This is a genomic window from Streptomyces sp. NPDC048383, from assembly GCF_040651775.1.
Classification (GTDB): Bacteria; Actinomycetota; Actinomycetes; order Streptomycetales; family Streptomycetaceae; genus Streptomyces.
The window spans coordinates 1-51,718 of the sequence record NZ_JBEZKS010000061.1 but is presented as its reverse complement, the minus strand read 5'-3'; the positions used below and the strand labels follow the sequence as shown (position 1 = coordinate 51,718).

The 51,718-nt window shown below is 68.3% G+C and carries 48 protein-coding genes and 18 pseudogenes; 37 read left to right on the top strand and 29 right to left on the bottom strand.

Features of this window, described 5'->3' with window-relative positions:
* Window positions 1–1,374: RNase A-like domain-containing protein (locus AB0D46_RS31935; RefSeq protein ID WP_362882644.1), on the top strand; the 1,374-nt coding region annotated here is incomplete at its 5' end.
* Between the two features lie 319 nt (window positions 1,375–1,693).
* Here the strand turns inward: AB0D46_RS31935 and AB0D46_RS31930 are convergent.
* A complete protein-coding gene (locus AB0D46_RS31930; protein WP_362882642.1) occupies window positions 1,694–2,038 on the bottom strand; it encodes a PRC-barrel domain-containing protein in 345 nt (114 codons plus the stop codon).
* A gap of 537 nt (window positions 2,039–2,575) precedes the next feature.
* Between AB0D46_RS31930 and AB0D46_RS31925 the strand changes: the two genes are divergently transcribed.
* Window positions 2,576–3,145, top strand: a complete 570-nt coding sequence (locus AB0D46_RS31925; protein WP_362882641.1) for an SMI1/KNR4 family protein — start codon at window positions 2,576–2,578, stop codon at window positions 3,143–3,145.
* Between the two features lie 227 nt (window positions 3,146–3,372).
* Here AB0D46_RS31925 and AB0D46_RS31920 read toward each other — a convergent pair whose 3' ends face one another.
* Window positions 3,373–4,869 (bottom strand): hypothetical protein, encoded by a 1,497-nt coding sequence (locus tag AB0D46_RS31920; RefSeq protein WP_362882640.1) that lies wholly within the window; start codon window positions 4,867–4,869, stop codon window positions 3,373–3,375.
* Window positions 4,870–5,466: 597 nt separating this feature from the next.
* On the opposite strand from AB0D46_RS31920, the gene AB0D46_RS31915 reads away from it, so the two are divergent.
* The 3 genes and pseudogenes from AB0D46_RS31915 to AB0D46_RS31905 form a co-directional block, all read left to right on the top strand.
* Complete coding sequence (locus AB0D46_RS31915; protein WP_362882638.1) at window positions 5,467–5,991, top strand: VOC family protein; 525 nt, start codon at window positions 5,467–5,469, stop codon at window positions 5,989–5,991.
* Window positions 5,992–6,012: 21 nt separating this feature from the next.
* Window positions 6,013–6,230: pseudogene (locus tag AB0D46_RS31910) on the top strand (transposase family protein); the annotation flags it as partial.
* A gap of 377 nt (window positions 6,231–6,607) precedes the next feature.
* Window positions 6,608–6,901 (top strand): annotated as a pseudogene (locus tag AB0D46_RS31905) (transposase); the annotation flags it as partial.
* Window positions 6,902–7,034: 133 nt separating this feature from the next.
* Here AB0D46_RS31905 and AB0D46_RS31900 read toward each other — a convergent pair.
* Window positions 7,035–7,892 (bottom strand): methyltransferase domain-containing protein, encoded by an 858-nt coding sequence (locus tag AB0D46_RS31900; protein WP_362882637.1) that lies wholly within the window; start codon window positions 7,890–7,892, stop codon window positions 7,035–7,037.
* Window positions 7,893–8,007: 115 nt separating this feature from the next.
* Between AB0D46_RS31900 and AB0D46_RS31895 the strand changes: the two genes are divergently transcribed.
* Window positions 8,008–8,616 (top strand): TetR family transcriptional regulator, encoded by a 609-nt coding sequence (locus tag AB0D46_RS31895; protein WP_362882655.1) that lies wholly within the window; start codon window positions 8,008–8,010, stop codon window positions 8,614–8,616.
* Window positions 8,617–8,633: 17 nt separating this feature from the next.
* Here the strand turns inward: AB0D46_RS31895 and AB0D46_RS31890 are convergent, their stop codons facing one another.
* Window positions 8,634–9,029, bottom strand: coding sequence for an FhaA domain-containing protein (locus AB0D46_RS31890; RefSeq protein ID WP_362882635.1), 396 nt, complete (start codon window positions 9,027–9,029; stop codon window positions 8,634–8,636).
* A 208-nt stretch (window positions 9,030–9,237) separates the two neighbouring features.
* Here AB0D46_RS31890 and AB0D46_RS31885 point away from each other — a divergent pair, with 208 nt between their 5' ends.
* A complete protein-coding gene (locus AB0D46_RS31885; protein ID WP_362882634.1) occupies window positions 9,238–9,534 on the top strand; it encodes a helix-turn-helix domain-containing protein in 297 nt (98 codons plus the stop codon).
* A gap of 53 nt (window positions 9,535–9,587) precedes the next feature.
* Here the strand turns inward: AB0D46_RS31885 and AB0D46_RS31880 are convergent, their stop codons facing one another.
* Together AB0D46_RS31880 and AB0D46_RS31875 are read right to left on the bottom strand one after the other, a co-directional pair.
* On the bottom strand, window positions 9,588–9,908 hold the full coding sequence (locus tag AB0D46_RS31880; RefSeq protein ID WP_362882632.1) for a hypothetical protein: 321 nt from the start codon (window positions 9,906–9,908) through the stop codon (window positions 9,588–9,590).
* A gap of 118 nt (window positions 9,909–10,026) precedes the next feature.
* Window positions 10,027–10,176, bottom strand: coding sequence for a hypothetical protein (locus tag AB0D46_RS31875; protein ID WP_362882630.1), 150 nt, complete (start codon window positions 10,174–10,176; stop codon window positions 10,027–10,029).
* 286 nt (window positions 10,177–10,462) lie between these two features.
* Between AB0D46_RS31875 and AB0D46_RS31870 the strand changes: the two are divergent.
* From AB0D46_RS31870 to AB0D46_RS31810, 13 genes and pseudogenes are all read left to right on the top strand, one after another.
* Window positions 10,463–10,662: pseudogene (locus AB0D46_RS31870) on the top strand (hypothetical protein); the annotation flags it as partial.
* A gap of 437 nt (window positions 10,663–11,099) precedes the next feature.
* On the top strand, window positions 11,100–11,351 hold the full coding sequence (locus tag AB0D46_RS31865) for a hypothetical protein (RefSeq protein WP_362882628.1): 252 nt from the start codon (window positions 11,100–11,102) through the stop codon (window positions 11,349–11,351).
* A 591-nt stretch (window positions 11,352–11,942) separates the two neighbouring features.
* Window positions 11,943–12,200 (top strand): antibiotic biosynthesis monooxygenase, encoded by a 258-nt coding sequence (locus AB0D46_RS31860; RefSeq protein ID WP_362882654.1) that lies wholly within the window; start codon window positions 11,943–11,945, stop codon window positions 12,198–12,200.
* A gap of 301 nt (window positions 12,201–12,501) precedes the next feature.
* A pseudogene (locus AB0D46_RS31855) lies at window positions 12,502–13,715 on the top strand (Na+/H+ antiporter NhaA); the annotation flags it as partial.
* Window positions 13,716–13,980: 265 nt separating this feature from the next.
* Entirely contained in the window at window positions 13,981–14,118 is a 138-nt protein-coding gene (locus AB0D46_RS31850) for a hypothetical protein (protein ID WP_362882626.1), read from the top strand.
* A gap of 275 nt (window positions 14,119–14,393) precedes the next feature.
* The gene (locus AB0D46_RS31845; protein WP_362882624.1) at window positions 14,394–14,525 is read left to right on the top strand and encodes a hypothetical protein; all 132 of its coding nucleotides are present in this window, start codon (window positions 14,394–14,396) and stop codon (window positions 14,523–14,525) included.
* A 319-nt stretch (window positions 14,526–14,844) separates the two neighbouring features.
* Window positions 14,845–15,312 (top strand): hypothetical protein, encoded by a 468-nt coding sequence (locus AB0D46_RS31840; RefSeq protein ID WP_362882622.1) that lies wholly within the window; start codon window positions 14,845–14,847, stop codon window positions 15,310–15,312.
* A gap of 55 nt (window positions 15,313–15,367) precedes the next feature.
* Window positions 15,368–15,667, top strand: coding sequence for a hypothetical protein (locus AB0D46_RS31835; RefSeq protein WP_362882621.1), 300 nt, complete (start codon window positions 15,368–15,370; stop codon window positions 15,665–15,667).
* Complete coding sequence (locus AB0D46_RS31830; RefSeq protein ID WP_362882619.1) at window positions 15,664–15,882, top strand: hypothetical protein; 219 nt, start codon at window positions 15,664–15,666, stop codon at window positions 15,880–15,882. The genes AB0D46_RS31835 and AB0D46_RS31830 overlap by 4 nt, the downstream gene beginning before the upstream one ends.
* Window positions 15,883–16,031: 149 nt before the next feature.
* Window positions 16,032–16,313, top strand: a pseudogene (locus AB0D46_RS31825) (ATP-binding cassette domain-containing protein); the annotation flags it as partial.
* Window positions 16,314–16,323: 10 nt separating this feature from the next.
* On the top strand, window positions 16,324–16,587 hold the full coding sequence (locus AB0D46_RS31820) for an STAS domain-containing protein (RefSeq protein ID WP_362882617.1): 264 nt from the start codon (window positions 16,324–16,326) through the stop codon (window positions 16,585–16,587).
* A gap of 423 nt (window positions 16,588–17,010) precedes the next feature.
* Window positions 17,011–17,451 (top strand): annotated as a pseudogene (locus AB0D46_RS31815) (ATP-dependent DNA ligase); the annotation flags it as partial.
* A 222-nt stretch (window positions 17,452–17,673) separates the two neighbouring features.
* Complete coding sequence (locus tag AB0D46_RS31810; RefSeq protein ID WP_362882615.1) at window positions 17,674–18,264, top strand: GNAT family N-acetyltransferase; 591 nt, start codon at window positions 17,674–17,676, stop codon at window positions 18,262–18,264.
* 116 nt (window positions 18,265–18,380) lie between these two features.
* Here the strand turns inward: AB0D46_RS31810 and AB0D46_RS31805 are convergent, their stop codons facing one another.
* From AB0D46_RS31805 to AB0D46_RS31785, 5 genes and pseudogenes are all read right to left on the bottom strand, one after another.
* The gene (locus AB0D46_RS31805; protein WP_362882614.1) at window positions 18,381–18,668 is read right to left on the bottom strand and encodes a hypothetical protein; all 288 of its coding nucleotides are present in this window, start codon (window positions 18,666–18,668) and stop codon (window positions 18,381–18,383) included.
* A gap of 256 nt (window positions 18,669–18,924) precedes the next feature.
* Window positions 18,925–19,299 carry a transposase gene (locus AB0D46_RS31800; protein ID WP_362882652.1) on the bottom strand — a complete coding sequence of 125 codons (375 nt, stop codon included), beginning with the start codon at window positions 19,297–19,299 and terminating at the stop codon, window positions 18,925–18,927.
* Window positions 19,300–19,590: 291 nt separating this feature from the next.
* Window positions 19,591–19,806: pseudogene (locus tag AB0D46_RS31795) on the bottom strand (hypothetical protein); the annotation flags it as partial.
* Between the two features lie 286 nt (window positions 19,807–20,092).
* Window positions 20,093–20,281 (bottom strand): annotated as a pseudogene (locus AB0D46_RS31790) (ISL3 family transposase); the annotation flags it as partial.
* 397 nt (window positions 20,282–20,678) lie between these two features.
* Window positions 20,679–21,578: an RNA polymerase sigma-70 factor gene (locus AB0D46_RS31785; RefSeq protein WP_362882612.1), complete on the bottom strand. Its 900-nt coding sequence runs from the start codon at window positions 21,576–21,578 to the stop codon at window positions 20,679–20,681.
* Window positions 21,579–21,755: 177 nt separating this feature from the next.
* Between AB0D46_RS31785 and AB0D46_RS31780 the strand changes: the two genes are divergently transcribed.
* Window positions 21,756–22,814 carry an FAD-dependent oxidoreductase gene (locus AB0D46_RS31780; protein ID WP_362882611.1) on the top strand — a complete coding sequence of 353 codons (1,059 nt, stop codon included), beginning with the start codon at window positions 21,756–21,758 and terminating at the stop codon, window positions 22,812–22,814.
* Window positions 22,815–23,147: 333 nt separating this feature from the next.
* Here AB0D46_RS31780 and AB0D46_RS31775 read toward each other — a convergent pair whose 3' ends face one another.
* Window positions 23,148–23,531, bottom strand: a complete 384-nt coding sequence (locus AB0D46_RS31775; protein ID WP_362882609.1) for a helicase associated domain-containing protein — start codon at window positions 23,529–23,531, stop codon at window positions 23,148–23,150.
* 377 nt (window positions 23,532–23,908) lie between these two features.
* Between AB0D46_RS31775 and AB0D46_RS31770 the strand changes: the two genes are divergently transcribed.
* The 4 genes from AB0D46_RS31770 (at window position 23,909) to AB0D46_RS31755 (ending at window position 26,656) form a co-directional block, all read left to right on the top strand.
* Window positions 23,909–24,379, top strand: a complete 471-nt coding sequence (locus tag AB0D46_RS31770; RefSeq protein WP_362882607.1) for a hypothetical protein — start codon at window positions 23,909–23,911, stop codon at window positions 24,377–24,379.
* Complete coding sequence (locus AB0D46_RS31765; protein ID WP_362882605.1) at window positions 24,376–24,609, top strand: hypothetical protein; 234 nt, start codon at window positions 24,376–24,378, stop codon at window positions 24,607–24,609. The genes AB0D46_RS31770 and AB0D46_RS31765 overlap by 4 nt, the downstream gene beginning before the upstream one ends.
* Window positions 24,610–25,730: 1,121 nt before the next feature.
* Complete coding sequence (locus tag AB0D46_RS31760; RefSeq protein ID WP_362882603.1) at window positions 25,731–26,312, top strand: hypothetical protein; 582 nt, start codon at window positions 25,731–25,733, stop codon at window positions 26,310–26,312.
* Between the two features lie 38 nt (window positions 26,313–26,350).
* Window positions 26,351–26,656: a DUF397 domain-containing protein gene (locus tag AB0D46_RS31755; RefSeq protein ID WP_362882650.1), complete on the top strand. Its 306-nt coding sequence runs from the start codon at window positions 26,351–26,353 to the stop codon at window positions 26,654–26,656.
* A 128-nt stretch (window positions 26,657–26,784) separates the two neighbouring features.
* On the opposite strand, the gene AB0D46_RS31750 is transcribed toward AB0D46_RS31755, so the two are convergent.
* Together AB0D46_RS31750 and AB0D46_RS31745 are read right to left on the bottom strand one after the other, a co-directional pair.
* Window positions 26,785–27,939, bottom strand: coding sequence for a hypothetical protein (locus AB0D46_RS31750; RefSeq protein ID WP_362882602.1), 1,155 nt, complete (start codon window positions 27,937–27,939; stop codon window positions 26,785–26,787).
* 107 nt (window positions 27,940–28,046) lie between these two features.
* Window positions 28,047–28,815: pseudogene (locus AB0D46_RS31745) on the bottom strand (transposase).
* Window positions 28,816–28,904: 89 nt separating this feature from the next.
* Between AB0D46_RS31745 and AB0D46_RS31740 the strand changes: the two are divergent.
* Window positions 28,905–29,285 (top strand): DUF6221 family protein, encoded by a 381-nt coding sequence (locus tag AB0D46_RS31740; protein WP_362882601.1) that lies wholly within the window; start codon window positions 28,905–28,907, stop codon window positions 29,283–29,285.
* A 900-nt stretch (window positions 29,286–30,185) separates the two neighbouring features.
* Here AB0D46_RS31740 and istB (AB0D46_RS31735) read toward each other — a convergent pair.
* A pseudogene (istB, locus tag AB0D46_RS31735) lies at window positions 30,186–30,907 on the bottom strand (IS21-like element helper ATPase IstB).
* Window positions 30,908–30,972: 65 nt separating this feature from the next.
* Entirely contained in the window at window positions 30,973–32,634 is a 1,662-nt protein-coding gene (istA, locus tag AB0D46_RS31730; protein ID WP_362882600.1) for an IS21 family transposase, read from the bottom strand.
* A gap of 161 nt (window positions 32,635–32,795) precedes the next feature.
* Here istA and AB0D46_RS31725 point away from each other — a divergent pair.
* Window positions 32,796–33,833, top strand: a pseudogene (locus AB0D46_RS31725) (IS630 family transposase); the annotation flags it as partial.
* 258 nt (window positions 33,834–34,091) lie between these two features.
* Here AB0D46_RS31725 and AB0D46_RS31720 read toward each other — a convergent pair.
* Entirely contained in the window at window positions 34,092–34,619 is a 528-nt protein-coding gene (locus AB0D46_RS31720; protein ID WP_362882598.1) for a hypothetical protein, read from the bottom strand.
* Between the two features lie 139 nt (window positions 34,620–34,758).
* On the opposite strand from AB0D46_RS31720, the gene AB0D46_RS31715 reads away from it, so the two are divergent.
* Complete coding sequence (locus AB0D46_RS31715) at window positions 34,759–35,400, top strand: hypothetical protein (RefSeq protein WP_362882596.1); 642 nt, start codon at window positions 34,759–34,761, stop codon at window positions 35,398–35,400.
* Window positions 35,401–35,446: 46 nt separating this feature from the next.
* Here AB0D46_RS31715 and AB0D46_RS31710 read toward each other — a convergent pair.
* Window positions 35,447–35,587 (bottom strand): annotated as a pseudogene (locus tag AB0D46_RS31710) (IS630 family transposase); the annotation flags it as partial.
* A 106-nt stretch (window positions 35,588–35,693) separates the two neighbouring features.
* Here AB0D46_RS31710 and AB0D46_RS31705 point away from each other — a divergent pair.
* Together AB0D46_RS31705 and AB0D46_RS31700 are read left to right on the top strand one after the other, a co-directional pair.
* Window positions 35,694–35,806 (top strand): annotated as a pseudogene (locus AB0D46_RS31705) (IS5/IS1182 family transposase); the annotation flags it as partial.
* A gap of 725 nt (window positions 35,807–36,531) precedes the next feature.
* Window positions 36,532–37,275 carry a 2OG-Fe(II) oxygenase gene (locus tag AB0D46_RS31700; protein WP_362882648.1) on the top strand — a complete coding sequence of 248 codons (744 nt, stop codon included), beginning with the start codon at window positions 36,532–36,534 and terminating at the stop codon, window positions 37,273–37,275.
* A 113-nt stretch (window positions 37,276–37,388) separates the two neighbouring features.
* Here the strand turns inward: AB0D46_RS31700 and AB0D46_RS31695 are convergent.
* Both AB0D46_RS31695 and AB0D46_RS31690 read right to left on the bottom strand, forming a co-directional pair.
* Window positions 37,389–37,539: pseudogene (locus tag AB0D46_RS31695) on the bottom strand (IS5/IS1182 family transposase); the annotation flags it as partial.
* Between the two features lie 625 nt (window positions 37,540–38,164).
* The gene (locus AB0D46_RS31690; RefSeq protein WP_362882594.1) at window positions 38,165–38,896 is read right to left on the bottom strand and encodes a helix-turn-helix domain-containing protein; all 732 of its coding nucleotides are present in this window, start codon (window positions 38,894–38,896) and stop codon (window positions 38,165–38,167) included.
* 114 nt (window positions 38,897–39,010) lie between these two features.
* On the opposite strand from AB0D46_RS31690, the gene AB0D46_RS31685 reads away from it, so the two are divergent.
* Both AB0D46_RS31685 and AB0D46_RS31680 read left to right on the top strand, forming a co-directional pair.
* Window positions 39,011–39,853 carry a patatin-like phospholipase family protein gene (locus tag AB0D46_RS31685; RefSeq protein WP_362882592.1) on the top strand — a complete coding sequence of 281 codons (843 nt, stop codon included), beginning with the start codon at window positions 39,011–39,013 and terminating at the stop codon, window positions 39,851–39,853.
* Window positions 39,854–39,946: 93 nt separating this feature from the next.
* Window positions 39,947–40,248, top strand: a pseudogene (locus tag AB0D46_RS31680) (FAD-dependent oxidoreductase); the annotation flags it as partial.
* Window positions 40,249–40,623: 375 nt separating this feature from the next.
* Here the strand turns inward: AB0D46_RS31680 and AB0D46_RS31675 are convergent.
* Window positions 40,624–41,163, bottom strand: a complete 540-nt coding sequence (locus AB0D46_RS31675) for an NUDIX domain-containing protein (protein WP_362882590.1) — start codon at window positions 41,161–41,163, stop codon at window positions 40,624–40,626.
* 33 nt (window positions 41,164–41,196) lie between these two features.
* Between AB0D46_RS31675 and AB0D46_RS31670 the strand changes: the two are divergent.
* Window positions 41,197–41,420 (top strand): annotated as a pseudogene (locus AB0D46_RS31670) (metallophosphoesterase family protein); the annotation flags it as partial.
* Between the two features lie 443 nt (window positions 41,421–41,863).
* On the opposite strand, the gene AB0D46_RS31665 reads toward AB0D46_RS31670, so the two are convergent.
* Window positions 41,864–42,664, bottom strand: a complete 801-nt coding sequence (locus tag AB0D46_RS31665; RefSeq protein WP_362882589.1) for a class I SAM-dependent methyltransferase — start codon at window positions 42,662–42,664, stop codon at window positions 41,864–41,866.
* Between the two features lie 799 nt (window positions 42,665–43,463).
* On the bottom strand, window positions 43,464–43,598 hold the full coding sequence (locus tag AB0D46_RS31660; RefSeq protein WP_362882646.1) for a DUF6207 family protein: 135 nt from the start codon (window positions 43,596–43,598) through the stop codon (window positions 43,464–43,466).
* Between the two features lie 269 nt (window positions 43,599–43,867).
* Between AB0D46_RS31660 and AB0D46_RS31655 the strand changes: the two genes are divergently transcribed.
* The gene (locus AB0D46_RS31655) at window positions 43,868–44,320 is read left to right on the top strand and encodes a hypothetical protein (RefSeq protein ID WP_362882587.1); all 453 of its coding nucleotides are present in this window, start codon (window positions 43,868–43,870) and stop codon (window positions 44,318–44,320) included.
* A gap of 50 nt (window positions 44,321–44,370) precedes the next feature.
* Here AB0D46_RS31655 and AB0D46_RS31650 read toward each other — a convergent pair whose 3' ends face one another.
* Window positions 44,371–44,637 (bottom strand): hypothetical protein, encoded by a 267-nt coding sequence (locus tag AB0D46_RS31650; protein WP_362882585.1) that lies wholly within the window; start codon window positions 44,635–44,637, stop codon window positions 44,371–44,373.
* An 89-nt stretch (window positions 44,638–44,726) separates the two neighbouring features.
* On the opposite strand from AB0D46_RS31650, the gene AB0D46_RS31645 reads away from it, so the two are divergent.
* Both AB0D46_RS31645 and AB0D46_RS31640 read left to right on the top strand, forming a co-directional pair.
* The gene (locus AB0D46_RS31645; protein WP_362882583.1) at window positions 44,727–45,290 is read left to right on the top strand and encodes a S1 RNA-binding domain-containing protein; all 564 of its coding nucleotides are present in this window, start codon (window positions 44,727–44,729) and stop codon (window positions 45,288–45,290) included.
* A gap of 113 nt (window positions 45,291–45,403) precedes the next feature.
* Window positions 45,404–46,152: pseudogene (locus tag AB0D46_RS31640) on the top strand (transposase family protein).
* 6 nt (window positions 46,153–46,158) lie between these two features.
* Here AB0D46_RS31640 and AB0D46_RS31635 read toward each other — a convergent pair.
* Together AB0D46_RS31635 and AB0D46_RS31630 are read right to left on the bottom strand one after the other, a co-directional pair.
* The gene (locus AB0D46_RS31635) at window positions 46,159–47,022 is read right to left on the bottom strand and encodes a hypothetical protein (RefSeq protein WP_362882582.1); all 864 of its coding nucleotides are present in this window, start codon (window positions 47,020–47,022) and stop codon (window positions 46,159–46,161) included.
* A gap of 820 nt (window positions 47,023–47,842) precedes the next feature.
* Window positions 47,843–48,394, bottom strand: a complete 552-nt coding sequence (locus AB0D46_RS31630; RefSeq protein ID WP_362882580.1) for a hypothetical protein — start codon at window positions 48,392–48,394, stop codon at window positions 47,843–47,845.
* Window positions 48,395–48,795: 401 nt separating this feature from the next.
* Between AB0D46_RS31630 and AB0D46_RS31625 the strand changes: the two genes are divergently transcribed.
* On the top strand, window positions 48,796–49,464 hold the full coding sequence (locus AB0D46_RS31625; RefSeq protein WP_362882578.1) for an HAD-IA family hydrolase: 669 nt from the start codon (window positions 48,796–48,798) through the stop codon (window positions 49,462–49,464).
* Here the strand turns inward: AB0D46_RS31625 and istB (AB0D46_RS31620) are convergent.
* The 3 genes and pseudogenes from istB (AB0D46_RS31620) to AB0D46_RS31610 all read right to left on the bottom strand — a co-directional run bounded on the left by istB (AB0D46_RS31620) (window position 49,454) and on the right by AB0D46_RS31610 (window position 51,342).
* On the bottom strand, window positions 49,454–50,254 hold the full coding sequence (gene istB, locus AB0D46_RS31620) for an IS21-like element helper ATPase IstB (RefSeq protein WP_362882576.1): 801 nt from the start codon (window positions 50,252–50,254) through the stop codon (window positions 49,454–49,456). The genes AB0D46_RS31625 and istB (AB0D46_RS31620) overlap by 11 nt on opposite strands.
* On the bottom strand, window positions 50,251–50,835 hold the full coding sequence (locus AB0D46_RS31615; protein ID WP_362882574.1) for a hypothetical protein: 585 nt from the start codon (window positions 50,833–50,835) through the stop codon (window positions 50,251–50,253). The genes istB (AB0D46_RS31620) and AB0D46_RS31615 overlap by 4 nt, the downstream gene beginning before the upstream one ends.
* A pseudogene (locus tag AB0D46_RS31610) lies at window positions 50,777–51,342 on the bottom strand (sensor domain-containing protein). Before AB0D46_RS31610 ends, AB0D46_RS31615 begins: the two are co-directional and overlap by 59 nt.
* Between the last annotated feature and the right edge of the window lie 376 nt (window positions 51,343–51,718).

Below are 51,718 nucleotides of genomic sequence, written 5' to 3'. Positions count from 1 at the left end.
ACCAACCGTGCGCTCGATGACATGAACGCCGCGATGGACGACATCAACCGTTCCCTGGGCGGCCTGAACGACGCCATCGGCAAGGCCAACAAGGGCATGGACCAGCTCAACGAGGGCATCGGTGAGGTCAACAAGGGCCTCGACCAAATGAACAAGGCGGTGCCCGGTATCAAGCAGGCCGCCGAGCGGCTCCGAGAGGTACCGGCCTTCGAGTTCGATTTCTCCCACATCGGCAAGGACTGGAGCGACGGCCCCTCAGGCATGGACGACGCTGAGCAGCAGCGCCGCATGTCGATCCTCCTCGGTCTGATTCCCGGCATCGGTGATGCCAAGGGCGTCATCGAGGCGGTCACGGCCAAGGACGCGTTGACCGGCGAACACGTCGGCGGCTTCGACCGGGCGCTCGGCTCCCTGGCCGTGCTGCGTTGGCTGAGGCTGGGCAGCAAGCTCGTCCCGGACGACATCCTGCGTGCGCGCAAGGGCGACGTGGTCTTCGAGTGCAACAGCTTCCCGGCCGGTACGCCCGTGCTGATGGCGGATGGCACCCGCAGGCCGATCCAGGACCTGCGGGCGGGTGACCAGGTACTGGCCACCGACCCGGGCGCCGAGTTCGCCGACCTGACCCGTGCACGCCCCGTCCTGTCCGTGCCGTTCACCCCCGGGACCACCGAGAGGGCCTTCGTCCGGCTGACGGTCACCCCCGAAGCCTCTGGCGGGGCCGCGGGGACCAGCGTCACCGCCACGGAGAGCCACCGCTACTGGCTTCCCGACCGGCAGGACTGGATACCCGCCGGCGAACTGCGCACGGGAGACCGTCTGCGCACCGCCGACGGCGGGTATGCCGTGGTGAGCGCGACCGTCCGGGAGACGGGTCGGCAGGATACGTACGACCTCGACGTCAGCGGCATCGACAGCTACTACGTGGGAGTCGGGGCCGAGGACGTACTCGTCCACAACTGCACCAACCTCGCGCGTGCCGGGCAGATGTTCCCCGGCATCGCGCACACCCTGGACGAACACGTCGACGTCACCCGTGACCAGATGAAAACACTGGCGATCGCGAAGACGAAGAAGATGGGCAAGCCCACGCCCAATTCCCGTTGGTCGAGCGCGGACCTGGCCCAGAAGGCGGTCGATCAACTCGTCAAGCAGAACGAGGCCCGCATCGCCAAGTGGGTCGCGGACGCGGGCAAGAGCGGCAACCAGCAGCAGCTCCAACTCACTGGCACGTACGGGACGGGGTCGCTCGGCGACAGCGTGGACCATCTCGGCAACTACAAGGCGACGACGAGCAACCGGTTCAATGTGCTCCTGGTCGTCAAGAAGGGCCACAAGCCCGGTGGCTTCTACGTCATGACCGCCTACCCCGTGTGAGGAGCCGTACGAGGCACGATCCCGCAGGGCTGCACGAGTGGCTGGGCGTCGGTTTCGGAGTGACCGCCCTGGGCGCGTCCGGCTTCCATAAGGTCACGGCAGCGGTAGGGGTCCAGCCAAGGGCAGCTCAGCTCACTGCTCGAACGGGGCTGCCTGCCTCGTCGGTGGTTGTGCCCCGGACCGACGATCGGCGTTGGGATGCGCCCCTGACGGGTGGCACCGCGACGCTTCGGCTGGTGGCCGGGCGCGCGGCGCGGGGCGGCGGCTCTCCCTGCGTGTGGGGGAGCCGCCGCTGTTGTGACCGTGTGCGGTGCCTGGGTCAGCTGCGGCCCTGGTGATACGTGCCGACCTGATCCCGGTAGCCGGCGTCGCCGCGGTGCTTGTCCTTGTCGTATTCGGGGGAGTCCTTGATCTGGTCCTTGGTGAGGCCGAGGTGGATCTTCTCCTCCTTGGCGTCGACGCGGACGATGGTGCCGGCGGGCAGGAGGACTTCCTTGCCGAAGATCCAGGGGCCGGTGTCGACGACGATGTAGGAGGAGCCGACGTCCTCGGTGTGCTCGTCGACCTTCCCGATGTTGCCGTCAGTGGCCTCGACCTTGAAGCCGACCAGGCGGGTGCCGGGCGTGTAGTGGGACTCGGGGTTGTAGTTCCACATGTCGGTCACGGGTGTCTCGGCAGCTGCGCTGCGCGCCGCACTTCGGGTCGGACAATGCCTGGAGTCTGGCCCGGGGGACATCGGTAGGGCCGCTGACGCTGAGATCCAGGCCCGGGTCCATCTGTGGGAGACCGTGACCGCGCTCCGCGCCCTGACCGCCGCCGTTCCGGCCGTCGGCGAGCCGGCGCCAGCAACATGTGCGTGACCTTGCAGCCGGGGCAACGAGTACGACGCGGCTGCAGAACAATCAGGCCCCAAGATCACCCCGGATCTCCCGGGGGCGGCCATGCCCCCACGGCGCCAGGGCCGCCCCGCATGACGGGCAGCTCAGCCGACCTTGCCGCAGCTGCCGTTACACCAGCAGGACGTCGTTGTCGACGATCAGCACCCGACAGCCTCCGCAGACCACGAGGTGCTCCCGCTCCGAGCACGACGAAGTACCGCCAGCCTGCCCAAACGTCAAAGGATCATGTTGCTCAAGGCGTCGTTGGTCGAACGTAGGAGGTCGGTGAAGGCTCGTGATCCGTGCTCTGACACGCTGTCCCGGTGGACGCTCTCATCGGCACTCAAGTACCTCGTCAGCGGCTGACTGATCCAGCCTCGGCCCTCGCGGCTCTGGTGCGGGCCGTCCCCGGCCTCGCCCTCCTTCGACGTACGGCTCCAGCCGACATCGACTGGGCGGCGGTCGAGGAGTGCCTGACCACGGAGCTGCCCTCCGACTTCAAGCTGCTTGCCAACAGCTACCCGTCCTTGGCTTTCGGGGACTTCCTTTGCGTCGGCTTCCCGAACCCCGGGCAGGAAACGGCCTGGTCAGAGGACTCCGAAGATCTTGAGATCCTCGCTGAGTGGTGTGCGGACGCAGAGATGTCCATTCCTCTGCACCCCTTTCCTGCCCCTGGAGGCCTGCTGCCCTGGGCCACCTCGAACCAGGGCGACTACTTCCTCTGGAACACCACGGGGTCTGGTCCCGACGAGTGGACCGTCACCGTGGCCTCACGCAACGGCGGCTGGTGGCACTACAGCGGAGGCGCGGTCCAGTTCCTCGCCGACCTGATCAGCGGAGCCTTGGAACTGTGGGAGCTGCCGTCGGTACGGCCTCAGGTCGAGGCCTTCTGAGCGAATGACGGCTCCACGACTCGCTCGTGTTCACCGTGTCGTCGCACACGAAGGGACAGCCCGGCATCGGAGACAACTACATCCCGTGTCCAAGCCGCCGAGGTAATGCCGCCCGTGCGTCCGCTCGCTTCGGGGGTGGCCTGTGAGTAGAAGTTATGGCTGGGGTGGGGTGCTGTCCGTTGTCCGCGGCTGGGCGCCGTGCCGGCAAGTGGGTTTGTGCAGCCCTATCATTCGGCCCCTGCGCATTGTTTGACGCCTGCGATGTCGAGTAGCTGGTGCATGAGTGGTGCGGGGAGCGCGGGATTGCCGGCTGCTGTGCACGGCATGTGGTCGCTGCCCAGAAGTTCGACGAGCCGCGCGTGGGGAAGGCGAGGGTCGGAAGCCGCGCGGCAGCGGACGATGTCGTTCGGGTCGTGGGAGAGCCTCTCCACGAGTTCTGGTGTGGCCTGCGGGTCGGACAGGGCCGCGAGCCGCAGTCGGTAGTTCGAGTCGTCCGCGAAGCGGGCCAGGCCGGGCCGGGTGAAGTTCCGGCGGGTGGCCAGCATTCCCCAACTCAGCCCTTTCCAGTCGGCGTATATCTCGATGAGCAGTTCGTGCGGGGCGTGGTCGTTCTCGCAGAGCATCAGTCTGACGAAGTAGTCCTCATCGGCGGCCAGCCGCTCGATTGCGTCGGCGGGAAGCGCGGGTGCGCACGTGACGGCCCGGCGCAGCAGGACATGGCTGGAGGCCGAGATCTCGCGTAGCGCATCCGGGTCGCCGAAGCGTTCCTGCACCCAGGCCGGTGCCCCGTAGCGGCCTTCAGGCACGGTGTAGTCGATCGCGGACCGCTGCTCTTCGGACATGGCGCGCAGGGACAGGGCGAAACGTATGGAGGGTTCGGGGTCGGTGGCCAGCGTGAGGGCGAGCGTTGTTGGGACGTGTGGATTCCAGACGGCTCCACGACGCAGTGAACTGTCTTCGTGGGCGACGAGGTGGACGGCCAGGTCCGCGTCGACGGGCGCGTGGTAGGCGGCGTCCTCGCGCCGTCGTTCGTCCGGCTCCACGAGGAAGTCCGCGAGTGTCGTCGCCAGGGGCATGTCGATGTGGGCGGCGCGCTCGGCCGCCTCACGTACCCGGGGGTCGGAGTCGGCCTCGGCTGCGGCTCGGACCTCGGGGCGCAGCCGCGGCCAGCTCCAGGAGTCGATGGCGTGCGACCGGACTCTGGGGTGGGGATCCTCGGCCAGTGACAGTCGTGTCTCGTCCGGTAGGCCGGGCAACTCGATGGCATGCATCCGTATCCGGGCCTCGGGGCTGGTGGCCAGTCGTACGGTCAATTCCGTCGGCAGTTGGACGTTGTACTCACGTGCCATCATCACGGAGAACCATCGGACTTCCGGGTCGGGATCCTCGGTCAGTACGGCGAGCCCGTCGGCCGGCAGGAACTGGTTCCGAGCGACGTCCTTACGGACGTCGGGGTTGGCGTAAGTGACGGCGGCCCTTACGGCCACACGAGGCAGTTGGCTGAACCGGAGCCAGCGCCGAACGCCGTCCGGCAGAGGGTCAAGCGTGAACACGCGCCGCAATATCTCGTCCGGTGCCGACCGGTTCGTGACGAGCCCCGCGATCCACTCCGTGTGCAGAGCGGTGTCGGCTTCGAGCAGCCGCAGGGCCCGGTCGCGAGCCGCCTCCGTCGTTTCCGAGACGCCGAAGGCGACCTGAGCCGGCTGATCATCTTTCTTTGCCATGCGTTGATCTTCTCAACCTGCACGGGCCGGATCGCCCCCCCCAGGTCGCCCGAGCTTTCCCGGCTGGGGAACGTGGCGGATGGTCATTCGACCGACGTCGGCCCAGGCAGTCAAGAGCTCTCAGGACGGGGCGAAGCTACCCGCGACATGGCCCCGGGCGAACACGAGGACAGTTCACCAGCGCAGCCTCGGCCTGGCGCCGGTCGAGCTGCCCGGTTCGCCTGCCTCGCCTGCGCCAACCCTGTCGATGTGCGGGAGCTCGTCCTCGACCCGGGCCAGGAGTGGGCTGTCTCTGCTGAGGGGCTGCTGGGGTACACGGTCTGGGAGCCGGAGCCGGGAGTGTGCTGCCCACGGTGCGGTTCAGACGCTGGTTCTGAGGACCCGGAGAGCTGAATAGTGAAAAGGGGCGGCAGGAAATGCCGCCCCTTTTGTATGACTGAGCCTTTTCCATCCTCAGCGCGGGGTTCGAGAGGGCGGACGGCTACGGCCGGGGTGCTGACGAGGATGGCGCTGGTTTCATGCTTGATCCAGGACCATAACTGTCCTATTTGAGTTCTAGTGTCATCACATCCGAAGAACCACAGGAGGGGACGACCGATGAGTCACACTGCACCCGAGGGCTACACCAGCGTTGCGCCGTGGGTGGTCACCGACGACACCGGCGCGCTGCTCGATTTCATCACCCTCGCGTTGGATGGCGAGGAGATTGCACGGGTGCAGGTCGAGGACGGCACCATCGGCCACGGCGAGATCCGAGTCGGCGACACTGTCGTGCTGGCCTTCGACCGACGGCCCGACTGGCCGGTGCTGCCCTCGCTGTTGCGGGTCTACGTCCCGGACGCAGACGCCGCCATGGCCGCTGCCGTTTCGCACGGGGCGCAGGTGATCACCGAGGTTGCTGACAGTGCGTGGGGGGATCGCGGCGGCAGGGTGCGGGACCCGTTCGGCAACATTTGGTGGGTGATGAGCCGGGTCGAGCACATCGCACCGGACCTTGCCTGGCAGCGAATGTCCGAGCCGAAGTACGCCGAGGCGATGCGCACGGCCCAGGAGACTCTGGACGCCGCGCTCAGCGGCCGGGAGGCAGGGGTGGCCAGCACCCCGCAGCGCCCGACCCACTGAGATTACCTTCCGCTGACATGCTGGGCGGACCAGGCGTACCAGGGCGCCGGCCGCCCCATCCGAGTCCCGTTCCGGACCGCCGACTCAAGGAGTAGAAGCGGCGTCATAACACCACCCATGCCAAGACCCGCTGCCTGGGTGAGTGCGCCATGGCCACCCTCAAGAACTCGCGCCTGCCGCGCAAACTTCGCTGCAGCACCAACCGAATCGCCGCCATCGTCAAGGCTGTCCTCGTCTTGCGCCACGCCCAACGTGAGGTTGGAAAGAGCTCACTGACGCGTGTCCGATGGACAGCCCTGCGGGCTGGTCCGCCCCTGCTGTGCCCTTCGGGCACGGGCGGACAACAAGCTCCTGCCCTTCGGGCAGGGCGCTGCGCGCCGGGCCCCTTCAAGGCGCTTCGCGCCGGGTCCCACCCCTACGGGGCGAAGGAAGCGCCCCGCCCCGTCAAATTCCCGGGTCACAAGCGACCCGGCAGGGGAGCGCGGGCGCGGTTTTGCGCTGGGTGCGGCAGGTCTCTCACCCCCACCTGTGGGCAGGCCACGGCCCGTTGGGGCGGGGCGGTGGATTGGGGCGGTGTCTTTAGGTACCCGGTGCGCGTCAGGCGACTGAGCCGCACTTGCCGGCTTCGGGACAGTGTGGCGGACGGTGGAACCATCACCGCAAGGTGATCAATGGGATCTTGTGCCGGGTGCGAACCGGCATACCGTGGCGGGACCTTCCCGAGCGTTTCGGCAGCTGTAAGACCATCTACGAACGGTACCGACGCTGGCCGGCGGACGGCACTTGGGACGGGATGCTGCGTGCCGTCCAGGGTGACGCCGACCTCGCCGGCCGGATCGACGGGAGCATGGTCAGCGTCGACTCGACGTCCTGCCGTGCCCACCAGCACCCTGCCGGCGCCCGGAAGAAGAAGCCACGCGTCCCGAAAAAAGGACAACGCCCCGGCACCGCCGCCCCGACGAAGGACTCGGACGGTCCCGCGGCCCAGGCGATCGCCCGCATGGTCCGCTCCTGGAGCAGCCGCAGGTCGGCCGGGGCGACTGTCAGCGCCGCGTGGCCTCGCCGCGTACGGCGGTGACCAGCCAGGAGCTGCTGCGCAGCCACACCGCGCCATCCGCCTCATGGCGGCTCAGGGTGGCCGTCAGCGCCTGGCGCGCCTGGGTCTGCTGCCGGCGGCCGACCCGGTCGAGCAGGTGGCGTCCGGGGCCGGAGTCCAGCAGGAACGCCGCAGCGTCTTCCGCGTCGGCCCCCCACTTCCCCGGTACCTCGATGCGCTGTACGTCGACATCGGAGAACCCGCCCGCGGTGACCACGGCGCGGATGCGGTCGGGGTCTGTGAGCGAAAACATGCCTGGGTCTCCGGCCTTGCCGAAGCCGCCGAGCGGCACGATGGCCTCCAGCGAGGCCAGCGCCTCGAGCCACTCGTTGGCCTCGGCTTCGGCCGCGCAGATGAAGGCCAGCCGCCCGCCGGGGCGCAGTGCGCGGTAGAGGTTGGCGAACGCGGCGACGGGATCGGCGAAGAAGGTCATGCCGTACCGGCTGATGACCGCACCGAAGCCCTCGGCGTCGAACGTGTGGACTTGTGCGTCGCCCTGGACGAAGGAGACGTTCTCCACCCGCTCCCGTACGGCGCTCTCGCGGGCCTTCGCCAGCATCGGGCCGGACAGGTCCAGCCCCAGTGCCTGTCCGCGGCGTGTGCGCCGGGCCGCGAGGCGTGTGGTGCGGCCGGCCCCGCAGCCGACGTCCAGTACGCAATCGGTTTCCGTGATGCCCGCGGCGTCCAGGAGGGGCTGGTTGAAGCCGTCGTTGACGGAGTCCCAGCGGTCCTGGCTGCGGGCCCACTGCTCGCCCTCGTATCCGTTCCACGCCTCGGCCTGGGCGGTGTTGGCGAAATGAGCCATAACCGGCTCCCTCCCACCGGGGCGCAGCACGGCACCCCGGCCCTAGTATGGGCAAGTGCCCAAACAGTATGGGCGGATGCCCATAGTTGCAATGGGGCTGAGGGAAGGGGCGGTTGTGTCACCTCGTGGAGTGGTCATTCCGGATTTGCGCGAGCGGTTGTTCGCGGCCGCTGAGCGCGTGGTGGCCCGCGACGGCGCGGCGGCTCTGACCAGCCGCGCGATCACCGCAGAGGCAGACTGCGCCAAGGGCGTCCTGCACACGCATTTCACCGGCCTGGACGAGTTCGTCGCCGAGCTGCTCCTGGACCGGTTCGCGCACAGCGCCTCTCAGGCCGAGGCGCTGGCGGCGAAGGTGGGCGAAGGCACGGTCGCCGGCAACCTCCAGGAGGTCGTCCTCGACCTGCTGGAGGCGCTCCCTGCGGCGGTGGTGGGGCTGGCGATGACTCGACCGGCAGCTGCACGCCACACCCGGGAGGGATTCCAGTCCGGCGCGCCCGCCTTCGATGCGATCCAGCACGCCTTCACCACCTACCTGCAGGCCGAGCAGCGCGGCGGCCGGCTGCCCGCCGGCGCAGACACTGCCACCATCGCGCTCGCGCTGGTCGGCACGGTTCACCACCTGCTGATGACACGCGTTCCGGGACAGGGCGAGGGTGCGAAGGCGACCACGCGACGGCTGCTGGCCGTTCTGCTCGGCGGCGCCGGGCAGCCGCCGACGGCGTAGCCCTCGGCACCAGGGTCTTACGCCGACGCCTGCTTTGGGGCCGCCCCGTGCCGGGTGCCGGTCCGACAGGGGCTGATGTCGGCGGCCGGGCAGGTCAGTGTCCTGTGGTCCAGGTGCGGCCGCCGTCCTTGGACTCGTGGACGGCACAGGTGACAGAGCGCAGCCATGGGGGCGGTAGGGCCCTCGGGTTGCGCGTTCAGAGCGGTCAGTGGTGCGGAGGTGATGTGTGCCATGGGGGCACAGTGGACCTTGTAGCCGCCGTTGGGGACGCGTTCGGCCGCGGCGAGCCGCACGGTGAGTGGGCCCGCCCATTCGTAGCTCTCGCGCTCGCCGTGGCGCTCCAACCGATCGGTCAGCTCCTGCCCCACGACGGTGAGGTGCGGGCCGATCTCGGCATACACGGACGAAGGCATCAGCCGTCACGACCATGACGGCCGGCGCCGCGCCCGATGGCTGAAGCAGAGCAGGTGGGGTACCCGGGGCAGTACCCAGGGCGCGGCGACGTTCGATCACCCCCCAAGCGTCCCGGGCGGCACCCGGGAGCCGGTCGGCTCCGGCCCTTCGGGTCCCGGACCGGCTATCCTGTATGCAATCAGTGCATCTTTGATGGGAGTTACCCATATGACGAGTTCAGAGGCTCTGTTGCGGTTGACGGTTGCGGCACTGATGTACGCGACGGGGGAGTCGCAGGCCGATCTCGGCCAGGGACTAAGGCTCAGTCAGGGGCAGGTTTCCCGCAAGCAGTCGGGGGAGTCCGGCGGGTCGTCGTGGACGCTGGCCGACCTCGACCGACTGTCCGCGCACTACGGCATCCCGGTGTCCGACCTGTTCTGCGGGGTGGACCATGCAGTGAAGTGCCTTCCGGCCCACCGTCGGGCGGCCACGGTCGGCGGCCTTCAGACGACCATCACCCCGTAGGCGGGGGAGCAGTCCTCCGTCGAGCCGGCCAGGTGATGCTGGGCGCTGAGGTTTCAGTGTGTGAAGACGGGTGCAGCACGGGAGGCGGCGAGACGGCGGTCCTCGTCCGCCTCAGCGAGGAAGGCATCGACCGTCGTTGGCGGGGGCATCACGAGACGGGTGGCGCGCTCGTACGCCTCACGTACCCGTGGGTGCGGGTCGGCCGCGGCCGTGGGCGGGACCGCCGAAGGCAGCCTGTGCCAGGTTCGGGCGTTGATGGCGGCGGCCCGGACGCGCGGGTCGCGATCCTCGGCCAGCAGGAGCAGGTTCTTCCCTGCCAGACCGACGAGTTCAGCTGCGAAGGTCCTCAGCCCGTCGTACGGGCTGGTCGCCAACCGGACGACGACCTCAGTCGGTACCTACGACCGGTTCACCGGCACCCGAAGCAGCTCCACCTCCTGACCAGAGGGTGTTCGACCGCGACCGCCAGGCGCACGGCGACGCCGGCGGGGTCTACCCTTCCCCGCTGGTGGTGCGGCTGGTGGACGCCTCGGGGTTCCAGTGGATCGCCCGTACCGTCGACTGCGAGCAACTCGGCGCCCGGCCGGCCGCCCCCGAGGAGCGGACGTGGCCGGGGCGGGTGCCGGTGGACGTGCCACCCACCGAACTACGGGTGGGGAGACCAGGTCCTCACCGGCGGTCGTCTGGTCGCGCTCATCGATCTGCGCTACCGCTACGGCGCCACCCGCACGATGATCCGGGACAACGGCCGGGTTGCCGTCGCGGAACGCGCGGTGCGCGTCTACCGCCCCAGCACCTGATTCCGGCCGCCATGGCGTACGGGCCGGCCGACCGCCGGGGCGGGGTTCGCCCGTCCGAAGGGGCCGGCGCATCACCGTCCACGCGTACGGGTGGGGGTTGGGAGGGTGTGCGGGTGGATGCCTGGTGGATGGATCGGCGTGTGTACGGGTCGGAGCCGAACGAGCCGGCGTCGGGGCCGAAACCGGGCACGACTACGTCGAGCTGGTGGGCGGACCCCTGGACGGCGTGTTGCTGGACGTCACCGGCTGGGACCCACAGGAGGTCGTGGACGGGGCGATGCTGATGTCGGAGCACGGCCAGTTCGGGCCGGGAGGCTGGCCCGAGTACGAGTTCGTGTGGCGCGGGGACGTCCCGCAGCCACAGGCGGCCCTACCCCCCAAGAGCACTGCTGTACTGACATGGAAGCGGTGCATCGCATCTACGAGGAGGGGCAGGCCGCGGGCCGGCTGCGGGTGCCCCTGGCGGCCGGTGGTGGGCGGTCGGCTCGGGCCTGGTCCGGGCGGCCGACGCCGGCCCGGGGCAGTGGTCGCGGGCGGTGGTGGAGGCCGGCGACCCGGAGGCGGTCCGCGCTGCCTGTGGGGTCCGGTAGGTGCGGGGTGAGCGGCGGGCCGGCTGACGGAAGCCCTGGGGGCGCCGTTGCGGTGCCGGCCCTGGGTGGGGGTGGGTGCACGGAATCAGACGGAGCCTGATCTGACACCGGCGTTCCCAGGGGAGGTGGAATCAGTACGGAAGTGACCCCGGCGGGTCAAGATCGTTGGCAGCGCATGAACAACACCAAGCGCGTACTTACCGCCTTCGCCCTCGCAGCGGCCGCACTGTCCTTCGCCTCTGGCGCGCACGCTGCTGCAAAGCCGTCCGACGGCCTGCTCGATCTCAATGGAGGCCCCGGCGTGGCTGATCGGAACACTCTCGGCGCCACCGTGGATGATCTCCTCGGAACCAACAACGTGCGTGACACCACGGCCCCTGGCTCCCTTGGCAACGACGTGGACAGGCTGCTCGGAGTCATCAGCTAGGACGTGACGTGATCTAGCAGGGCACGGCACCATCGCCCCGACGTCCGCACGTGGTTTGAGGCGGCGGGCACGCGGCCTGCGGACGTCCTGATCGAGGGCGCTGTAACCCGGCCCCGGGGCGAGATCGCGGCGTTGACCTGAGGGTCAGCGGCGACACCGCCCTCGCTGCACGGCTCCTGAAGGCGGTCGCGCAGCGGCGCGTCAAGGACGTCGCCGCCCTGGCGCTCGTCCTCCAGCAAAACGCCTCCGCACCCGTCGCCGGTACTGCCCTTCCCGGCCTCGGCACTGTCGCCGGTCGCGAGGCCGGCCGCAGAGCCGGGGCACTGGGTCAGGCAGGTGACATCCAGGATTCCAGGCGGCCGGGATAGGCCTGACCGCATCCGCCGACGGGCCGGGACCCGGGCCAACTGGCCGGGCCCCGCGGCAGGGCACCGGATAGACCATGCGGGTGAGATTACTACGGTGAGTGATCTTGCGTGGCAGTAAGGGCCGGGGGTGGGGTGTGGCGTGGGCGCTTGAACCGGGTAGGGACGGAGCCCGGCCCGGTATTCGAGGGCTTTCCGGAGTCCAAGTCGCCAGAGGTCGTCGTGGCTGCCCGCTGGCAGCCCGGCCCGGGCAACCGTCGCCGCCGCCCTGGAAGACCTGGCCGCCGACTCCCGCGCCGAGGCAGGCTGCCTCGGCTACGAGGCGTACGACGGGTTGGGCGGCGAGATCATCCTGGTCGAACGCTACGCCGACCACGCCGCCCTGGGCGCCCACCGGGCGAGTGACCGCTTCCGTCGGCTGGCCGTGGGACGGATCGTGCCGTTCCTTGCGCGCCGCGAGGTCGTCGTCGCCATCGTGGAGTGACCGACGCCCGGGAGGCGGGGGCGTGCACGTGGGTCGGCCCTTACAGGATTTCGATGTCGGTAAGATCCGACCCGTCGTTCTCGAATTCAATTTCGGCAAGGTCCTCGCCGTCTTCGACTTCGGCGTCGACATCAAGTCCCTCCCCGCGGCCGTGGTGGCCGCCGGTCACGCCGTCGTCGTCATCCATCAAGCCGGAGCCGGGCAGGTTCTCCGCGACTGCCTGGCTGGGCTGCACGACAGTGGAGGCCATCGGGGCCGCGGGTCCGAGCGCAGCGAACGCCAAGGCCGACGCAATGATCTGCTCGGAGACATCGTCTTCTACTCCGTCCCCGTCGGGGGAACCCAGCTTCCGCTGATCGTCGCGTGGCTCGTCGTGGCCGGCCTCGTCTTCTCCAGCTGGTTCGGCCTGGTGCAGATACGCAAGTTCCGCCTCGCGGTGAACGTGGTGCGCGGCAAGTACGACGAGAAGGGCTCGACCGGTGAGGTCAACCACTTCCAGGCCCTGACCGCGGCCGTTTCCGGCACGGTCGGTCTGGGCAACATCGCCGGTGTCGCCGTCGCCGTCTCCATCGGCGGCCCCGGCGCGCCGCCACCGCCTGGGCGGGGGGCGGCAGCCCGGACGGCTGGGCCGTGCCCATGGCCACCGACATCGCCTTCGCCCTCGCGGTCCTCGCCGTCATCTCCACCCACCTGCCGGCCGCCCTGCGCGCCTTCCTCCTCACCCTGGCCGTCGTCGACGACCTCGGCGCCATCCTCATCATCGCGATCTTCTTCACCAGCGACCTGAACCTCTGGGCGCTGGGCGGAGCGTTCGCCGGCCTCGCCGTCTTCTACCTCCTACAGCGCTTCCGGGTCCGCGGCTGGTGGTGGTACGTGCCGCTCGGCATCGCGATCTGGGCACTGATGTACAACGGGGGCGTCCACGCCACCGTCGCCGGCGTGGCCATGGGCCTGATCCTGCGCACCACCCGCGACAAGGGTGAAGAGGTTTCCCCCACCTCCCGGGTCTCGCACGTCATGTACCCCGTCTCCGCCGGTATCGCGGTCCCGCTCTTCGCCCTCTTCGCGGCCGGCGTCAGCATCTCCGGCCCCGCCCTGGCCGCGGTGTTCACCAGCCCCGAACCGCTCGGCGTCGTCATCGGACTCGTCGTCGGCAAGGTCCTGGGCATCTTCGTCGGAACCTACCTCGCCGCACGCTTCACCAAGGCGGAGCTCAACCCCGACCTCGCCTGGGCCGATGTCCTGGGGCTGTCCGTCCTCGCCGGGATCGGCTTCACCGTCGCCCTGCTCATCGGTGAACTCGCGTTCCCGGGCGCGGCCGTCGGCGAGCACGTCAAGGCAGCCGTCCTCATCGCCTCCGGCATCGCCGCCCTGCTCGCGGCCGTACTCCTGCGCCGCCGCAACACCCTCTACCGGCGCCTGTACGAAGAGGAGAACGCCGACGACGACGCCGACGGCATCCCCGACATCTACCAGCGCATCCAGGCGGCACCGGCCGGGGCGAGCGACAACTGATCACCCTGGAGCCGGCATGGCGCAGGAAGGTCCATGTGTCGCAGTCACACTGGCGGACGTGGCGGGTCAAATACGGCCCGGGTCGCACCGTGCGCGTTCACCGCAGCGGACACGACGGCCTGGCAGTGAGTCTGCACGGCGAGATCCACACACAGGACGCCCCCTCATCGGGTCCACCCTGGCCCGTCTGCCGGACGAACCGCCGCTCTACGTCCGTGTCGACCTTGCGGATGCCGGCGAGCTGAGCGCGACCACCGTGGGGGCGGTGTTCTTCCCCCTCCTGGCAGCAGCGCAACCGCACGGCACGGCCGTCATGGTGCACGGGACCGGGCCCCGTACCCGTGCCAAGCTCCGCGAACTGGGACTGGACCGCTACCTGGTCTACCGTGACGGCTTCACCTGACCGGCCAACAGCCTCCACGTCCAGGATCTCCCCGTGAGGGGAGCGCCACTTCTCGAGGCTGCCGTTGACGTAGATCACCGCAACCCTCCGCACACGCGCCTGCTTCATAGCGCGGAGCCGCCCGAAGGCCCGTGGAAGACTATGCCCGTTCGCCGTTTCCTCCGGCAGGAGCCCGTATCAGCCCCCTGCCCCGCCCCGGCCCGAGCGGCGACGCCATCCGCCCGGCGGCAGGCACCCGGCGGCCGCCGCGCCGCCCCTGCTCCCCACTTCTCGTGATGGGCACGATCCTCACCATCACCGGGGGCGTGCTCTACACCATGCCGGGCGAGCGGCCCGGGCTGATCGTCGTCGGGGCGTTGATCGTGGCGGCCGTCGCCGCCTGTTGGTGCGGCTCCCGCCAAGGCTGATCACAACCTGACACCAATGTGATCACCCGTAGGGGTGCGGGACAGACAGCCCGCCACCTCGGTGGATAGGGTGTAAAGAACGCGTCAAGAGCCGGCGCGCGGTGTGCCGGGAAGTCTGGTCGGCGTCCTGGGGGCAGTGTGCCCTCTTTCGCCGACGCTCCCGGAGGCCCACTGCCATGGCCGACATCCGCTCCCCCTTTCTCGGTCCGCTGCCGCTTCCCGAACGGCAGGCGATCACCCGCACCCCACGCACCGAAACCGTCGCCAGCCCGGTCCACACCCGTGCGGATACAGCGAGCGCGGACGGGAAGCACGCCTGATGGCCGGTGGGGACGCCTCACTGCTGGCACCCGCCATCGTCATCGCAGCCCTCCTCATCCGCACCGCGCTCACCGAGCTCCGGCACCCGGGCAGTACCCGGCGCCAGTGGGCGTTCACCACCCGCCCCGGAGCGATGGCGGCCGGTACCACGGCCGGCGCGGCCACGGCCTTGATCGGCGCACACCGATACGGCTGGGCCGCGGCCGCCTGGGCCCTGCTCATCGGAGCACTCACCGCCTTCCTCACCGGCCGCGACACCCCGCAAGCCACAACCACGACAGCCCCGAACAAGGAGCAGCCGATGCCGGAACGACGGATCGGAAGAGTGTTGGCAGCCGTCGGCGCCCCTCTCACCTTGGCCGGTGTGGCGATGTACTTCCTGCCCGGACCCGGCGTCCCCGTACTCATCACCGGCCTGGCCATGATCGTCACCGGCCTCGTCATGACCCTCTCCGCCCGGCGGTAGAACCCGCCCCGCATCGCCTGCATGCCCCGACACCCGAGACAGGAGTGCCACGACGATGATCTGGCAGTGGACCGGCCTCACCCTCTTCTCCCTCACCTTGCTGCCCGCCGGGATGGCGATGGCCTCCGGCTGGGCGCCGGACCGGATGCGTGCCCGGCTGGCGCCGGTACGCGTCCACGGCTGGGCCCTCCTCGCCCTCTACGCCATAGCGCCCCTGAACGCGATTCCACGCCTGGCCGGGGCCTCCCCGCAGGTCAGTCTGGCCTTGACCGCTCTCGCCGGGATCGTCGCGGTGGCCGGATGCCTCCTGGCCGCACTGGCCCGCCTCGGCACCACCAAGAGCGGCACCCGGTGACATCGAAGGCGCTCCCGTGGGCCTCGGCCGGGTCCGTCCTCGGCTGGTGGGCGGTCCTCACCGGCCTCCTGTGGCTGGCCGGCACCGCTCTTGACGGCCCCGCACCGCTGGGCGGGTGCGCCGCATCCGCCGCTGTCCTGGTGGCGGTAGGTGAGGCCGGCGACTGGGTGCGGCGTCGCTGGACGGCCCGGCCGGGCAGCCGGCCGCCGCGCTAGCAGCGCTTGCCGGGCGGAAGCACTCAACTGCTCGATGCGTGCTCCTTGTCGAGCCTGATACGGCGGGAGTATGTTCACCAGCGGTGTGCCGGGAAGTCTGGTCGGCGATGAGAGGCCTTGTGCCCGCCGCGCCCGACTCCGGAGGCCCCATGGTCTCGCCAGCCATCCGAACCGAATCCCTGACCAAGCGCTATGGCCGCGTCCTGGCACTGGACGGGCTGGACCTGAGCGTTCCTCCCGGCGAGGTGTTCGGCTTCCTCGGCCCCAACGGCGCCGGCAAGTCCACCACCATCCGGCTGCTGCTGGGCCTGGCCCGCCCCACCGCCGGCCGGGCCTCGATCTTCGGCACCGCCTCGGGCGACGTGGCCATGACACACCGGCGCCTGGCGTACGTGCGGCCGCTGGTCGGCTCGTCCAGCACGAGCAGAGCCGCCCGGGTTGGTGTGCTCGGGTGAGTTCGACCTGGATTCGGTGGGCCTGCTGGCGCAGGCCTGCGACGGCGAGGCCGCCGGCGCCGAGCTCCTGGTCGTGGACGTCGCCGGATTGGAGTCCGCCGACTCGTCGTTCCTGAGGGTGTTGGTCCGTCTGCGCCGTACCCGGAAGCTGGTTCTTCAGGGTCCGGTGCCGCGTCAGTTTCAGCGGTTGTTGGAGATGACGGGCGTCCTGCCGCTGTGCGAGATCTGGAACGGCACCGGGTCGGCTTGACCGGGCGACGCCGGAGGCCCGGCGGTGGGTGTCCGTGCAGGCCCCACCGCCGGGAGGCCGCGCGGGGGATGCGGGGGAACACCAGCCGCACGGCAGGCAGGCAACGGCATCGAGGCCGTGATGGTCACGGATGGGCCGCCGGCCGGTTGACGGCCGCTCGGCACCGAACGCCGGACGCCCTACCGCGTTCGCGAAGCCGGCTCGTCATCCATCCGCCACGGCCGTAGGGCGACGGGGTCCGGGGCGTGGGACGGTGCGAGTGGGAACCGTGTCGACAACGGGCCTCCCCCGGACAGGACCCGGACGGCGCGCCCTTTAGTCACGCCGGCCGGGTTCTGTCATGTCGCGTCGCCCGGCCCGGTACCGGCGTGGTGTGCGGGCGTTCCGGGCTTGGGCCCGTACGACAGGCGGAGGGCGGGCAGGATGGTGTTGCGGCCGCCGGTGGAACCGATGCTGGCGCAGGCCGCCGAGGCGATCCCTCCCGTACGCCCCCGCGCCGCCGCGGTGGCGTATGAGCAGAAGCTCGACGGACACCGGATGTTGGTCTTCACCCCGGCCGGTCCGGTGGGTCGGGTGCTGCTCCAGACCCGGCGCGGCTCCCTGGTGCAGGACGCGTTTCCCGATCTGGTCGCGGCGGCCGAGCAACTCCCCCACGGCATGGTCCTGGACGGCGAGGTCCTGGTGTGGGACCCGCAAGAAGACCGGTTGTCGTTCGAGGGATTGCAGCGGCGGGCCGCCGCCCGTGCCCGCACCGCCCCCGCGCTGGCCGCCCGCCTGCCCGCCTACTACGTCGCCTTCGACCTGCTCCAGGAGGACGGCGTCGAGCTGCTCACCCTGCCCCAGCGCGAGCGGCGCCGACATCTTGAGCTCCTGTTCGCCGATCGTGCGCTGACCGCTCCGTGGACGCTGTGCTTCCCAATCTGGAAGTCAAGCGGCCTGAGGGACTGGGGGAGTGATGGTGTAGCACCGGCGGTCACGAATTAGCGCCCAGAAGACATTGACGCGGCGGCGGGCGAGGGCGAGCACGGCCTGGATGTGACGCTTATCCGCTCGACACCCTGATCGTGATGGCGTTGGCTGGCTGGCATGCCAGAACTGCGTACCGATCGCCTCCTGCTCCGCCGGTGCCGGGAGTCCGACCTCGAACCGTGGGCGGCGATGAACGCCGATCCCGACGTCCAGGAACACCTGGGCGAGCTGCTGACGCGGGAGCAGAGCGATGCCGCGGTGGCTCTCATGCAGGCCGAGTTCGACGGGCGAGGTTTTGGGTGGTGGGCGCTGGAAGCGCGGGAGACAGGTGAGTTCATCGGCCGTGCCGGCTTGGACGAGGTTGGCAAGGACATGCCGTTCGCGGGGGTGGATATCGGGTGGCGGTTGGCGCGTTCGACGTGGGGTCACGGTTACGCCACCGAGGCCGCTCTGGCCTGCCTGGCCTTCGGCTTCGAGAGCCTCCGGCTGCCTGAGGTTGTTGCGTCGACGACAGTCAACAACCTTCGTTCCCAGGCAGTGATGCGCCGGATCGGCATGATCCGGGACCCGGCTGACGACTTCGAGGATCCGAGCGTGCCCGAAGGGCCGCTTCGCCAGTGTGTGCTGTACCGGATGCTCTGCAAAGACGCTCACGGGCAACACCACGCGGCGGGACGGGCCCCCTCTCTGTGTAGAGCACAACCATGATCTCGAAGCAAGTATCCAGGTGCTCTCAAAACTAGGTCCTGGCATAGATCTTGGGGAGCGGTGGCGGAGGGTAACCGTATCATTCGATTACAGGGAGCGGGCACGAAGTCGGGTTGTCAGCGTTCACGCATCCTGGTCCACCACCAGCCGTCCATTGCCCACTCGATGTAGTTGGGCTCCGGCAAGGTGCGGCGCTCGAATTCCTCATCGATGCGCGTGATCAGTCGACCCAAGTCCTGTTTGGCTCCGGGAGGAAGGTGCAGCATCGCCTGCTCCAGATCGTCACGAGCGTCTTCCACCTCTATCCCAGGCGAGCAGGCCTCGGAGGCGTTCAGGTAGCGGCCAGGTTGATTGAAGGCCCACTCGAAGCGAGAGAGCGCATTCGCGATCGCGTTGGGCCACATCTCCTGGTCTTCGACCCGGCGGATCGCTGCACGAGTCCGCGCGGAGACACCGCGGACTCTCGGGATCGGATACTGCCATCGTGGCCGCCACCGCTCTGCGCGGGCGGCCTTGGGACGCCTACGCGGCATCGCCCTTTCGGATCAACATCAGGTCATCCTGCCACGGCTGGGCACCTGGATGGACCCCCGGTTCACACACCCGCGCAAAGGTTCCTACTTCTCGGTTCTGTACAGGTCTTGGGAGCGTCTCGGAGCGTTACTGGAGCAGGATCATCTTGCGGAGCAGTCCGAATCCGGCTCGGCCGTAGAGCTGTCTCTTGATCTTCTTGATGCGGTTGACGGCGCCCTCGATGCTGCCCGAGCTCCAGTCGAGAGTGAGCCCGGCGGTCACGGCGTCGAGAGCTCGGAGCAGATGGAGCGCGAAGCCGGTGAGACCGGGTAGCCGGCTGGCGTCGACTGCATCGATCCAGGTGGGGAGCGTGGCGCCGAGGCGGTCGGTGAGTATCTCGCCGAAGTCGCGGACATGTCCGGCTGCCGTGTTCAGTTCGGGGCAGCGTGCCAGGACCTCCTTCAGGCCGGCCCGGGCTTCCTCGGTCAGGGTCGCGGGGTGACGGGTGATCCAGCCGGTCACCTGCCGCACTGTCGGCGGCCGGGGCGGCGCCCCGGATGAGACCCGGCGCAGAGTGGCAATGTACGCGCGGACCATGCCGTAGGTGACAGGAGCGCGCTCGGCAACCAGCTCGCCGTGCAGCCGGGTGACGCTGGTGCATCCCTCGGCGAATCGCCGCTCCAAGTAGGGCTTGTAGGGGTCCAGCCTGCTGGGTCGGGGCCGGTTATCGCGGAAGGTGTCCTGCCCGCGTGCGGCATTCGCGTACCGGAGCACGGTGTTGAGGCCCCAGCCCAGGTGCCGGGCGATCGCCCGGCGTGAGTACCCCTGGGCAAGGAGCTCGTGGACCAAGGCATGTGTTGCCTTCTTGCGCTCGGCCGGCCGGCCGACGACAGCCGAGTCGCCCTGCGGCCAGCGGGCCGGCCTCGCGGGTCGGGAGCACGTCGACCACGCGAGGGTCTTCGACTCTGGCCAAGACGGTGGAGTAGGTCTGGCCGCGGCGGATCGCGAAGTCGTCCACGCCGAGCACACGCGGCGTGCTGAACTGTGGATCGGGCAATGCCATGACCCTGCGTAACCAGGTCATCCGGCCGGCTCCGAAGCCCAGCTGGGCCGCCCGCCGGGCGCCGGCCCGCCCGGCCAGCGCGAGACCTACTCGCTCCAGGGCGTGGTTGAGCCGCGTGGTGAACCGTGCGCGCGGGGCGGCCAGCCGGGAGAACGGCTCGGCGAACGTCCGGCGCGGGCAGTCCGCCGCCCCGTAGATGAAGCGCCGGACCGTCAGCCGGATCACAAAGCCCTGCTCAGCGAGCGGTAGATCCTTCAGCCTGCGCTGGTAACGGTCGTGGACCCGGTCCGAAAAGCGGCCGCAATCCGGACATGCAGAACCGGCAACGCGGCCTCTCGCCACCACCTCTACCGTGCCGAACGCGGCCGAAACCGTCTCGACATCCACATCGCCGATCCCCTCGAACACCAGCGAGTCCCAGAACGGTGCATCGGTCTGCATGACCAGCACCATCACCGTCCACGACTGACCTCAGCAGCGGCCGGCCAGCACCTGAGGGAGCGTCAGCTCCGATCTTCGGACGACAAGGCGTACGCGGTCTCACGCGAACCCGTCTCCTCGCAATCGAACAACGAGGTAACGCTCCGCGACGACTCCCCAAGATCTGTACCCGAACCGAGTTACGAGAGCGCCTGTTGCTCAGCGCCGAGAGCACCCTGTTCCACGGGAGAGTGATGTCGTTGAGATCTGAGAGCACCTGAGTGATTGCTTCGGGGGCCATGGTTGTGCTTTGCCCAGCGAGGGGCCAGGGTGCTGCTGAAATCGAATTTCATTTTGTACGCGGCCCTTTCCCCTCGCCGGTGAATCTTCCGGCAGATCGGCGGCCAACGCCCCGACCTCAGCGGCTCACGGTGGTCTCCCGTTCCATCCGCGTCAGCTTCTCGGGGTTGCGCACTGAGTAGAGCCCGGTGACGAGGCCGTCGTCGATCCGCATGGCCACGACCATGTCGATCTCCCCGTCGATCCGCATGATCAGCGCCGGGTGGCCGTTGACCTGCGCCGGCTCCACCGTCACGAGGGGGCCGAACACCGCCACGCCGGCGGCCAGCGCGCGGGCCACCTTCTCGGCCCCCACGACGGGCCGCGGCATGGCCTGCTTGATGCCGCCGCCGTCGCTCAGCGCGACGACGTCCGGCGCGAGGAGGTCGAGCAGGCTCTGTAGGTCGCCCGTCTCCAAGGCTTGTTGGAAGGCCCCGAGCGCGGCCCGGCTCTCGGCTGCGGAGACGACACCGCGCGGGCGGCGCGCGGCGACGTGCGCCCGCGCCCGGTGGGCGATCTGCCGGACTGCGGCCGGGGTCTTGTCGACGGCCTCCGCGATCTCGTCGTACCCGAGGTCGAACACCTCGCGCAGTACGAACACCGCCCGCTCAGTGGGCGCGAGCGTTTCAAGGACCAGCATCATCGCCATCGACATGCTGTCGGCCAGCTCCACATCCTCGGCCACGTCCGGCACGGTGAGCAGCGGTTCGGGCAGCCAGGACCCCACATACGACTCCTTGCGCCGGCTGAGCGTGCGCAGCCGGCCGAGTGCCTGCCGGGTGGCGATCCGGACCAGGTACGCGCGCCGGTCCCGCACCGTGTCGAGATCGACGCCCACCCAGCGCAGCCAGGTCTCCTGGAGGACATCCTCCGCGTCAACCGCCGAGCCGAGCATCTCGTAGGCGACGGTGAACAGTAGGTTGCGGTGGGCGACGAACGCCTCGGTGGCCGGGTCGGGACGGGAAGCGTCCTCGCTCATGCCGGTTTCTCCTCGTTCTTGTTTTTTCGCCCTCGACTGAGTCACCCACAGGACGCCGGACCCCAGCGTTCTGTGACACCGCACGCCGTGTGACGCGCGACACGTCGAACGGATGTCACAGGGCCCGGACCGTCGGCATCTCATGTCCGACAGTCACAGCCGGACAGGGAGAACGATATGAAGGTCGTAGTGGTGGGCGCCGGATACGCGGGCATGCTCGCGGCGAACCGGCTCGCCAAGAAGGTGAAGACGGCCGAGATCACGGTGATCAACCCGCGCCCCGACTTCGTGGAGCGCGTACGTCTGCACCAGCAGCTCGCGGGAACCGCCACCGCCGCGACGCCCCTCACCTCGATGCTGCGCGAAGGAATCGCCTCGCGTGTCGCCACCGTAGAAAAGATCGGCGACGGCACCGTCGCCCTCGAAGACGGCACCAGCATCGACTTCGACTACGCGTTCCTCGCCGTGGGCAGCACGGTGCGGCCGATGCCGGGAACGGTCCCGGTGGGCACCTGGGAGGGGGCGGAACAAGCCCGCGTCGCGCTCGCCGCGCTTCCCGCGGGCAGCACGGTCACGGTGATCGGGGGCGGCGCGACGGGCATCGAGACGGCCGCCGAAGTGGCCGAGGCGAGGCCGGACCTGGGGGTGCGGATCGTCGGATCGGCGGTCGCCGGGGGCTTCTCCCACCGGGCATACGAGCGGGTCCGGTCCGGACTGGTGCGGCTGGACGTCGACATCGTGGACGACGGCGTCACGGAGGTCACCGACGGCATCGTGCACCTGCGGTCAGGCGCGGAGTTCGCCTCCGACCTGACCCTGTGGGCGATCGTGTCGGGCGTCCCCGACCTCGCCGCACGCAGCGGTCTCCAGGTCGACGCGGACGGCCGTGCACTCGTGGACGAGTACCTGCGCAGCGTCGACGACGAACGGATCTTCGTCGTGGGCGACTGCGCGGCAGTAACCGGAGCCCGTTTCGCCTGCGCGCTCGCCACGCCGCAGGCCGCTCACGCGGCCAACACCCTGGCCCGCCTCATCGAGCGCCGCGAGCCCGAGCCGTACTCCCTGCGTTACGTCGCTCGGGCGGTCACGATCGGACGGAAGAACGCGGTGGGCCAGTTCACCCGCCCCGACGACACCCTTCGGCGGGCTTACGTCACCGGGCGTACCGCGGTCGTCATCAAGGAGCTGGCGTCCCGCGGCGGGAAGTACGGCGCCCGCACGGGCACCGGCGCCTGAACACCGGACCAAGCATGGGTACGACGCCGCGCGGAAGACATTGAGCCGACTCGTCCGATCACAACCCGGCGTGATCTCGGCCATTGGCGGAGACGGATGGACGGAGTATCTGGAAGTGAGCTACGAGCCCCTCTGGCTGCAGCAGAGGTGCTCTCATTTCTCGGCGACATCTTCATGACAGCCGGCGAGCATCCGCTCTCAGCACTCACTGACAAGTGGTCTCCGGTTTCACCTACGCAGCCAGTTCAGGTGGACAGGCGGCTTTGGCACCGCCCTGTACGGGACTCCGGAGGAAGAACCCCCGCTGTGTGGAGCCGTCGAAGGCCAGGGCAGTCAGGAGATGTTCGCCGCCCAGCCGATGCCGAGCGCGGCGAGCTGGTCCGGGTGCAGCCGCTCCCGGCGCTGCTTCTGGTTGACGATCCAGACGCCGGTCCGGTGCGCGGTCCCGTCGGGGAGTTCCTCGACGTGACCGCGGCCCGGAACGCCCCCGCCTTCGCGTTCCTGGTACTGGGCGAGGGCTTGGATACCGGTCTGGAACGCTGCCGCGCCGCGCCCGGACGAGGAGACCCCGGGTGCCTTCGCGGGCGCCTGACGGGCCCGTGGCGTCTTCTTCACCCCCAGTTCGGCGAGTCGGGCCTGCTGTCCCTCGGTGAGCCGGTCGAAGTCGCGGCGTTGGGTGGCGAGCCAGCGGCCGACGTCCTCGCCGTGTCGGGTCACCCCCCGGCCCGATCGGGGGCAGGCGGGCCCCCTCGGCGAGGAGTTGGGCGAGGTAGGCGTGGTGGCGTTGCCAGTCGACGGTCCAGCCCCGTTCGGCCGGGTTTCAGTCCTCGTCGATCGCGGCTGGCGCCGCCGCCGCCCGTCGCTCAGCTTGTACGGGGTCCTTGCCGAGTCCGCCGGGTCGGCGGACGTTGGTGAGCCACTGCCCCCCCGCCACGTCCAGGGCGGTTGCCTACCGCGGCGCGGCGAGCGTCCCGTGGAGTTCGTAGTAGGCGCGCGCGGCGCCGGCGCCTGTCGTCCCGTGTTCGTGTTCGAGCGCCGGACAGTGCTCCCGGTCAGGCGTAGTGTCGGACCCGAGCGTGGGTAGGGGGCCGGGGATGGACACACATGGTGATGACACGGACGTGCTCGGCGAATATCTGCGGGCGGCCCTGGCACGCCTGGGCTCGGCTGATTTCGAGACGGTGATCCGCGCCGCGGACGCCACCTGCCAACTGCTGGCCGATGCGCAACCCGCCCTGCCGGCGGGCCGGGACGGCGCGGTCCTCGGCTCCGACCTGCAACGCGAGTACCTGGCCCTGCTCGCTGTCCTGATCACAGGTCGTACCGACCACCACATCGTGGCGCTGCCCGCCCCCGACGGAACACCTGGCTGGGCTGTGATCGAGCGCCACGTGGCCCGGGATCCGCGGGCTCTGGCGGACGTGTGTGCCCGGATCGCTGAGCGGGCCCGCGACAGCGTCTCCACCGGGACCGCACTGGAAACGCTGTGGAGCCCTGGCCCCGCCCTCAAGGCCAGTAGCCGCGAGCGACCCAGCCCATGGGCTTGTAGGACGATGGGGGCATGATGGCAAATCAGAACCAGCACAACTCCGGCTCCGAGGGCCAGACCGATACAGGGTTCTCCCCCGACATACAGACTGCGGAGCCCACGACTCTTCCGATCCGCTGTGGCGTGAGTGGGCCGGACAGTTGGGACACCGACCCGCAGGGCAACTTCTTCTGCTCTCTGCCGCGCGGCCACGAGGGGCTGCATCACGAAGGAGGCGCACCCCGCCGCTGGTTCGACAACGAGTAGGAGGACACCCCTCCCGGACGAGACCTCGACCCGCAGGATGAGCTGGGCCGGTCGCACCTTCCGCGACGCCATGGCTGCCAACGCTGCCTGGTGCGAATGTCGGGAGGGCCGCGTTGTTGTTGCTTCGCCCCATAGTCGGGGCTGGCCAGTTCCGGGCGTGGTCTCGGGCGGACGGATCCGCCGTCCGCCTGCAAGACCTGGCTCGACGCGGCCGGTCATTCGCTTTTTCGCCGTCGGGGGTGCGGATCACCACCGCACCGGCGGGGCGAGCAGCCCTTCCGGCACAAAACTCTTCTCACGGCGGCTGCGGTGGCCGGAGGCGATTGGCCGGCACTGCGCACCCCGGAATCCGGGCGCAGCTCACCGCTCGCCCGGTGGGAGTCGGCCGCCGGAAATGACGCTGTCGCTCATCGCCCGTGCGACGGGGGTGGACGGGGCACGGTGACCGCCTGTCGCCGCCGGATCCGGCAGCTGTGCAGGCCGAGTGGTGGTGCCTGTCGTACCCCTCGTGCGGTATACCGAGGCGGTCGGCTCTCCTTCGAGGGGCTGCCACGCCGTGCCACAGCGGCAACATGCACTGCCTCGGTTCGGGTTGGAGCCGGGAGCTGTTGCGGGCTGACCGTCACGGCTCGATGTTGCCCGCTCGGTTCCGGTGCAGGGCTGCGGATTGTCAGACCCCCTCCCTACGCTCTACGGCGCCCTGGCACAGGGTGTGCCGGGACCGTCGGGAAGGAGCCGGGCATGACCACGGCTACACGCAAGGCCACCATGGATGAGCTGCGGAAACTTGTGGACGAGATGCCTGCGAAGGCGTCGGACAGAGGCCTCAGCCCGCTGGCTGCGGTCCCTGAACCGGGCGCCTCACATGTCCTCCTTGGGGAGACCTGGTCAACGCGGACGGCTTCCTCGACCTCGCCCACACGTGTGGCGCCCGCGTCCTGTACTACGACCACGACGTCTTCACCGCCGAGGGCTTCGCCCTCATCGAGGACGACGACCCACTCACTGACGGGCCGACGGCCGAGGAACGCCTCTCTCCGGACGACGCCCGCCGGCTCGGCAAGCTCCGCCGGGCCGCCGCCCGCCACGCGGGCCGGGTCCACGCCGTGGTCCTGTGCTTCATGGCCGAGGGCCTGCCCCACATGTGGATCGCCCGTGCCGCCTGGCACGTCCAGCTGACCGCCGAGCGTGACCTCTTCCTCGCCGAGCACGCCAGCGCCCTTGACACCCGAGTGGAGGACGACCACGCCCGCAGGGAGACCGAACGGCAGCGCATCGCAGCCGAGCTCGCCGAGGACCGCGAGTTCCGGGCGGCCACGAAGCGGGGCCACCACCAGGACATCGCTGCTCTCGCCTACCCGCCACCGGCCGGCACGGATCCCGATCAACTCCGCCGGCACCAGTGGATGGTCAGCGGAGCCGCCCGCGCCGCGGGGGACCTCGTCGAAGGTGCGGCACGCCGTATCTACGCCGACTTCGAACGCGATCTGGATGCCCTGGCCCTGGAGATCGAATCCGCGGGCGTCACGCACGGCGCGACGACCGTCGCGGCCCGCAAACTGCTGCTCGCCGACTACCTGCTGGCCAAGACCGACGGCTACCTGCCGCCCAAGCACTTCATGGACCGCCTCATGCTCCGCGTGCAGGCCCGCCGGCAGCCCGCCCGCCGCTCCGTAGCCGCACAGCCACTGCCCCTCGAATGACATAGGCGCCGTCCACTACGAGGGTCTTCGACCCCGGGCTGGGCGGCGACGGCGGGCTGCCGGGCCCGCCGTCGCCGACCTCATTCCGGAGCTGGCTAGCCGCTCCGACGGGGGCCGGCGGCCTACTGCCGCCGCCTCGGCGGCAGCCGCTTCCGTCGACCGGATGGCACAAGAGCACCTACAGCAGCGACTTTGAGGAAGCCTGTGTGGAAGCCCACGCATTCCTGGACCGCGAGGGCGTGCTGATCCGGGACTCCAAGGACCGGGAGCGCCGATCATTGACCGTGTCGGCTGCGGCTTGGGGCACCTTCCTCGGTCCCGCCGAGCGAGGGCTGATCACCTGACGGCTGACGAAGAACGCCGGGAGTCCGAACCGACAGCGGCCATTCGAACCGCCCGCCCGACCGCCTCCGCCGCCCCGCCCAGCGCCTGCCACGTCTGGACCGACTCACCGTCATGGCTCGTCATACCGTCATTCTGACGGTGACTCACCCTCCTCGGGGGTCCCGGCGGCGAGCGCTGCGGCGCGCAGGCGTTCCATCACGTCCGCCGGGGTGATCATGTACGCCTTACCCGCGATCGACTTCTCGAACCCGGCGCGGGTCAGTCGCCACACCCCGCAGGCCTCCCGACCGGTGACGCCGAGGGAGTTCTGCACCCGGGGATTGAACAGGTCGAGGTGGTGGAGGGTCAGGCCCGGCTCCACCGACTGCGCGGTGCGGGCGGAGCCCTCCCGCTCGTGGTTGGCGAGGACGCTGATCACGTGCGCCACGTGGAGGGCGGGCAGCCGGCCCTGGGGGGCGTCGGGGTGCCGGAAGATGTGCTGCGAGCTGTACGAATCGGCCTCCGGCCGGACCTCGAAGGGCGTGTCGACGAGGGTCCCGAGGAGGTCGAGGACGGATCCGCCGCCGGCGACGGCGCCGCCGAGGGCGTGCCGAACCCGGTCGACGACGCGGTCCTCGTCCTCGAAAGCCTCGTACTCGGCCCGCGCCAGATCGACCGCGTGCATCTGGTACCCGTCCGGGATCCATTCCGGCACGTCGTTGGCCTCGTCGACCGGGCGGGGCGTGACGCCGGCCATCTCCTCCGGGGCGTGCGCGTCGAGGCGGATCAGCGCGCGGCCGGGCAGGCGGGTGTACAGCGGGCTGCCGGGGACCAGGACCTGCGTGGCGTTCAACCACAGGCGCAGGTCCGGGCCTTCGTCGCCGGCGAGGCGCCAGATCGCCTCCAGGACCTCGTCGTCGTCCTCCGCGACGCGGACGGGAGCGCCGAAGCGCTGCGCGACGGCGTCAACGTGCTCCCGCCACGCGGTACGCGCGAGGGCGAGGACCTTCGGGTTCTCCTCGGCGTTCTCCGCCTCGATCACGCAGGGCACGTAGCGCGCCACCCGCACCGGGTTGAGGAAGTCGCTGCCCCGCCCGTACAGCTCGAAGGGGGTGCCGGAGCGGCTGTGCAGGGTGATGACGGAGTCGATCTCGATCCGGGTGAAGTACTTGACCTCGTCCATCCATCCGGCGAGGTCGCCCTCCCGGACCGGGGGTCCGGACCATAGGGCGGGGTTCGGCAGACCTATGAAGGTGGCCGCGTCCCGAACCTGCCCCGGTGTGTCCTGCCAGGCAAAGCGCACGATTCTTCTCCCCATTGAACGATCATCAGTTGATCATCCTAAGGGTTGTCCCGTAAATGATCTTCGGGTCGTCCTGGGCAGGGTCAGTCGCGGTGTGATCCGCTGGCCTATCCGGCGAGGGCGAGGTTGTGCAGTCGGGCGATGCCGAGCATGGCGTGGTGGACGCCGTCGCCTTTGAGGCGGCAGTCGCGGAGGATCTTCCAGGTCTTCATGCGGGCGAAGACGTGCTCGACGCGGGCTCGGACCTGCTTGTGGGACTTGTTGTGTTCCTGCTTCCAGTCGGGCAGGTCTTCGCCTTTGCGGCGGCGGTGTGGCATGAGGAGTCCGGTGCCGGGATAGCCGCCGTCGGCGATCGTGAGTGTTCTGCCGACGGCGGCTTTGGCGCCGGATTCCTCCCAGGCCTTGCAGTCGTTGCGGTTTCCGGCAAGCGGTCGGCCGACCACGACGACCAGGCGGGTGTCGGCGTCGATGACGATCTGGTGGTTGGTGGAGTACCGGTAGTTCTTCGACTGCGCGGCGATGGTGTGGTCGCGGGTGGGGACCAGGGTGCCGTCCACGATGAGCACGGTGTCCTTGGCGAACCGCTTTCGGGGCTGGAAGCGCGAGCACCGGCCCGAGATGGTCGATGAGGCGGTCCGCCGCCGACTTCGAGACCCCGAACAGCGGGGCGAGCTGTCGCATCGTCAAGTTCGTCCGCCAGTACGCCGCGACCAGCAGTGCCCGGTCCTCCAGCGGAAGGCTCCACGGCCGGCCCTTGCGGACCGCATCCGCGCCCTCGCGCCGCAACACGGTCACCAGCTTCCCGAAACAGCGCGGGGTCAGCCCGGTGAACGGGGCTATCCAGGACGGCTCCGACGCCGTGATCACACCAGCCACGGCAAGATCATTCCACTGTCGGTCAGTCGGCCAGTCCTGCCCCATGGAAATCAGGCGACCGGGCCCGGCACATCGTCCAGGATGACCCCATGAGTGATGACCTGGTGACGTTCCTCCATGCGCGGCTGGATGAGGAGGCCTACCTGGCCCGACTCTGCGACGGTGACGGCTGCGGGGAGTGGACCGCTCACGGGCACACGGTCGACTTCTGCCAGGGAGAACTCCCCGGGTTCCATCCCACGATCGCCCTACACGTGGCGCTGCACGACCCGGCTCGCATTTTGCGGGAGGTTGAAGCCAAGCGACGCGTGCTCGCCCGCCATGTGCTGAGTCCAGCGATAGGGGATCCGGAACTCCCTTGGGACAACCACGATGACTGCCAGTACGACGGCGAGACCTGGCCATGCGACGACCTGCTCGACTTCGCCTCACCCTACGCCGATCACCCTGACCACCCCCGACGCCACTGAGCAGAGATCATTTGCGGGACAACCCTTAGGGGCGCTTTCGGCCACGGCTGCCATGCTTCCCGAAAACGCCGAGATCCCGCCCGGTCTTCGGCCGGACGGGATCTCGTGACGTTCCCGAGAGCCACTCGCGAACTGTCGACACACGCTGCAGGGGGAATCAGCCCGTCAGATTCGCCAGGACGCACGGGATCGCACGCTCACAGGGCCAAATCGGAACCGCACAGCACACAGCTGCTGCTCGCACGGCTCTCCGAAGGACATATGGTCCAGCCCTACGACACCGAAGCGCCGCAGGACAGCCAGCGACGAGAGAACACCGTCAGTACGGGGGCGCTCCTAGTGACCTGAGTCGGAGGTTTGTCGTTAGTTCGGTATGAGTCGTTGGCTATGACGACTTCTTCGGGAGTCGTTTGTCGAGGAGTTCGGGAGGCGTGTGGCTCGGGGTTGAGTGATCAACTCGTTGAGTTTTGATGTCAATAGCGTGTGCGATCGAGGGCTGCGGTCTGCTTCATAATCCAGCTGTGGACATATCCGATGAGGGACAGCCGCTGGATCCCGTCTGGCATGAGATCAACAACAACGTGTGTGGTGGCCTGTCAGGTGCCCCGAGTGCTTCGTTGGTGGCCGAGCGGTTCATCGGGGCAGGCTGGAGTTCCAGATCGGCGTCGTGGGAGTCGTATGAGGTCGAGAGCAGCTGGTGCCGCATCGAGGTCCACCCGACCGAGGGTGACACTCTCCTGAACGGAGTCGTCGATCCTCAACGGTTCGAAGATCTGGCAGCACTACTGACCCGGTTCGGCTTGCGGCTCAGGCTTGAGCTCTATGACGATGAGGGAGGGCTGCTGAGGGAGATCGAAGCTGGAGCTCCGTCAGAGCCTCAGGACGCAGTCCCGCGGCCTCTCAGCCGGCTGCTCGCTCCGCTTGGGCTTTGGTCGCGGCGAGGCGGAAGGACTCGGTTCCGGTCTGGATGATGTTGCCGCCGAAGGTGAGGCGGTCGACGATGGCAGCGCAGAGCCGGGGGTCGGTGAAGGTCTTGGTCCAGCCTCCGAACGATTCGTTCGAAGCGATCGCCACACTGTTCTTTTCCTCCCGTTCCGTCAAAACCTGGAAGAGGAGCTCGGCGCCGCGGCGGTCGAGTTCCATGTAGCCGAGTTCGTCGATGCAGAGCAGATCGACGCGGCCGTAGCGGGTGATGGTCTTGGTCAGCTGCTTCTCATCCGCGGCCTCGACGAGCTCGTTCACGAGTTTCGTGGCGAGGGTGTAGCGGACCCGGTGGCCCTTCATCGCGGCCTCGGTGCCCAGCGCGATCAGCAGATGGGACTTGCCTGTCCCGGAGTCCCCGATCAAGCAGAGCGGCTGGCCCTTGCGGACCCATTCGCACTTGGCCAGCGTGTGGATGGCCGCCGGGTCGACGTTCGGTTGGCGTCGAAATCGAAGGCCCGGAGGGACTTGTCGCGAGGGAAGGCGGCGGCTTTGATGCGGCGCTCCGACCGGCGTCGGGCCCGGTCGTCGCACTCGGACATCAGCAGCTCGGCCAGAAAGCCCCGGTAGGACATCTGCTCGCGGGATGCCGCGGCCGCGAGGTCCGGAAACTGGCTTCGGATGGTGGGCAGCCGCAGCATGCGGCATGCCTGGTCGATCGCGGTGGTGGCGGCTTCTTCGGTCAGTTCGCGCTGGCGGGGGACGGTCATGTCGCTTCTCCCTGGCTGGTGCCCTGGCCGCCGGTCCGGCGGCGGTTGAGTAGTTGGTCGTAGGCGGCCACCGAGGGCAGAGGCCGGGTGTCGGGCGGCAGGTGGGTCAGCCGGTAGTCGGCGAGGAACGTCACCGTCGCGTGTTCCTCGACGGGTGGGGCAGGCACCTCGGGTGCGGGAATTTGGGGTGCGGGGGCGTCGCCGTCGGCGGCCTTGCGGGCCTCCAGCGCGACCGAGTCCGCCGTCAGAGCGCCGGCTCGGAAGGCTTCTGCCAGGCCTGCGACCACGTGCTCGTGGCGCATGTGGCGTCCCAGAAGCAGCACCTGGATCAGGGCCCGGGTGCCCTCCGCGTCTCGGTGGGCGGACCGGACCGCGGTCCACCAGTTGTCATGGACGGGGGTGAACCTGCCGGCCGAGCGGGCCTGCTCCAGCGCGGTCGAGCCGGGGAAGGCACCGGGCTTGCGGATGAGGGCTTCGAGGTAGTGGTCCAGGACCAGCTGGGAGCCGCCCCTGGTGCTGAGGCGCTCGTGCCGGGCAATCTCGCTCCGGCCGTCGTAGACGACGAGGTCATTCGCGTTGAGGAGCACCCGGACCGACTGGCCGATCAGCCGGACGGGGACCGAGTAGCGGTTGCTGCGGACGGTGATCTGGCTGTAGCGGTCCACTCGCGGGGTGAACGAGCGGCCCGTCTCGAACGGCTCCTCCGGCAGCGGTTTCAGCCGTGGCTGTTCGGAGCGGAAGTACTCGCCGATCGTGTGGGGGCGGGAGCTGATCCGGCGGGCCTCGTCGTCGATGTCCCACTGGGCGACCATCGCGTTGAGCTGGGCCAGGGAGTCGACGACGGGCACGGGGACGAAGTGGTTGCGCCGGAAGTATCCGACCTGGCCCTCCACTCCGCCTTTCTCGTGGGCGCCCTCGATTCCTGGCCGGCAGTAGAACGCGTCGACGCCCCAGTGCGAGCGGAACTGGGTCCAGCGTTCGGCTTCCACCCGCATGCGTCCCAGTCCGATCACCCGGGAGACCGCGGCCTTCAAGTTGTCGTAGCGGACCCTGCCGCGGGGGACGCCTCCCAGGGTTTTCAGCGCGTGGACGTGGCCTTCGATGAACGCCTCCTGGCCGCAGGCGGCGAAGACTCGATGGACTGCCTTGCCCGAGTACGAAAGGCGGAAAGAGAACAGGTAACAGCGGGTGGGGATCCCGGCCAGCACGATGTGCACGTCCCCGAAGTCGACCTCGGCCTCCGGGCCGGGGATGTGCGACTGCGGGATGAACACCGACTCCGGGCCCCGGCCGCCGAGCAGCAGGATCTGCTTGCGGCGGCCGGCGACGTAGGAACGGACCATCTGGTACGAGATCTCGTAGGCCCCGTGCTCGTCGACCAGGCGGTCGAAGATCCGTTTCGCGGTGTGTTTCTGCTGCGGAGGTGCGTCCAGATCCGCCTGCAAGAAACCGTCGATGATCCGCTTGTAGGGATCCAGCCGGGTCGTCGGGGGTCGGTGCTTCTTGCGCGGCTCCGGCCACTGCGCGTCCAGAGCCCTGCGAACGGTCCGCCAGGTCACGCCGTACTTGTGCTCCAGCGCACGCATCGAAATGCCGCCCAGACGGTGGTCACGACGGATCGCCGCGTACAGCTCGACCTTCGACTTCGGCATGCGCATGGAGGCCCCCAGTGGGAGAAGCACACCCGGCGTCCCACCACAAGACTTCAACTGCCGTCAAAACAAAGCAACATCAACAGGCTCGGTCAGGACTGCCTCCCGCAACCGCCAACAAACGCCTCCCTCAATCATCGACATAGCCAAGTCGTCCTGGCCCGAAGATTCCGCCGTTGTCGGTGACCGATGCCCAGCGTGCTGTGCTGGAGGGTTGGTTACGTCGTTGTTCGACGGCTCAGGCTCTGGCTCAGGTCGCGGATCGTGCTGGAGTGCGCAGACGGCTGCTCGATCATGGGGGTGTCCCGTCGGCTGCGGATCGCTCCGGACACGGTCCGCACCTGGCGGCGGCGTTTCCTGGAGCACGGCTTGGACGGTCTGTGTGACGAGCCCCGGCCGGGTGTACCGCGGAAGATCACCGATGCCGATGTGGAGCGAGTGATCGTCAGGACACTCGAGGAGAAACCGAAGAACGCGACCCACTGGTCGACGAGGTCGATGGCCGCGGAGACGGGGATGTCGCAGTCGACGGTCTCGAGGATCTGGCGGGCGTTCGCGCTTGCCCCGCACCGTTCGCAGACCTTCAAACTGTCGACGGACCCGTTCTTCATCGACAAGGTCCGTGATGTCGTCGGTCTTTATCTCGACCCGCCTGAGAAGGCCCTGGTTCTCTGCGTGGACGAGAAGTCGCAGATCCAGGCCTTGGACCGGTCCCAGCCGGTGCTGCCATGATGCCGGGTGTTTTAGAGCGCCGCAGCCACGACTACATCCGCGCCGGCACCACCACCCTCTTCGCAGCCCTCGAAGTCGCGACCGGCGAGGTGATCGGATCACTGCACCGACGGCACCGGCCCGTCGAGTTCAAGAAGTTTCTGGCCAAGCTCGACAAGGAAGTCCCGGCCGGTCTCCAGGTCCATCTGATCCTGGACAACTACGCGACCCACAAGACGCCGGACGTGAAGAAGTGGCTGCTGGCCCACCCGCGCTTTCACCTGCACTTCACGCCAACCAGCGCGTCCTGGCTGAACCTGGTCGAGCGATGGTTCGCCGAGCTCACCCAGAAGAAACTCAAGCGTGGAGTCCACCGATCCGTCCAGGCCCTCGAACGCGACATCCGGGCCTGGCTGACCGACTGGAACGACCAACCCAAGCCCTTCGTCTGGACGAAGACCGCTGACGAGATCCTCGACAAAGTCGCCGCCTACTGCCAACGAATCTCTGACTCAGGTCACTCGGTCCGGTCTGACGGCTCCGAGCAGCCCCCCGGGGGCAGGGGAGGGAGGGCGGCCATCGGCTCGACCCCGATGACGTCGTCTCGATCCAGATCTATGTCAACGGCATTGGGCTCAGCCATGGCCAAGACGGAGCTCACGGCGTCGATCCCAATGCGTTGGAGGTAGGCCCAACGGTCGAGTTTCTCGCAGGCCCAGGCGGGGTCGTACGCCGGCCTGGGCATCCGCCGGTCACCACAAGGAGGGGAGGTAGGGGTCGTCCTCGGGGGCGTAGGCCGAGGGTTTCGGGCGGGGCTTGGCCGATGGTGGTGCGCTGCCCTCGATGGTGAACGTGAACTCGTAGGGCGGCAAGGGGGCCTTGAGGTACTCGTGGCCGATGGTCCAGGTGGTCGTCGCGTCTTCTCTCAGGCGCACGATGTACTCTCCGTCGTCGAGCTCGGTGTAGGCGAAGAACTCCACGCCGTCGTCCAGGTGGATCCGGCTTCCCCCCTGACCGAAGGAAATGAATCGGCGAGGCCTGCCCGGCGTGAGGACCTCGACTCCCGTAGCGAGTCCGGCCTGGCCCTGGAAGATGCGCGGTGCTTCGATCCGGCGTACACCGTCACTCTGGTGGTAGGTCAGCCGTTGCAGCTTCAGCCGGAGCACTTTGCGCCCCCAGTCCTTCGTGGCGATGCGCACGCCCATCCGCGTCCGCGATATGCGCTGCCCGTCCTTTGAGGTCCGCTCCGCCCAGTCCGTCCAGTCCATTTCCTCTGTCACGGTCATATCTCCCTTCCAGACAGGTATTCAGCTCATCACGGCCACTCTAGTGCTCTGACCGCATACCTTCGCCGGGTTAAGCAGGTGAGGGGCAATTAATGCCAGTCACCTGGCTGGGGCATCCGCCTATGCTCGGCTCGTGCAGCCGTTTTCCGACCGTAGCCATCCGTTGATCACGGCGTTCCCAGCTGAGCTTGCAGGCGATGCCGAGGCAGTTCTGGCGGTGATGCCTGCTTCTCGGCTCCAGCCGCATGCCTCGTTCTCGGTCGTTGTAGAGGGCCAGCAGGTTTTGATCCCTGAGCGCCTCTACAACGACGAGCCGCCGACCGACGCGGTGGCGTCGCTTTCGTCGCGCCAACGGCAGCTTCTGCACTGCCTGTACTCAAGGCACTGCGACGGGGTGGTCAGGCAGCGTCACCTGGAGGAGATCGTTGGTTCCACGGACTCGTGGGTCGTCCCCTTCGTCGTGCAGCTGGTTGGCGAGTACGTCTTGGAGATCCTGGTCGTCATCTGCGATGAGCTCCGTGATCTCGCCACGCCCGGCACCTGCGGACACCTCGCGTATGGGCAGTTCATCGTGGACAACCCGGTCTTCTTCGCGCGCACTCAGCGGCGGGTCGTGAGCTACTGGAGCTGCTACTACCGGGGCGCATACGCGAGTTTTCGGGGCTACCCGGGGTGCACTCTTCTTGACCTCCTTCGGTCCGCTGCCTCCGACAGAGCAGGGCATCCTTGGCCCAACCTCGCTCCAGCCGGCGCCCAGGTGGACGGCTACAGCTAGGACCCGGCCGGGCGTAGTCGCTGGGCCGGTCAAGCGGCATCGGCGAGGGGACGTTCCCGCCGGCTGACGCCAGCAGCATGATCGCGCGTCGAAAGCGCACCGAACTGGTGCTGCCCCGACGCACGATCTGCTGCAGCCTCTGCCCCTGCTGATCGGTCAACCTGCGTACGCGGACAGGCTCAGCCACCGCACCCCCAGCACTCGGATCGGACGTCACCGCACATCCAACCGCCCCGACCACGAACCCGGCCAACCAATGTGGTCAGAGCACTAGCTTGAGAAGGCCAGCCGCCATGCTTCGACGCCGCTACCCCTCCGACATGACCGACGCCGAATGGCCCTGATCGAACCCCTTCTCCCCTTCCCGGCCTGCGAGACAACCATCGGCGGCCGGCCCGAGAAGCACGTTGCGGCAGCTGGGCCGGCACGCCGTCGCTCCCGAAGAACTTCCGGATCGGAGGACACCCCGTCGCGGAGAGGATCTCGAAGTCGCAGTTGCCCCCACTGCCCAGGTCGCGGCCGAGTTCGTAGGACAAGTGCCGAAAGGCAACACCGTCCCTCACCACGTACGTCCTCCGGATCAGCGCGCAGGTGACGAACTTGCGACCCGCAGACGTAGGAACCCGCACCTCCAAGCGCGTCTCCATGCGGTGCATGCCGTTCTGAGACACCGTCTCCACCCACTCGGTGCGGATCCGCCCGTTGGCCATGCTGCTCCCCCGTCCCGCCGCAAAATGCGAGGTGGCCAGGATGGAACGCTCGTTGGGTGCTGCCGCTCGGCGATACCGGAGGCCAGGCCGTTGTCCAGCTCGCCGGTCTACCGCGCATGGGTAGTCCCATGAGCCGCCCCCGCCCCGCCTCCGGGCCCCTTCCGCCCCATTGGGTACGTCCCGCTTGCTTTGTGGGTTCACCCCGGTCTATTATCGTCATCATGACGATAACCGTCCAGCGGTCCCCACTCCCTGCAGGCATCGACCGCACGAGCCGCGAGTCCCTCCACGGATTCAACGCGCACAAATACGTGGCCAGCAGTCCCGCCATTCGCCTCAATGTGCTGCCCACCACTGTTCCGGCCGCTTGGGTCCACGGCCGCGGTGGTATCGACGATAGCCTCAGGACGGAGAAGTGAGCATGTTCGAAATGCCGGTAAATCCCTTTGAACTCTCCGAAGAAACGTTGAACCGAATATCTGCCGATGACTCATGGGCCCCGATCGAGTCGGAGCTCCCAAACGTCGATGCCAGGGTGATCAGCCACTTCCTCACTCCGGCTGAAGTGGAAGTATTCGCGGCCGAACTGGCTGCCACGCGCTTCGTGCCGGTGGGTCGAGACGGCATTGCCGCCAACTATGCAGAGGGAGATCCGGTCGCCCATCTCCGTGCCACGGCTGACTCCACGGCTTTGGCGGCAGAGTTCTACCGCAGGCTGAAGACGTTTCTGTCGTTTGAAGTGGGATCTGATGATCCGACGGATTCAGGCGGAAGACCCTGGAAGCCGGCGGCCGTCAACCCACGCATGCGCTTCATCACGTACGAACACGGAGGACTTCTTGTCCCGCACTACGATTCGCCCTATTTTGCCCCTGACGGAAGGCGAACTCTCCTGACGGTCGTCGTCTACCTGTCGTATGAGGCAGTGGGCGGAGAAACGCGGTTCATCGCCGACAAGCAGAACGAGCTTCCCTTTGTGCAACGCGACTTCTCGGACTGGCCCCGGCCCGCAAAACCTGAGGAAATATTGAGCACCCACCGCCCCGAACCGGGTGATGCGCTCCTCTTCTGGCATCGGACGCTTCACGACTCGGCCCCGATTCTTGAGGGCACGAAAACAATTCTCAGAACCGACGTGCTCTACGAGCCCATAGACGTGCCGTGAGCAACAGCAAGCCAACCGTGGCGCAGGAGGGCCCACGTGGTACTCGCATCATCCATGGCCGTGTCGGCGAAAGGGGGCAGCGCATGCCGTAACCCCTTTGAGACCGTGTCCTGTGTGGTGAAGCGGGCGAGTCGTTTGTAGCAGCAGGGGGGCTGCGGCGATGCCGAGGCAGGCCAGGTAGTTGCGGGGATGGCGCCCGTAGCGGCGTTTGAGCCGGCGGTATTCGGTGAGCCAGGACCTGGTCCGCTCGATTCGCTCCCGTCCGGGGTGAAGCGGGTGACCGGACCCGCGCGGCGGTGAGCAGGCCGGCGAGCGGTGCCAGGTCCGGAGAGGTCGATCTCGACGAAGGTGTAAGGGGGCGGTGGGGTGGCAGCGGTTGTGCGTCAGCTGGGTTCGGTTGTTGATTGCCTGGTCATGCGTTGTGGGTGTGGGCTGGTCTGCTGTCATGAGGTGACCAGGTGGCTGCTGTTTAGTGGCTGGGGCGGGGCGGGTTGGCTGTCGTGGGGGTGGCTATTCATAGCCGCCAGTCCTGGCGTTCGGTGTTGAGGTGCGATTTCTCGGGTGGGTGACAGTGGTGTGAGTGGCAGTGGGCCCTGGTGTGTGGGTGCTGGTCGGGGGCTGTTTCGGGGTGTGTGGTCACTGTCCTGGATGTGAGAGATCGGGGTCTACTCGCTGTTGTTGAGTGAGGGACGCCCAGGTCGCGTGCTGACGTGAGAGCGAGAGATCGCGCCCGAAGCGCGCGACGCGGACCACGTCGCCCCACATTGGGAAGAGGCACTGAACGAGTTCTCACTCTTCTTCGAGGACCGGCTCGGCATTCAATGGGACCCGGCGACTTGCCCAAGATCGCTGACATGTCCTCTCGCTCCGAAGTCGTGATGAACGGACTTCATGGTCCATGGACGGAGCCAGGCGCCTGTCCGTTGTCGCCGTGGAGCGGAGCGGCTTGTGTGCGGTGGGGGCCCAGGCTGCTGAGGACGTCGGCGAGTTCCTCCGTCGTGAGGCCGGGGGCGGGCAGGGCGGTGGCCGGTGTGTCGGCGGTGCGCAGGCCGTCCAGGAAGAGTGTCAAGTAGCGGCGCCACGCTTGCGGGGCGGTGTCGGTGAGTGCGGGGACGGCGCGGCCGAGTGCGGCGAGCGAGAACAGCAGGTCCTCGGTGGTGACGTCTTGGCGCATCGTGCCCTGCCGCTGGGCGCGCCCGATCAGCAGGTCGAGGGTCTCACGGTTGCGTGCGTGTACGGCGTCCAGTGAGCGGACCCCTGAGATGCCGGTGGTCATCAGGTCGTTGGTGCCCCGGTCGGCGGCAAGCGAGGCGAAGACGGCGGCGAGGTACCCCGCGAGAGCGCGCCAGGCGTCCTCACCGCCGCGCGCCGCGTCGCCGGCGGTCACGGTGTCGGCCAGCGCGCCGTGGAAAACCTCCTCGACGAGGTCGGCGCGGGTGGGGAAGTGGCGGTAGAGGGTGGCGTTGCCGACCCCGGCCCGGCGGGCGATCTCGTCCAGTGGCGCGTTCAGGCCCTGGGCGGCGAAGGCTTCGCGGGCGGCGCTGACCAGCAGTTCGCGATTGCGCCGCGCGTCGCGCCGCACCGCTCTGGGCTGCTTCGGTCGTTCCGCTTCGATCGTCATGTCCCCTCCTCGTACATACCGGGGACCAGTCCCCGGTATGGATGCTATCGTCTGCCCACATAACGGGGACTACTCCCCGTTTAAGGGTTGTGAGGGCGAAGGGCTGGTAGGGGCATGACGGAGCGGGCTCTCGTACTGGGCGGCGGCGGCATCATCGGTGGCGCTTGGGAGATCGGAGTGCTCGCCGGCCTCGCCGAGGCGGGCATCGACCTCATGGACGCCGACACGGTCATCGGCACCTCCGCCGGCTCGATCATCGGGGCCCGCCTCGCATCGGGGGTGAGCGTTGAGGAACTGTACGAAGGCCAGCTCGACGGCGCCCCGGCCCTCGACGTCAAGGTCACGATGGGCCAGACCGCACGCTTCCTGTGGGCCGCACTCGGCTCGCGGGACCCCCAGCGCTCGGTCCGGCGCCTCGGGCGTGCCGCGCTGGTGTCCCGTACGGTCCCCCCGGCCATGGCTTTCGAGGCGGTCGCCTCCCTGCTCGAAGGAGTCGACACCTGGCCGCGCCGGGACCTGCGTCTGACCGCCGTCGACGCGCTGACCGGCGACGTGGAGGTCTTCGACGCGGCGTCGGGGGCAACCCTGCCCGAGGCGGTCGCGGCGAGCTGCGCGGTGCCGGTGGTCTGGCCGCCGGTGCCGCTGGCCGGGCGCCGCTGGATGGACGGCGGCAGCCGTTCGACGGCCAACGTCCACCTCGCCCAGGGGCATCGGCGGATCATCGCCCTGGCCCCGATTCCCAAGGCGGTCGGACCGCACCCCCATGCCCACGCCCAGGCCGCGGAACTCGCGGCGGCGGGCGCGCGGGTGTCCGTCCTGACCCCGGACCGCGCCGCCCGCAGCGCCTTCGGTCGCAACATGCTCGACCACACCCGCCGCCCCGCCGCGGCCCGCGCGGGCCGCGCCCAAGCGGCGGCATGGGCGCAGACGGTGGCAAGTGTCTGGGGCCAGGTCTGAGCGGCTGATCCCGGAACCCTTTGCAACGATTGGAGACTCACCACGAACGAGAACACCGATGTGGTCGTGATCGGCGGCGGATACGCAGGCGTCATGGCCGCGAACCGTCTGACGCAGCGCGGCGACGTGGCGGTGACGCTGGTCAACCCGCGTCCGGACTTCGTCCATCGGGTCCGCCTGCACCAGTTGGTGGGCGGATCCGACACAGCGGTCGTCGCCTACCGGGACGTTCTGGCCGAGGGCGTGCGGCTGGTGGTCGCCATGCGGCACGGATCGACGCGGACGACCGCGATTTGACGCTGACGTCGGGCGGCACGCTCGGCTACGACTACCTGATCTACGCGGTGGGCAGCGGCAGCGCCGCCCCGGGCGTGCCAGGTGCGGCCGAGTCCGCAACCGCAGCCGGGTTCCCGTCGATGGCTGGAAGATGCAGCACACCGAAGTGGTGTCGGTCGGGCCGTCCGACTCCAGAGCCCCTCGCAAGGCCGCCGAGCCCCGCTGCCGGCGCGCGTCCGGCCCCTGCGCGTACCCGGAGCCGCAAGCTCACGGCGGTGATCTCGGGTCAGGCGCATCTGGCAGAGCCCTGCGAGGTTATGACCCCGGCTGCCGCGGTCCACACCGCCTTGTGCCGGACTTGCGGCGGCCGGCACCACAAGCCGTGGCGCTGTATCCGGCCCTGACCTGGTAGCTCGGCGTCCCCCGTATCGCCGAGGCCGGCTCGCGCGGGGAGATCCTGGTGCCCGGCCGGCCACGGGCCGGGGCGTCGCGACCTACACCCAGGTGTAGGTCGCGTCGGTGACGGCGTCCAGGGCCGCGTTGGTGACGGCGGCGTGCGGATCGGTGAGGGCGGCGAGGGCGGGGCCGATGGGCGGGAAGATGGGCAGCTCGGCGGTCTTGTGGTAGTCGATCCACTCGATGACGCCGACCTCGTGGCTGCCGTCGGGGAGCTCGTCCAGCTCCTGCCCTGCAAGGGTCTCGCGGAGGCCGGGGCTGATGTGGAAGCGGTAGATCAGATGGAGCTTGCGCGGCGGCGGGGTCGGGCCCGGGCGGGTCACGCGCTGGTCAACGACCCACATCAGGTCCCCGCCCTCCGCCAGCGCAATGTCGAGACCGAGTTCTTCCGCGAGTTCACGGCCGAGGGCGGCGACGAGGTCTTCGCCGTCCTCAACGTTGCCGCCGGGCGGGGTGTAGTGCGTGGAGTCGGCGCGGTCACGGCGGATGAGGGCGACATCGTCGCCGCAGAACACCAGCGCCCCGGTCCGGATCTTGATCCGGGAGAACGGGGCGGGTGTGGCAGGGGTGCTCGTCATGGCCGCCAGTATTGCGGCGTGCCCTGGGAAAAGGGAAAAGTGCTGTTCTGCCATTCCACCCCTCGCCACGACGAAGAGGTGATCCGGGTCGACTCCCGCCTCGACCGCTGGGAGGAAGTCTTCGACGGACTCGATGCCGACATTCGCACCGTGGTCTGCGGCCACACCCACATGCCGTTCGTCCGCATCGCCCACGGCCGACTCGTGTGATCAACCCCGGCAGCACCGGCATGCCCTACGGACGAACCGGAGCGCACTGAGCCCTCCTGGACCCGGGCGTTGCCGCCCACCCGGTCGCGGTCATCAACCCCGATCCGCTGCACCTGTCGATTCCGCGGCAACCGACCGACAGCACCCGCATCACCGGCCCCTGTGTCTGCCAGACTCCGCGCCTGCACGCTGAGTTCCCCGAGGGCCCGAGGCGGTCGAGCCGTGCCAGGAGACCACCCCGGCGTCGGCGCACCTGCAGTAACCACCCGCTGTGAGCTTTGCGGCGGCCGGTACGACGGGCCATGGCGCAGGAACTCCCACCGGCCTCACGGGGCGATAGAGCCTTCGGAAGGCATCGGAGGGCCAGTAGCTGCTGGGCCACGTGTTGGTGAAGGGCAGCTACAGCCGCAGACCGGCCTCAGGGACGGCGCGCAGCGCAGCGCCGCGGTGCGCGAAGGTGCCGCAACGCGGGGCGCCCGTGAGGACGCCGTCACCAGCCGCCCTCGGGGCCTCGGTGAGGAGCAGGGCGAACGTCGCCTGACGCAACCGCGCCTCGAAGGAACAACGCGGTCCACAGGAACGTCACGCCGAACAGTGCTGACTCGGGCGGTTCCTCACGCATGCGGCGTAGTTCGACCTCGACGAGGTTGGAGAAGATCCAGCGCAGCGATTCGGGTGTGTAGGCAAGGCCGCCCTGCAACTCACGTTCCCGGTAGAAGTCCGTGTCGGTGAGTTCCGACCCCATGCCCGCCTCGCCGGAGGCGAAGCTGGTGAGTGCGAGATGGCCGCCAGGCGCGAGGACGCGGTCGAGGAGAGCCAGGTAGCTGACGCGGCGGTGCGGCGGTAGATGGTGGAAGCATCCTGAGTCCACGACCAGGTCGTACGGGCCGCTCAACTCGGTTGCGGGGAGGGCGAAAGCGTCACCACACAAAAAGCGGATGTCGACTCCAGCCTCGTGAGCCCGGTCCTCGCCCCAGGCAACGGCAACGGGGGAGAGGTCGACGGCGTCCACCTCGAAGCCGTGTGCTGCGAGGTACAGAGCATTGCGGCCCGGCCCGCACCCCAGGTCCAGGGCCCGACCGGGAGCGATCAGCCCATGGTCGAGGTAGGCGGCCAGGTTCTCATCCGGCTTCGCCACGAAGAACGGGACCGGCCTTGACCGGTCGGCATAGAAGCGGTCCCAGAAGTCCTTGCCGTCGCCGGTCGCCAAGCGGCCGGCCTCGGATTCAGATGTGAAGAGCCCGTCCATTAGCGCGAGTACGTCTTCGACGGTGCGTACGGTCCGGTCCATCCGGCCCCCCTTTCGACCGAGATCGATCATAAGAAATGATGGAGATGAAAGGCCAGGTTGGACGGCATATCGCGATGGCTCCGGTGGGCTGCTTCTGCCCCCGGAGCGGGCAGGGGAGGCCCCAAACTCCAGACCCCGACTCCGGGTCCGCCCTAGCACCTCTCTGGGGCCAGGAAAGGTTCACCCTCGGCCGCGCTGGGAGACCATTTCGACAGAACTTCCAACGGCACTACAGGGCGAACGTTGTCGGATGCGGCACTCGTTTGGTCCGATGTATCACGATGTTGTCGACCAGTCGAGAAGTGGCTGGCCAGCCCGAACTCCGAGGCGAATGGATACCTCGGCTACCAGGCTCTGGAGCACTACCGGCCCGCGGTCCTGCACTGGCTCACCGTCGGCTGCGGGCTCGAAGGACGCCCGGACCCCGACCTGTACCTCCAGCCCATGGCCATCGGCTACGTGACTGCCGCGCGCTCACGCGACGCCGCCTGCGGAGCCGTCCGCTCCTTCTACCGATGGGCCGAGACCGCGAGGGCCGAACGGCGGACCGGGCCTCGTGCCGCCCGGCACCGCGCGGTCCATCCAATTCCGACGGGGCGGGAACTTCTATCCGTTCAAGGACGGCAACGCCCGCGCAGCCATACTGGCGCTGGCCTTCATCCTTGCCCGCGAAGGAGTACTCCTCGACCAACTGCAGCCGCTACAAGCCACCCGCTGGGCCGATGAAACTGAGGGAGCAGTGAGATATCCGGCTGATTCGCAGGCAGCCCCAACTCCAGGGCACGAGGGCAAAGTTCCTCTATGGCCGGCCACCGGGCCGTAGCAGCTTCGCGTAGACCCGGACCCGGACGCCGGCCTGGCCCGGTACACGCCGAAGGCGTTCCGGTCCCGACGTCGCGTACAGCCGGCCCAGGGCGTCGACGGCGGCGCGCACGGTGTCCTCGTCCGCGCCGGTCACGTGGTATACGACCAGCCCGGGCTCTCCCCTCCGAGGCCGCTCGCTGCGCGGCCCTCCTCGACATCTGCACCACGATGCCGGCGGGCGTCCTCGAACGGCGCCTCGGCATCAGCCCCGCTGCTGCCGACCGATGGGCAGCCGGGGCCATCAGAAGCTCCTACGCAGCCGAGGTGGCCCTACGATCAGATGGTTGAGATCGATTACGCAGCGCCCGCGTCTGCTCGGCGGACTGTCATCATGCTCGGGTGGCCCACGACATAGTGTTCTTCCTCGCCGTTGATGACGAGACGGCGGCTGCGACGCGCATGCGGGGACCGAGTGAGGCCTTTGAGTCTGTGACCTGCCGCTTTATCGAGCCGGACAGTTCCATCGCCGAGTGGGACATGTACTTCGAGGAGCCTTCGGGCGAGGCCCCGCCGATTGAGCAGCTTCTCGGGTGGGCGTGGCCGGAGTGGGTCACCGCTCCCTTGAACGATGGCGTTGAGGTGTTCGCTCTGCCAAAGCGGCTGACCCGAGCGCTGGCCAATGCGAGCTCTGGCGAACTCGAAGAGCTCGCAGGCCGCTGGGCCACGCGGCTCTCGTCAGAGGACGGGGACGACATGACCGACGATGACCTACTGGCGGTCCTCCAGGGAGTTGCCCGGCTCGCGGTAAGTGCGGTGAACACCGGTGGCGGCCTCTACAGCTGGAGCTTCTGACCATCGCCTTCGCTCTGCCGTCCAAGGGGGTCAGGGAGACTCAGGGCCGGTCACGGGGTCAACCGCGTTCCGGCAGCGGCCCGTACATCTGGTGTCTCCATCGGGTCGTCGCGGAGTACGGCGATGCGGTGCAGGATCTGGGGGTTGTGGGGTGCCGAGGCGATGGCCAGCAGCCGTGCCCGTTCCTCGCAGTCCCAGAGCGACTCGGTGTATGCGTCGTCCAAGCCGGACGGGTCGATCACGGCGAGCGCTTCCAGGTAGTCAGCGCGCTCGTACGAGTGCGGGGTGTGTCGGCAGTAGTGCCAGAGGACGGGCACTGCGTCGGCGGCTTCGGCTCCGAAGCGGGCCAGTCAGAAGGTACGGATCCGAGGCCGCGTAGGCAGCCCCGCACGGAGAGTGGGCATTCATGATCGAACCATCCGAGCATCCGGAGCTCTGGGCGTTCCTGGCATCGCTGCGACCCGGGGAAGTCCTGTCCGGGACCGTGTCGGCGATCGAGCAGTTCGGTGCGTTCGTGCTGCTGGACGACGGTCCGGCACACCCGAGCTTTCCCGGTGTCGGGCTGATCACCCTCCCGGAGCTGTCCTGGCGGCGCTTCGAGGCGACGTCAGACGTGGTGAGGGTCGGGGAGCGGGTTTCATGTGTCTTCCTACAGTTCGACACGTACAACGGGGAGGCGCGGCTCTCCCTGCGAGAGCTGCAGCCCGACCCCTTTCAAGCGTTCGCCGACGGTGTTGAGGTCGGTGATCGGCTCACCGGCCAGATCACCAAAATGGTTCCCTTCGGGGTGTTCGTCGAGGTCGCGGACGGAATCGAAGGACTGGTGCACCTGAGGGAGTTGGCCGGGGCGTCGGTGAAGACCCCTCAGGACGTTGTGGCCGTCGGCGATACGATCAGCGTCGTAGTGACAGGCCTTGATCGTGAACGGCGCACGGTGTCTCTCTCACAGCGTCAGATCTCGCATGACTGAGCCGTTTCATCTTGGCCGCTGATCGGGTGATGGGGCCTTGGCGGTGAAACGGGCAGAGCCCCGCAGCTGTTGAGCAAGTTGTCTAGGCTCAACTCGTCAGCTGTGGGGCTCTGTTGGTTCCCTATCGTGCCGTACTGGATGTTCCGCATGCACTCGTTGAGTGGGTGACGATGCTGATCGTCACCCGCGAGGGTGACAGGCGGTGCAAGCTGCCGCCCTCGGGCCGGGCCCTGGTCGCACTGGTGTATCCACGCAAGAACGACACCCTCGCTCAGATCGCCGCCGGGTTCGGTATCAGCGTGGGGGCCGCCCACGCCTACGTCCGTGCCGTGACCGACCACCTGGCACGACAGGCTCCGGGACTGACAGCGGCCTTGAGAGCCGCCGATGCCCGCTACGTCATGCTGGACGGGACACTCGCCGAGTGCGACCGGGTCGGCGACAGCCGAGCCGACTACTCGGGCAAGCATCGCAGGCACGGGGTCAACCTGCAGGTCATCACCGCCCCGGACGGAACGCTGGTGTGGATCTCGCACGCGCTGCCCGGCCGCACGCACGACCTGACCGCGGCCCGCCGACACCGGATCATCGCCACCTGCATCCGGCTCGGCATCCCCATCCTGGCCGACAAGGCCTACCAGGGTGCCGGCGACATCACTGCGGTGCCCCGCCGGCGACGACCCGGCAAGGACCTCACGGTCAAACAGAAGTGCGTCAACCGGGCCCACTCCCGCCTGCGATGGCCGGTGGAGAGGGCGTCGCACGACTCAAGACCTGGCGCATCCTCCGGAAAGCCCGCTGCAGTCCGTACAGACTCACGTCAATCGCGAAGGCCATCCGCACCCTGGAGACTCACCGCTGAAATAGCTCAGTGGTTGGTCATGACCTTACCCTGCTGAACGTAGGTGTCGAAGAGACTGCTCAAAGCAGAAGTGGACGGGTCGACGACAACCGGGTATTTCGTGTTGGGGTCCACATACCCCTTCCTCTGCAAGACCTTCATCGTGACCCGCATCTTGCGAGTATGCTCCCCGGAGACGGGATCAACAGTGGAGTCCCACATTACGGGTGCTGGCATGACAGCCGTCTTGCGACTCTTCCGGTCGGTAAACAGCACGCTCCCGTCCGCCTGGTGGTCCACCTTCATGCCCTTGGCCCTCAGCGAGAGCGTGTATGAATACCCCTCTCCTGCGGGCCGTTGCTTGAGCTCTACGAACTGTTCGAATCCGGTACGCGTCGCCTCGACAACCAGATCACCGCCGCTGACAGCGTTCACGTACTCAGCGCGCGTGCCGTTCAACCTGGGGGCTGGGAGAGTGCCATTCCACTGAAGCGGGATCTGCCTGTCGCCCTCACCTAGGGTGACGAGGTCCGTGCTGGCCTCCGAAGCCGTCGGCGTGGATGCCGTCTTGCCCGCCCGAGTGGCTCCGTTGCCCAGCTTCAGTCCCTGGGGATGAGCCTTCGAGGCAACGGAACCGTCCGCGCTTCGAGACAAGTTCACATCGACGTCGCGCCAGAGACGCAACTTCTGATCGTAGAAACGGATTGGGCCGGCCGACACATCGGTGGTCAAGGTACCGTCCGGGTTCGCCCACGTAGTGACGGTCTCCGAGCGCTCGGAAACTGCTTCGACTCGGTGGCCTGCCCTGCGCGCTGCCGCACGTGCGCGAGGAACATCCACCTCTTGGGTCACCGCGGCGCTGGTCTCCGCACCCGTCTGGGTCTGGGTCACGGCGGTCGCAGCCCCAGCCTCGGTTGTGACGTGCAGTAGCGTGACAGACACTGCGAGAGTGGCTGCGCCCGCTATGCAACGTGTGGCCCCCCCGGACCTCCACCATCCGCGTCGATTCGCGGACGTACGAGTTGTCATATTTCCTCGGTCTCTTGCGATGAGCACTATTGCCCACAGGGGGCAACGTAATCTTTTAGGCGAAAAAATCAAGCTGATATTCTGGAGATGAAATGCCAGAAATGGTTTCATTCGGAATATGGCTATCCAAACGAGCTCACTGATCGTTGCAGGAAGCAGATGAGTTGCAGGCTAACCTCGATGTTTCGTGATGGGTCGTTGGATCGCTGGCGGCCCGTTTCTGCTGGCCGTCATGACCGGACCGCTGTAACACGTGGGGGTGGCACGGCCGCACCATCAGCTCCCGCGCCAGCAGCGACCACTGAGCTCTTTCAGCGGTGAGTCTCCAGGGTGAGGATGGCCTTCGCGATTGACGTGAGTCTGTTCTGGCTGTGACGGTGACAACCGGCTCCACCGGTAGCTCAGTTCTGACTCCGCTCAGGGGCCTCAGGGTCGAGATCTGAAAGTGAGAAGTGACTCCACTTTGAATGCGTGAGGACCGATAATTCGGCTGTTCTGGGCAGTGGGCGACCTTGATGGCGCTTCCTGAAAATGTCCACCGGTTGCTCGGGATGCCTCGGACCTGCTCTGCTTGATTCCCCAGTTACCGCCGACCAGTGGATGCGAGCACGACACTCGGGGGCCACCTGGATACCGGCCGACCGTTGGGGCGGGGCGGGGCGGGGTGTTCCGGCGGTGTCGATCAGTGGCTCCGGCCTTCCTGCGGCCAAGACGTCCGTACTTGGTAGGAGTGCGCGGCGATGAGGAGTCCGATTCCCAGGATCAGGAATTGCGGGATCCCGAAGACGATGATCCATTGGCTGAAGATGCCGTCGCCGTTGAACTGGATGACAAACTGCAAGCCGGCCCAGGCGGTGTAGAGGAGGAGGAAAGCCGACACCGTGAAGGCCGTTGCGGACAGCGTGCGCGGGGGGACCCTGCGCCCGGCCAGGAACGGCACCCAGCCCGGGAACACCAGCCCCCACGGCCGGACCAGGCTCAGTGCCAGGACGCCCGCCATCAGGGCCATGCCGCTGAGTACGAACAGGTAGGGCCCGCCACCGATCTCGTACCACTCCCGGAATTTCTCCTCGTCGGCCCAAAGAGGCACACCCAGCGCCCATACGGCATGCAGTGGGATGAACCCGACTGTCGCGGAGAACGCGGACGCGTAGGCGGCTCTGACGGCTCGTCGTGGCGGCGGTGGGATGTCAGCGGCTGCGGCTCCGGAGCGATGGGCAGTGATTCCGGACATCACGTGTGCCTCCTGGCGTGGGCATGGAAAGCATGTATGCAGCACACAGTGTCACCACCTATGCGCCATCGCATCGCACTGTGGTCTGACGATCACTCATACCCGGGAGCGACTCCAGCACTGGTCTCCTCCCCCCACCAGGGGAGCAGACCGTCAACCTCTCGGCCACTTCGCCGCCACGCTGGCGCCTGTCAGTCAGGGGAAGGTAGTTCAAGACCTAACCAAGTGGAGAGAAGAGCGCCCCCGATCATTTTCAGGAAGCGTCATCAACCTCTCGGACCGAAGGACCAGGCTGGTCTGAGCTGTGGTGGTCGGGGTCGGAATGCCGACCGAGCTCGCAGCGACAAGTCGCCCGTGGGCGGTGGCAGTGTGCGTCTTGGGGTCTGGCATGATCGCGCCCTATGGGCAACCGGGTGTTCGATGCAGTGCTGTGCGATCTCGACGGCGTGATCCGCTTCTACGACCTGACCGAAGTCACGCGTCTGGAGCGGGCCGCCGGGCTCGCCGAGGGCATCACCGCTGAGATCGCTTACGCCCCCGAGCGGGATCTGCCACTGCTGCTCGGACAGATCAGCCGAGCCCAGTGGGCCACCTCCATCGCCGATGCACTTGCCGACCGGATCCCCGCCCCTCAGGCCGACGAACTGGCCGCCGTCTTCGCCCACGCCCCGTTCCGCGCGGATCAGGATGCGGTGGAGCTACTCAGGGAAGTCCGCGGCAGGATGCCCGTCGTACTGGTCACCAATGCAACCGCTTGGCTGGACGAGGACTTGGCCCTGCTCGGACTCACCGACCTGGCCGACCATGTCGTCAACAGCTCCCGCGTCGGCATCGCCAAACCCGACCTGGAGATCTACCGGATCGCTGCGGAGCGAGCGGGCGTCCCGGCCGAGCGCTGCCTTTTCGTGGACGACACCCAGGCCAACATCGATGCGGCTCGCGCGGCAGGTATGACTGCCGTGCTCTACCGCGACCTTCAGATCTTTGCCAAGGGCTGGCACCGGCGCTTGAACAGGTCCGGGAGGCGCTGGCCGGCTAGCCATGTGACCGGGACAGACGTCAGCTCGTGACCGCCGCGGCCGCTTTGGCGCGGGCCTTGGTGATGGCCAGGTGGTAGGAGTCGGTGCCGGTCTCGATGATGTTGCCGCCGAAGGTGAGGCGGTCCACGATCGCCGCACAAAGACGCGGGTCGGGGAAGGTTTTCGTCCAGCCTCCAAACGATTCGTTGGAGGCTATCGCCACAGAGCTCTTCTCCTCACGCTCGGTCAAAACCTGGAAGAGGAGTTCGGCACCACGCCGGTCCAGTTCCATATAGCCCAGCTCGTCGATACAGAGCAGGTCGACGCGTCCGTAGCGGGCGATGGTCTTGGCGAGGAGTTTCTCGTCGGCGGCTTCGACGAGTTCGTTGACGAGTTTGGTCGCGAGGACGTATTTCACCCGGTAGCCGTGCATCGCGGCCTCAGTTCCGAGCGCGATCAGCAGGTGTGATTTCCCGGTCCCCGAGTCGCCGATCAGGCATAGCGGCATGCTCTTCTTGACCCAGTCGCAGGAGGCCAGGGTGTGGATCGCAGCGGGGTCGATGGCCGGGTTGGCATCGAAATCGAAGGCCCGGAGCGACTTGTCCCGTGGGAAGCCGGCGGCCTTGATGCGCCGCTCCGAGCGGCGCCGGGCTCGGTCGTCGCATTCCGACATCAGCAGCTCGGCCAGAAACCCGCGGTAGGTCATCTGGTCCTGGGCGGCCGCTGCGGCCAGTTCCGGGTACTGGGCTCGGATCGTCGGCAGCCGCAGCATCCGGCATGCCTGATCCACGGCCGCGTCCGCGGCTTCCTCGGTCAGTCCCCGGTTGCGCTTTGCGCTCATGATTCCCCCTGGTGGGCGGATGGTCCGGCGTGCCGGCGGCGCAGCCGCAGCAGTTCGTCGTAGGCGGCAACCGACGGCAGCGGCCTGGGGTCGGGTGGCAGCGCGGCCAGCCGGCGCGCGGTCAGCGAGGTCACCGTCGCCCCGCCCTCCACCAGACGCGTAGTCCGCTCCTGGGGCGGAGTAGGCGCGGCAGTGTCGGTGTCGGCGGCTTTGCGGGCCTCCAGTGCGACGGCGTCCGCGGTCAGTGCGCCGGCCTTGAGTGCGGCCGCGATCCCGGCGACCACGTCCTCGTGGGCCATGTGCCGGTGCAGCAGCAGGACAGAGATCAGAGCGCGGGTGCCCTCGGGGTCGCCGTGGGCCTTGCAGGCGGCCTGCCACCACGCGTCGTGGACGGGGGTGAACTTGCCCGCCGAGCGGGCCTGGTCAAGCGCGGTGGCGCCGGGCAAGGCGCCGGGCTTGCGGACCAGGGCCTCCAGGTAGTGGTCCAGGTCGAGGCGTGATCCGCCCTTGGCGATCAGCCGCTCATGCCGGGCCACCACCTTGGAGCCGTCGTAGGCCGCCAGCTCCGAGGCATGCAGCACGATCCGTACCATCTGGCCGATCAGCCGCACTGGCACCGAATAATGGGCTCGCAGGGTGCGTACCATCACCGGTGACACCGTCAGGCCGGCAAGGACCCCGACCGCCGCGACGGCCAGGGCCGTGCCCGTGCTGTCGATGTTCAGCGGACCGATCGCGGCCCGCCCCCAGGGGCAGCTGCGCGTAGTAGAAGGGCAGCAGGGCCAGCATCGTCGGGCCGGCCCAGGCCAGGGCGACCGCGACCACGTTCAGGGCAGATACCGGGATCAGCAGCGCAAAGTAGCAGACCTGCCGCCACGTCGGGCGGCTGGTCAGCACGGTGAGCGTGGACCGCAGCAGGTTCACGAACGTTTCGGAGCCGGTTGTGCGGGAATCTCCAGCCCGCACAGGGTGGCGTACCGGTCGCGCTCGGCATCGGCGAGCCGGTGCAGCAGCCAGGCCGCCGCGATCACCAGTGGTGCGCCGATGAGGGCGACCGGCAGGAGGCAGATGCCGGTCACCAGCAGCATCAGCACGGCGAAGCCGGCGAGCGCGGATACGCCGTCGGCCGCCAGGTGCGCGGACGCGAACCACAGCTGGGGCGATTTCAGGGCGCGCACGGGATTGCGCGGCAGGACCTGGCCCGCGGTCCCCGTCTGCGAATTCGGCTTCCCGGTCACCTGATCCGGCCCGCGCCACCTGTCGGCGCCGGCATCCCGGCTCCTGTACTCGTCCATCGTGGTCCCATGCTTCTCGATTCATCCGCTGACTCCGAAAACACTAGTAGGACTCCGTTAGGTCCTCTGGTTGGGGCTGTTCGTGGGTGGGCATGTCGGATGCGTGGATACGCGCGAAGTGGACGGTGTGCGGGCTGAGTTGGCGTCGTATGTGGCTGACGTGTTCGCC

What these genes read in the sequence shown, in the direction of transcription:
- AB0D46_RS31630 (WP_362882580.1), bottom strand. Translation starts at nt 48,394, where the DNA reads ATGTCCGGAATCACTGCCCATCGCTCCGGAGCCGCAGCCGCTGACATC.
- AB0D46_RS31920 (WP_362882640.1), bottom strand. Translation starts at nt 4,869, where the DNA reads ATGGCAAAGAAAGATGATCAGCCGGCTCAGGTCGCCTTCGGCGTCTCG.
- AB0D46_RS31780 (WP_362882611.1), top strand. Translation starts at nt 21,756, where the DNA reads ATGAAGGTCGTAGTGGTGGGCGCCGGATACGCGGGCATGCTCGCGGCG.
- AB0D46_RS31665 (WP_362882589.1), bottom strand. Translation starts at nt 42,664, where the DNA reads ATGGACCGGACCGTACGCACCGTCGAAGACGTACTCGCGCTAATGGAC.
- AB0D46_RS31765 (WP_362882605.1), top strand. Translation starts at nt 24,376, where the DNA reads ATGATGGCAAATCAGAACCAGCACAACTCCGGCTCCGAGGGCCAGACC.
- AB0D46_RS31810 (WP_362882615.1), top strand. Translation starts at nt 17,674, where the DNA reads ATGCCAGAACTGCGTACCGATCGCCTCCTGCTCCGCCGGTGCCGGGAG.
- AB0D46_RS31690 (WP_362882594.1), bottom strand. Translation starts at nt 38,896, where the DNA reads ATGACGATCGAAGCGGAACGACCGAAGCAGCCCAGAGCGGTGCGGCGC.
- istA (WP_362882600.1), bottom strand. Translation starts at nt 32,634, where the DNA reads ATGCGCATGCCGAAGTCGAAGGTCGAGCTGTACGCGGCGATCCGTCGT.
- AB0D46_RS31625 (WP_362882578.1), top strand. Translation starts at nt 48,796, where the DNA reads ATGGGCAACCGGGTGTTCGATGCAGTGCTGTGCGATCTCGACGGCGTG.
- AB0D46_RS31915 (WP_362882638.1), top strand. Translation starts at nt 5,467, where the DNA reads ATGAGTCACACTGCACCCGAGGGCTACACCAGCGTTGCGCCGTGGGTG.
- AB0D46_RS31685 (WP_362882592.1), top strand. Translation starts at nt 39,011, where the DNA reads ATGACGGAGCGGGCTCTCGTACTGGGCGGCGGCGGCATCATCGGTGGC.
- istB (WP_362882576.1), bottom strand. Translation starts at nt 50,254, where the DNA reads ATGAGCGCAAAGCGCAACCGGGGACTGACCGAGGAAGCCGCGGACGCG.
- AB0D46_RS31865 (WP_362882628.1), top strand. Translation starts at nt 11,100, where the DNA reads ATGAACAACACCAAGCGCGTACTTACCGCCTTCGCCCTCGCAGCGGCC.
- AB0D46_RS31840 (WP_362882622.1), top strand. Translation starts at nt 14,845, where the DNA reads ATGGCCGGTGGGGACGCCTCACTGCTGGCACCCGCCATCGTCATCGCA.
- AB0D46_RS31890 (WP_362882635.1), bottom strand. Translation starts at nt 9,029, where the DNA reads ATGCCTTCGTCCGTGTATGCCGAGATCGGCCCGCACCTCACCGTCGTG.
- AB0D46_RS31770 (WP_362882607.1), top strand. Translation starts at nt 23,909, where the DNA reads ATGGACACACATGGTGATGACACGGACGTGCTCGGCGAATATCTGCGG.
- AB0D46_RS31845 (WP_362882624.1), top strand. Translation starts at nt 14,394, where the DNA reads ATGGGCACGATCCTCACCATCACCGGGGGCGTGCTCTACACCATGCCG.
- AB0D46_RS31885 (WP_362882634.1), top strand. Translation starts at nt 9,238, where the DNA reads ATGACGAGTTCAGAGGCTCTGTTGCGGTTGACGGTTGCGGCACTGATG.
- AB0D46_RS31700 (WP_362882648.1), top strand. Translation starts at nt 36,532, where the DNA reads ATGTTCGAAATGCCGGTAAATCCCTTTGAACTCTCCGAAGAAACGTTG.
- AB0D46_RS31785 (WP_362882612.1), bottom strand. Translation starts at nt 21,578, where the DNA reads ATGAGCGAGGACGCTTCCCGTCCCGACCCGGCCACCGAGGCGTTCGTC.
- AB0D46_RS31835 (WP_362882621.1), top strand. Translation starts at nt 15,368, where the DNA reads ATGATCTGGCAGTGGACCGGCCTCACCCTCTTCTCCCTCACCTTGCTG.
- AB0D46_RS31675 (WP_362882590.1), bottom strand. Translation starts at nt 41,163, where the DNA reads ATGACGAGCACCCCTGCCACACCCGCCCCGTTCTCCCGGATCAAGATC.
- AB0D46_RS31760 (WP_362882603.1), top strand. Translation starts at nt 25,731, where the DNA reads ATGGCCGAGGGCCTGCCCCACATGTGGATCGCCCGTGCCGCCTGGCAC.
- AB0D46_RS31805 (WP_362882614.1), bottom strand. Translation starts at nt 18,668, where the DNA reads ATGTGGCCCAACGCGATCGCGAATGCGCTCTCTCGCTTCGAGTGGGCC.
- AB0D46_RS31645 (WP_362882583.1), top strand. Translation starts at nt 44,727, where the DNA reads ATGATCGAACCATCCGAGCATCCGGAGCTCTGGGCGTTCCTGGCATCG.
- AB0D46_RS31740 (WP_362882601.1), top strand. Translation starts at nt 28,905, where the DNA reads ATGAGTGATGACCTGGTGACGTTCCTCCATGCGCGGCTGGATGAGGAG.
- AB0D46_RS31900 (WP_362882637.1), bottom strand. Translation starts at nt 7,892, where the DNA reads ATGGCTCATTTCGCCAACACCGCCCAGGCCGAGGCGTGGAACGGATAC.